The sequence below is a fragment of the Salmonella sp. 741265050_HSA genome (genome assembly GCF_046569445.1).
Classification (GTDB): Bacteria; Pseudomonadota; Gammaproteobacteria; order Enterobacterales; family Enterobacteriaceae; genus Salmonella; species Salmonella enterica.
The window spans coordinates 1-57,671 of record NZ_JBKFSV010000015.1; the positions used below are offsets into that span (position 1 = coordinate 1).

General features: G+C 53.4%; 54 protein-coding genes and 4 tRNA genes (1 of these 58 running past the window's edge). 14 read left to right on the plus strand and 44 right to left on the minus strand.

The window, feature by feature from the left end; translation table 11 throughout:
• Window positions 1-424: 424 nt before the first annotated feature.
• The 4 genes from hemG to pepQ are packed head-to-tail and all read right to left on the minus strand — an operon-like array spanning window position 425 to window position 4,417.
• Window positions 425-970 carry a menaquinone-dependent protoporphyrinogen IX dehydrogenase gene (gene hemG, locus ACLD4F_RS18620; protein WP_000853982.1) on the minus strand — a complete coding sequence of 182 codons (546 nt, stop codon included), beginning with the start codon at window positions 968-970 and terminating at the stop codon, window positions 425-427.
• 11 nt (window positions 971-981) lie between these two features.
• On the minus strand, window positions 982-2,433 hold the full coding sequence (gene trkH, locus ACLD4F_RS18625) for a Trk system potassium transporter TrkH (RefSeq protein ID WP_000545688.1): 1,452 nt from the start codon (window positions 2,431-2,433) through the stop codon (window positions 982-984).
• A gap of 38 nt (window positions 2,434-2,471) precedes the next feature.
• Window positions 2,472-3,086, minus strand: a complete 615-nt coding sequence (locus tag ACLD4F_RS18630; RefSeq protein WP_000378897.1) for an IMPACT family protein — start codon at window positions 3,084-3,086, stop codon at window positions 2,472-2,474.
• On the minus strand, window positions 3,086-4,417 hold the full coding sequence (gene pepQ, locus ACLD4F_RS18635; protein ID WP_000444529.1) for a Xaa-Pro dipeptidase: 1,332 nt from the start codon (window positions 4,415-4,417) through the stop codon (window positions 3,086-3,088). Before pepQ ends, ACLD4F_RS18630 begins: the two co-directional genes overlap by 1 nt.
• A gap of 189 nt (window positions 4,418-4,606) precedes the next feature.
• On the opposite strand from pepQ, the gene fadB reads away from it, so the two are divergent.
• On the plus strand, window positions 4,607-6,796 hold the full coding sequence (gene fadB, locus ACLD4F_RS18640; RefSeq protein WP_079944693.1) for a fatty acid oxidation complex subunit alpha FadB: 2,190 nt from the start codon (window positions 4,607-4,609) through the stop codon (window positions 6,794-6,796).
• Between the two features lie 9 nt (window positions 6,797-6,805).
• Complete coding sequence (gene fadA / locus ACLD4F_RS18645; RefSeq protein ID WP_000438778.1) at window positions 6,806-7,969, plus strand: acetyl-CoA C-acyltransferase FadA; 1,164 nt, start codon at window positions 6,806-6,808, stop codon at window positions 7,967-7,969.
• 196 nt (window positions 7,970-8,165) lie between these two features.
• Here fadA and ACLD4F_RS18650 read toward each other — a convergent pair whose 3' ends face one another.
• The 3 genes from ACLD4F_RS18650 to ubiD all read right to left on the minus strand — a co-directional run bounded on the left by ACLD4F_RS18650 (window position 8,166) and on the right by ubiD (window position 12,508).
• Window positions 8,166-9,989, minus strand: a complete 1,824-nt coding sequence (locus ACLD4F_RS18650; protein WP_000669888.1) for an aryl-sulfate sulfotransferase — start codon at window positions 9,987-9,989, stop codon at window positions 8,166-8,168.
• A 253-nt stretch (window positions 9,990-10,242) separates the two neighbouring features.
• Entirely contained in the window at window positions 10,243-10,944 is a 702-nt protein-coding gene (gene fre / locus ACLD4F_RS18655) for an NAD(P)H-flavin reductase (protein WP_000209832.1), read from the minus strand.
• An 85-nt stretch (window positions 10,945-11,029) separates the two neighbouring features.
• On the minus strand, window positions 11,030-12,508 hold the full coding sequence (gene ubiD / locus ACLD4F_RS18660; RefSeq protein WP_072275485.1) for a 4-hydroxy-3-polyprenylbenzoate decarboxylase: 1,479 nt from the start codon (window positions 12,506-12,508) through the stop codon (window positions 11,030-11,032).
• Window positions 12,509-12,693: 185 nt separating this feature from the next.
• Here ubiD and rfaH point away from each other — a divergent pair, with 185 nt between their 5' ends.
• Window positions 12,694-13,182 (plus strand): transcription/translation regulatory transformer protein RfaH, encoded by a 489-nt coding sequence (rfaH, locus tag ACLD4F_RS18665; RefSeq protein ID WP_001192410.1) that lies wholly within the window; start codon window positions 12,694-12,696, stop codon window positions 13,180-13,182.
• A 7-nt stretch (window positions 13,183-13,189) separates the two neighbouring features.
• Here the strand turns inward: rfaH and tatD are convergent, their stop codons facing one another.
• From tatD to udp, 9 genes are all read right to left on the minus strand, one after another.
• Window positions 13,190-13,972: a 3'-5' ssDNA/RNA exonuclease TatD gene (gene tatD, locus ACLD4F_RS18670; RefSeq protein WP_000459648.1), complete on the minus strand. Its 783-nt coding sequence runs from the start codon at window positions 13,970-13,972 to the stop codon at window positions 13,190-13,192.
• A gap of 41 nt (window positions 13,973-14,013) precedes the next feature.
• Window positions 14,014-14,793: a Sec-independent protein translocase subunit TatC gene (tatC, locus tag ACLD4F_RS18675; RefSeq protein WP_000257554.1), complete on the minus strand. Its 780-nt coding sequence runs from the start codon at window positions 14,791-14,793 to the stop codon at window positions 14,014-14,016.
• A gap of 2 nt (window positions 14,794-14,795) precedes the next feature.
• Window positions 14,796-15,344 (minus strand): Sec-independent protein translocase protein TatB, encoded by a 549-nt coding sequence (gene tatB / locus ACLD4F_RS18680; RefSeq protein ID WP_000459612.1) that lies wholly within the window; start codon window positions 15,342-15,344, stop codon window positions 14,796-14,798.
• Between the two features lie 3 nt (window positions 15,345-15,347).
• Complete coding sequence (tatA, locus tag ACLD4F_RS18685; protein WP_000508972.1) at window positions 15,348-15,602, minus strand: Sec-independent protein translocase subunit TatA; 255 nt, start codon at window positions 15,600-15,602, stop codon at window positions 15,348-15,350.
• A gap of 205 nt (window positions 15,603-15,807) precedes the next feature.
• Window positions 15,808-17,448: a ubiquinone biosynthesis regulatory protein kinase UbiB gene (gene ubiB / locus ACLD4F_RS18690; protein WP_000187559.1), complete on the minus strand. Its 1,641-nt coding sequence runs from the start codon at window positions 17,446-17,448 to the stop codon at window positions 15,808-15,810.
• Window positions 17,445-18,050, minus strand: coding sequence for a ubiquinone biosynthesis protein UbiJ (ubiJ, locus tag ACLD4F_RS18695; protein ID WP_001116090.1), 606 nt, complete (start codon window positions 18,048-18,050; stop codon window positions 17,445-17,447). The genes ubiB and ubiJ overlap by 4 nt, the downstream gene beginning before the upstream one ends.
• Window positions 18,051-18,059: 9 nt before the next feature.
• On the minus strand, window positions 18,060-18,815 hold the full coding sequence (gene ubiE / locus ACLD4F_RS18700; protein WP_000229009.1) for a bifunctional demethylmenaquinone methyltransferase/2-methoxy-6-polyprenyl-1,4-benzoquinol methylase UbiE: 756 nt from the start codon (window positions 18,813-18,815) through the stop codon (window positions 18,060-18,062).
• A 95-nt stretch (window positions 18,816-18,910) separates the two neighbouring features.
• Window positions 18,911-20,341: a DNA recombination protein RmuC gene (rmuC, locus tag ACLD4F_RS18705; RefSeq protein WP_000355562.1), complete on the minus strand. Its 1,431-nt coding sequence runs from the start codon at window positions 20,339-20,341 to the stop codon at window positions 18,911-18,913.
• Between the two features lie 139 nt (window positions 20,342-20,480).
• On the minus strand, window positions 20,481-21,242 hold the full coding sequence (udp, locus tag ACLD4F_RS18710; RefSeq protein WP_000045169.1) for a uridine phosphorylase: 762 nt from the start codon (window positions 21,240-21,242) through the stop codon (window positions 20,481-20,483).
• Window positions 21,243-21,500: 258 nt separating this feature from the next.
• Here udp and ACLD4F_RS18715 point away from each other — a divergent pair, with 258 nt between their 5' ends.
• Complete coding sequence (locus ACLD4F_RS18715) at window positions 21,501-22,313, plus strand: dienelactone hydrolase family protein (RefSeq protein WP_079944692.1); 813 nt, start codon at window positions 21,501-21,503, stop codon at window positions 22,311-22,313.
• 79 nt (window positions 22,314-22,392) lie between these two features.
• Here ACLD4F_RS18715 and ACLD4F_RS18720 read toward each other — a convergent pair whose 3' ends face one another.
• The 7 genes from ACLD4F_RS18720 to metE all read right to left on the minus strand — a co-directional run bounded on the left by ACLD4F_RS18720 (window position 22,393) and on the right by metE (window position 30,735).
• Entirely contained in the window at window positions 22,393-23,688 is a 1,296-nt protein-coding gene (locus tag ACLD4F_RS18720; RefSeq protein WP_411010977.1) for an anaerobic sulfatase maturase, read from the minus strand.
• A 1-nt stretch (window position 23,689) separates the two neighbouring features.
• Window positions 23,690-24,037, minus strand: a complete 348-nt coding sequence (locus tag ACLD4F_RS18725; protein WP_079981874.1) for a DUF202 domain-containing protein — start codon at window positions 24,035-24,037, stop codon at window positions 23,690-23,692.
• Complete coding sequence (locus tag ACLD4F_RS18730; protein ID WP_079981873.1) at window positions 24,034-24,378, minus strand: YidH family protein; 345 nt, start codon at window positions 24,376-24,378, stop codon at window positions 24,034-24,036. Before ACLD4F_RS18730 ends, ACLD4F_RS18725 begins: the two co-directional genes overlap by 4 nt.
• Entirely contained in the window at window positions 24,375-25,100 is a 726-nt protein-coding gene (locus ACLD4F_RS18735; RefSeq protein ID WP_079790794.1) for a GntR family transcriptional regulator, read from the minus strand. Before ACLD4F_RS18735 ends, ACLD4F_RS18730 begins: the two co-directional genes overlap by 4 nt.
• 43 nt (window positions 25,101-25,143) lie before the next feature.
• Window positions 25,144-26,889: a sulfatase gene (locus ACLD4F_RS18740; RefSeq protein WP_183058913.1), complete on the minus strand. Its 1,746-nt coding sequence runs from the start codon at window positions 26,887-26,889 to the stop codon at window positions 25,144-25,146.
• Between the two features lie 16 nt (window positions 26,890-26,905).
• Complete coding sequence (locus ACLD4F_RS18745; RefSeq protein WP_080108865.1) at window positions 26,906-28,321, minus strand: PTS transporter subunit EIIC; 1,416 nt, start codon at window positions 28,319-28,321, stop codon at window positions 26,906-26,908.
• Between the two features lie 152 nt (window positions 28,322-28,473).
• Complete coding sequence (gene metE / locus ACLD4F_RS18750) at window positions 28,474-30,735, minus strand: 5-methyltetrahydropteroyltriglutamate--homocysteine S-methyltransferase (protein WP_411010978.1); 2,262 nt, start codon at window positions 30,733-30,735, stop codon at window positions 28,474-28,476.
• A gap of 248 nt (window positions 30,736-30,983) precedes the next feature.
• Between metE and metR the strand changes: the two genes are divergently transcribed.
• Window positions 30,984-31,937, plus strand: coding sequence for an HTH-type transcriptional regulator MetR (gene metR, locus ACLD4F_RS18755; RefSeq protein ID WP_060554328.1), 954 nt, complete (start codon window positions 30,984-30,986; stop codon window positions 31,935-31,937).
• Here metR and ACLD4F_RS18760 read toward each other — a convergent pair.
• The 3 genes from ACLD4F_RS18760 to pldB form a co-directional block, all read right to left on the minus strand.
• Window positions 31,825-32,724, minus strand: coding sequence for a carboxylate/amino acid/amine transporter (locus ACLD4F_RS18760; RefSeq protein WP_411010979.1), 900 nt, complete (start codon window positions 32,722-32,724; stop codon window positions 31,825-31,827). The genes metR and ACLD4F_RS18760 overlap by 113 nt on opposite strands.
• A gap of 80 nt (window positions 32,725-32,804) precedes the next feature.
• Window positions 32,805-33,605 (minus strand): sugar/pyridoxal phosphate phosphatase YigL, encoded by an 801-nt coding sequence (gene yigL, locus ACLD4F_RS18765; protein WP_000285338.1) that lies wholly within the window; start codon window positions 33,603-33,605, stop codon window positions 32,805-32,807.
• Between the two features lie 15 nt (window positions 33,606-33,620).
• A complete protein-coding gene (gene pldB, locus ACLD4F_RS18770; RefSeq protein WP_000487685.1) occupies window positions 33,621-34,637 on the minus strand; it encodes a lysophospholipase L2 in 1,017 nt (338 codons plus the stop codon).
• 110 nt (window positions 34,638-34,747) lie between these two features.
• Here pldB and rhtB point away from each other — a divergent pair, with 110 nt between their 5' ends.
• A complete protein-coding gene (rhtB, locus tag ACLD4F_RS18775; protein ID WP_000142521.1) occupies window positions 34,748-35,368 on the plus strand; it encodes a homoserine/homoserine lactone efflux protein in 621 nt (206 codons plus the stop codon).
• Between the two features lie 39 nt (window positions 35,369-35,407).
• Here the strand turns inward: rhtB and rhtC are convergent, their stop codons facing one another.
• The 3 genes from rhtC to pldA form a co-directional block, all read right to left on the minus strand.
• The gene (gene rhtC, locus ACLD4F_RS18780; protein WP_000928814.1) at window positions 35,408-36,028 is read right to left on the minus strand and encodes a threonine export protein RhtC; all 621 of its coding nucleotides are present in this window, start codon (window positions 36,026-36,028) and stop codon (window positions 35,408-35,410) included.
• A 63-nt stretch (window positions 36,029-36,091) separates the two neighbouring features.
• Complete coding sequence (recQ, locus tag ACLD4F_RS18785; RefSeq protein WP_001664819.1) at window positions 36,092-37,921, minus strand: ATP-dependent DNA helicase RecQ; 1,830 nt, start codon at window positions 37,919-37,921, stop codon at window positions 36,092-36,094.
• Window positions 37,922-38,004: 83 nt separating this feature from the next.
• Window positions 38,005-38,874 carry a phospholipase A gene (gene pldA / locus ACLD4F_RS18790; protein WP_001201692.1) on the minus strand — a complete coding sequence of 290 codons (870 nt, stop codon included), beginning with the start codon at window positions 38,872-38,874 and terminating at the stop codon, window positions 38,005-38,007.
• 164 nt (window positions 38,875-39,038) lie between these two features.
• Here pldA and yigI point away from each other — a divergent pair, with 164 nt between their 5' ends.
• Both yigI and rarD read left to right on the plus strand, forming a co-directional pair.
• On the plus strand, window positions 39,039-39,506 hold the full coding sequence (yigI, locus tag ACLD4F_RS18795; RefSeq protein WP_001277136.1) for an acyl-CoA thioesterase YigI: 468 nt from the start codon (window positions 39,039-39,041) through the stop codon (window positions 39,504-39,506).
• Between the two features lie 43 nt (window positions 39,507-39,549).
• Window positions 39,550-40,437, plus strand: a complete 888-nt coding sequence (gene rarD / locus ACLD4F_RS18800) for an EamA family transporter RarD (protein WP_000339081.1) — start codon at window positions 39,550-39,552, stop codon at window positions 40,435-40,437.
• Between the two features lie 39 nt (window positions 40,438-40,476).
• Here rarD and ACLD4F_RS18805 read toward each other — a convergent pair whose 3' ends face one another.
• Window positions 40,477-40,773 carry a hypothetical protein gene (locus ACLD4F_RS18805; RefSeq protein WP_001156607.1) on the minus strand — a complete coding sequence of 99 codons (297 nt, stop codon included), beginning with the start codon at window positions 40,771-40,773 and terminating at the stop codon, window positions 40,477-40,479.
• A 174-nt stretch (window positions 40,774-40,947) separates the two neighbouring features.
• Here ACLD4F_RS18805 and ACLD4F_RS18810 point away from each other — a divergent pair, with 174 nt between their 5' ends.
• Entirely contained in the window at window positions 40,948-41,328 is a 381-nt protein-coding gene (locus ACLD4F_RS18810) for a hypothetical protein (protein WP_023139942.1), read from the plus strand.
• Between the two features lie 47 nt (window positions 41,329-41,375).
• Here ACLD4F_RS18810 and corA read toward each other — a convergent pair whose 3' ends face one another.
• The 8 genes from corA to lptM all read right to left on the minus strand — a co-directional run bounded on the left by corA (window position 41,376) and on the right by lptM (window position 48,478).
• Entirely contained in the window at window positions 41,376-42,326 is a 951-nt protein-coding gene (gene corA / locus ACLD4F_RS18815; protein WP_000947139.1) for a magnesium/cobalt transporter CorA, read from the minus strand.
• Between the two features lie 155 nt (window positions 42,327-42,481).
• The gene (ysgD, locus tag ACLD4F_RS18820) at window positions 42,482-42,538 is read right to left on the minus strand and encodes a YsgD/CorL family protein (RefSeq protein WP_212723238.1); all 57 of its coding nucleotides are present in this window, start codon (window positions 42,536-42,538) and stop codon (window positions 42,482-42,484) included.
• A gap of 259 nt (window positions 42,539-42,797) precedes the next feature.
• Window positions 42,798-44,960: a DNA helicase II gene (uvrD, locus tag ACLD4F_RS18825; RefSeq protein ID WP_000383436.1), complete on the minus strand. Its 2,163-nt coding sequence runs from the start codon at window positions 44,958-44,960 to the stop codon at window positions 42,798-42,800.
• A 134-nt stretch (window positions 44,961-45,094) separates the two neighbouring features.
• Window positions 45,095-45,811, minus strand: coding sequence for a 5-amino-6-(5-phospho-D-ribitylamino)uracil phosphatase YigB (gene yigB, locus ACLD4F_RS18830; RefSeq protein ID WP_001213560.1), 717 nt, complete (start codon window positions 45,809-45,811; stop codon window positions 45,095-45,097).
• Window positions 45,811-46,713 carry a tyrosine recombinase XerC gene (xerC, locus tag ACLD4F_RS18835; protein ID WP_000132877.1) on the minus strand — a complete coding sequence of 301 codons (903 nt, stop codon included), beginning with the start codon at window positions 46,711-46,713 and terminating at the stop codon, window positions 45,811-45,813. The genes yigB and xerC overlap by 1 nt, the downstream gene beginning before the upstream one ends.
• On the minus strand, window positions 46,710-47,417 hold the full coding sequence (locus ACLD4F_RS18840; RefSeq protein WP_000812760.1) for a DUF484 domain-containing protein: 708 nt from the start codon (window positions 47,415-47,417) through the stop codon (window positions 46,710-46,712). Before ACLD4F_RS18840 ends, xerC begins: the two co-directional genes overlap by 4 nt.
• Window positions 47,414-48,238, minus strand: a complete 825-nt coding sequence (dapF, locus tag ACLD4F_RS18845) for a diaminopimelate epimerase (RefSeq protein WP_001160671.1) — start codon at window positions 48,236-48,238, stop codon at window positions 47,414-47,416. The genes ACLD4F_RS18840 and dapF overlap by 4 nt, the downstream gene beginning before the upstream one ends.
• Before the next feature lie 36 nt (window positions 48,239-48,274).
• On the minus strand, window positions 48,275-48,478 hold the full coding sequence (lptM, locus tag ACLD4F_RS18850) for an LPS translocon maturation chaperone LptM (protein ID WP_000799903.1): 204 nt from the start codon (window positions 48,476-48,478) through the stop codon (window positions 48,275-48,277).
• Between the two features lie 138 nt (window positions 48,479-48,616).
• Between lptM and cyaY the strand changes: the two genes are divergently transcribed.
• A complete protein-coding gene (gene cyaY, locus ACLD4F_RS18855; RefSeq protein ID WP_076935981.1) occupies window positions 48,617-48,937 on the plus strand; it encodes an iron donor protein CyaY in 321 nt (106 codons plus the stop codon).
• Between the two features lie 77 nt (window positions 48,938-49,014).
• On the opposite strand, the gene cyaA is transcribed toward cyaY, so the two are convergent.
• Window positions 49,015-51,561: a class I adenylate cyclase gene (cyaA, locus tag ACLD4F_RS18860; RefSeq protein ID WP_000281718.1), complete on the minus strand. Its 2,547-nt coding sequence runs from the start codon at window positions 51,559-51,561 to the stop codon at window positions 49,015-49,017.
• Between the two features lie 376 nt (window positions 51,562-51,937).
• Here cyaA and hemC point away from each other — a divergent pair, with 376 nt between their 5' ends.
• The 4 genes from hemC to hemY are packed head-to-tail and all read left to right on the plus strand — an operon-like array spanning window position 51,938 to window position 56,006.
• A complete protein-coding gene (gene hemC, locus ACLD4F_RS18865; RefSeq protein ID WP_411010980.1) occupies window positions 51,938-52,879 on the plus strand; it encodes a hydroxymethylbilane synthase in 942 nt (313 codons plus the stop codon).
• Window positions 52,876-53,616, plus strand: a complete 741-nt coding sequence (hemD, locus tag ACLD4F_RS18870) for a uroporphyrinogen-III synthase (protein WP_000025494.1) — start codon at window positions 52,876-52,878, stop codon at window positions 53,614-53,616. Before hemC ends, hemD begins: the two co-directional genes overlap by 4 nt.
• A 21-nt stretch (window positions 53,617-53,637) precedes the next feature.
• Window positions 53,638-54,807: a uroporphyrinogen-III C-methyltransferase gene (hemX, locus tag ACLD4F_RS18875; RefSeq protein ID WP_411010981.1), complete on the plus strand. Its 1,170-nt coding sequence runs from the start codon at window positions 53,638-53,640 to the stop codon at window positions 54,805-54,807.
• A gap of 2 nt (window positions 54,808-54,809) precedes the next feature.
• The gene (gene hemY, locus ACLD4F_RS18880) at window positions 54,810-56,006 is read left to right on the plus strand and encodes a protoheme IX biogenesis protein HemY (RefSeq protein WP_001546072.1); all 1,197 of its coding nucleotides are present in this window, start codon (window positions 54,810-54,812) and stop codon (window positions 56,004-56,006) included.
• 581 nt (window positions 56,007-56,587) lie between these two features.
• Here the strand turns inward: hemY and ACLD4F_RS18885 are convergent.
• From ACLD4F_RS18885 to thrP, 5 genes are all read right to left on the minus strand, one after another.
• A tRNA-Pro gene (locus ACLD4F_RS18885) sits at window positions 56,588-56,664 on the minus strand.
• Window positions 56,665-56,706: 42 nt separating this feature from the next.
• Window positions 56,707-56,793 (minus strand) — tRNA-Leu (locus ACLD4F_RS18890).
• A gap of 20 nt (window positions 56,794-56,813) precedes the next feature.
• Window positions 56,814-56,889, minus strand: a tRNA-His gene (locus ACLD4F_RS18895).
• 54 nt (window positions 56,890-56,943) lie between these two features.
• A tRNA-Arg gene (locus ACLD4F_RS18900) sits at window positions 56,944-57,020 on the minus strand.
• Between the two features lie 102 nt (window positions 57,021-57,122).
• A protein-coding gene (gene thrP, locus ACLD4F_RS18905) for a bifunctional threonine/serine APC transporter ThrP (RefSeq protein WP_000818378.1) crosses the window boundary here: on the minus strand, window positions 57,123-57,671 show its end. 837 nt of this gene lie beyond the right edge of the window; 549 of the gene's 1,386 nt are visible here — the last part of the coding sequence; its start codon lies beyond the right edge, outside the window; its stop codon occupies window positions 57,123-57,125.

Sequence of the window (57,671 nt, forward strand, 5' to 3'; positions counted from 1 at the left end):
GGCCTGCCGCCAGCGTTCAATCTGAGCCATGATCAAACTCTTCAATTTAAAAGTTTGATGCTCATGAATTAAACTTCGTAATGAATTACGTGTTCACTCTTGAGACTTGGTATTCATTTTTCGTCCGAGGACGTTAAGAATCCGTATCTTCGAGTGCCCACACAGATTGTCTGATAAATTGTTAAAGAGCAGTGCCGCTTCGCTTTTTCTCAGCGGCGCGGGGTGTGCATATTACGCTTTCCCGCTTCAGAGTCAAGCGTTTATTTTCGCTTTTCTCCGTGAGGTTCTGGTCTGAACCCTGCTGACCCGGCGGCCTGTGTGCCGTTGTTCCGTGTCAGTGGTGGCGCATTATAGGGAGTTATTTCTGCCTGACAAGAGGAAATTTAAAATAATTTTCTGAGTGCGCACTTTTTATTCTTTGCGTTTATTTTGCCGACGATTTGTTGGTTAAATGGGCTATTTCACGGGCAAAGTGCGCAACCTGTTCCCAGTCGGTGTACACCACCTCTTTACTGGTATCCGTTTCGCCGCCCGACATCTTCATAATAAGCTTGATCATCAGACGGTCATACCAGCGATAGCGGGGATAGCGAAGCGCGCCTGCAATGACGGCACAGTAGTCAGGTCGCCACGGAGAGCTCATTAAAAACTTACGCGCGTAGCTGTTAGTCTGCGGCGTCCGTTTTTCAGCTTTACGCGCCACCAGGTTAACGGAATAAAAGGCGCTCGGCATTCCGTTCAACCGCGTGGCATATTTCTTAACAAACTCCTGAAAGGCGCTGTGGTAATGACCATAACGAATAGACGCGCCAATCACTACGCGATCATAGCTATCCCAGTCAGGCTCTTCTGCGCGATGCAGATTAACGACATCGGCCCAGATCCCCATCTCTTTGAGTTCAGAAGCCAGATAAGAGGCAATTTCGCGCGTTTGTCCGTCCCGGGTAGAGAAAAGAATCAATGTTTTCACGTGTTACTCCATTATTCACGCCAGAAAGTCGGGGTAAAAAGTACCAGCAAAGTGAATACTTCCAGACGACCAAATAGCATGTTGGCGATGAGTATCCATTTCGCAACCGGATTCATACTGGCGAAGTTATCAGCAACCACCCCCAGCCCCGGTCCCAGGTTATTAAGCGTAGCCACTACCGAGGCGAAAGCCGAGAAATCATCTACGCCTGTAGCGATAATGGCCAGCATACTGACGATAAATACCAGCGCGTAGGCAGAAAAGAATCCCCAGACGGCTTCCAGAATACGTTCTGGCAGCGCCCGGTTCCCCAGCTTAATACTGTAAACGGCATTCGGATGCACCAGACGTTTGAGTTCGCGGTTCCCCTGTTTAAACAACAACAGAATACGGATGACCTTTAACCCCCCGCCCGTTGACCCGGCGCAACCGCCAATAAACGCGGAACATAGCAGCAAGACGGGCAAAAACAGCGGCCAGCGCGCAATGCTGTCCGTGGTAAACCCTGCCGTTGTCGCCATCGACACAACCTGGAAGAATGCCTGATTTAGCGTTGTCAGCGCCGAGTCGTAGATATTATGGAACCACAGTACCAGCGTGCAGATCACCACCAGCGTCAACTGTACGCCGATGAACATGCGGAATTCCGGATCGCGCCAGTATACTTTCAGGCTACGCCCGCTTAATAAAGAGAAATGCAGGCCATAGTTACAACCGGAGATCAGCAGGAAAATAGCGATGATGGTATTAATAGTGGGACTATCAAAATAGCCTACGCTGGCGTCATGCGTTGAGAAGCCGCCGATAGCGATAGTGGAGAAGCTGTGTCCGATAGCGTCAAACGCGGGCATCCCTGCAAACCATAGCGCCAGCGCGCAGGCTACCGTTAGCAAGACATAGATAAGCCACAGCGTTTTCGCCGTCTCGGCAATACGCGGGCGCATTTTGTTATCTTTGAGCGGCCCCGGCATTTCTGCCCGATAGAGCTGCATCCCCCCGACGCCGAGGATAGGGAGAATCGCCACCGCCAGCACAATGATCCCCATACCGCCAAACCATTGCAGCATCTGACGATAAAAGAGAATGGCGTGCGGTAATGAATCCAGCCCCACCAGCGTAGTGGCGCCCGTGGTGGTTAACCCGGAGAACGATTCAAAAAAAGCATCGGTAATGGTGAGGTTTGGGCTTTCCGAGAAAATAAACGGCAGCGCACCCACGCTGCCCAACACGGTCCAGAACAGCACCACGATAAGAAATCCTTCGCGGGATTTCAGCTCGCCCTTTTCCCTACGGTTCGGCCACCACAGTATGGAACCGATCGCCAGCGCGACAAAAAAGGTCTGCGTGAACGCTCTTCCTGCGCCATCACGATATATTAGCGCTACCAGTCCCGGGAGAATCATTGTCCCCGAAAATAAGATAACCAGTAGTCCAACGATTCGGGTAATGGCGCGAAAATGCATCTCTGCCGCTTCCTTTATTCTTAAAAATGAGGTGGGGATTATTCTTCAATCGCTAACAATTGCAATGAACCACGGCTAAAATCCGCCAGTTTTGTGGAAAATGCATTCACATGAGCAAAAGGAAGCGCCACCCTGAGCCGAACAGACGCCTGATAATCGCTGGAAACGATCTTCCCGGCAAACTGTCCTAATAATGCTTCGATTCCGGCCAACTGACCGTACTCACACTGCAAAGTATATTCGGTTAATGGCGTCTTGCGTTGTGTGGCAAGCTGACGTAATGCCTGATTCACACCGCCGCCATAGGCTTTTACCAGCCCGCCCGTACCCAGCAGAATACCACCATAGTAGCGCACGACGACGGCAGTAATCTCTCCGACGCCGCTGCCCATCAATTGCGCAAGCATCGGCTTGCCTGCCGTTCCCGCCGGTTCGCCGTCGTCTGAAAAGCCCAGTTGCTGTGAGTCGTCCGGCGCACCCGCCACCCACGCCACACAATGGTGGCGCGCATCAGGGTGCTCAGCTCTGACTGACTCAACAAACGCTTTCGCCGCGTCTACGCCATCGGTATGCGCCAATAGCGTAATAAAGCGGCTTTTTTTGATCTCTTCAACAACGGTGACCGGCGCTGCAGGGATTAACCAACTGTCCATTACGCCAGTTTTAAATCCCGCGTCATGTTTTCCACGCCGTTTTCGTGGATGACCACGTTATCTTCAATGCGAATACCGCCGAAAGGCTTGAGCGCTTCAATTTTCTGCCAATTGAAGTGCTTGCTGAACGGGCCTTCGCGCCACGGCGCTAACAGCGATTCGATGAAGTAAATCCCCGGTTCGATGGTCAACACCATTCGCGGCTGTAACACACGCGTGCAGCGCAGATACGGGTATTTGGACGGCGCGGCGAGATGCGTACCGGAATCATCCTGCATAAACCCGGCCACATCGTGTACCTGCAGACCCAACGGATGACCAATACCGTGCGGCATAAACGGCCCGGTGAGATCATTTTCCACCATCGCCTCTTCACTCATGTCGGTAATGATTTGATGCTTACGCAGCAGCTTCGCGATGCGCTGATGGAACTGAATATGATAATCCACATAGCTGACGCCCGCCTTCATGGTAGCGATCAGCGCCAACTGTTCGTCGTTAACATCTTTCACCAGGTGGGCGTAGTCGTTATCGCTTTTCGCCGACCAGGTTCGCGTCAGATCCGCCGCGTAGCCGTTGTATTCCGCGCCCGCATCCAGCAGGAAACTGCGCATTTCAGACGGTGCCTGATGATCCAGTTTCGTGTAATGCAGCACGGCGGCATGTTCGTTCAGCGCCACAATGTTGCTGTATGGAACATCGGTATCGCGATGTCCCGTGGCGGTCAGGTACGCCAGGTTGATGTCAAACTCGCTCATGCCGGAACGGAAGGCCTCTTCCGCCGCACGATGACCGCTCACCGCCATTTTCTGCGCTTCGCGCATACAGGCCAGTTCATAATCCGTTTTATAGGCGCGGTAGTAATGCAGATAGTCGATAACACCTTTCGGGTTGATGTTGCTGGCGGCGATATCCAATTGTAGCGCGCGCTCAGGAACCGGGCCGATATAGCCGATATTGCCACGCGCGGCAGGCAGCTGGCTGCCGATGCCATCCGCTTTCGGTAAGGCGACGACCTCGACTTCTTCTGTCCAGAAGGACGTTGGCAGCGGTTCAACGTTATGCCAGTAATCGACTGGCAGATAAAACCACAATTTGGGTTTGTTGACGCCATCGACCAGCAGCCAGCAATTTGGAACCTGAGTTACCGGCACCCACGCTTTAAACTGCGGATTGACCTTAAACGGATAAGGGTGATCGTCGAGAAAGACGTTGAAAAGCTCGCCGGAATGAATAAGTAACGCATCCAGCTTAAAGCGCGCCAGAACATCGCGCGTCCGTTCTTGTAAGGTAACAATATGATTTTTATAGAGCGCGGCCAGTGATTCCATTTTTTACCCTTCTGTTTTTTTGACCTCAAGTTTCCGCATCTTAGCACATCGCCCCACGAGAGCGTGATCTCTGCCGAGCGTGATCACATCGGCATTTCTTTAATCATTTATTTGCATTTTATTAACACAAAATACACACTTCGCTTCATCTGGTACGACCAGATCACCTTGTGGATTCAGGAGACTGACATGCTTTATAAAGGCGACACCCTGTACCTCGACTGGCTGGAAGATGGCATCGCCGAACTGGTGTTCGATGCTCCAGGCTCGGTCAATAAACTCGACACCGCAACCGTCGCCAGCCTCGGCCAGGCGCTTGAGGTGCTGGAAAAGCAACACGATTTAAAAGGGCTGCTGCTGCGCTCGAATAAAGCGGCCTTTATTGTCGGCGCGGACATCACCGAATTTCTTTCACTGTTCCTCGTCCCCGAAGAGCAGTTAAGCCAATGGCTGCATTTCGCTAATAGCGTCTTTAACCGTCTGGAAGATTTACCCGTACCGACCCTTGCCGCCGTAAACGGCTATGCGCTGGGGGGCGGGTGCGAATGCGTACTGGCCACCGATTACCGTCTGGCGACGCCAGACCTCCGTATCGGTCTGCCGGAAACTAAACTGGGCATCATGCCGGGCTTTGGCGGCTCGGTGCGAATGCCGCGTATGCTGGGCGCGGACAGCGCGCTGGAGATCATTGCCGCCGGGAAAGATATCGGCGCCGAACAGGCGCTGAAAATCGGTCTGGTCGATGGCGTGGTGAAACAAGAGAAGCTGATCGACGGCGCAATAGCCGTATTACGCCAGGCCATTACCGGCGATCTCGACTGGAGAGCTAAACGCCAGCCGAAACTGGAACCGTTGAAACTCAGTAAGATTGAAGCAGCGATGAGCTTTACCATCGCTAAAGGCATGGTCGCACAAACGGCGGGTAAACATTATCCGGCGCCGATGACCGCAGTGAAAACCATTGAAGCCGCCGCACGTTTTGGTCGTGAAGAAGCGCTGAATCTGGAAAATAAAAGCTTTGTTCCGCTGGCGCATACCAATGAGGCTCGTGCGCTGGTCGGTATCTTCCTCAACGATCAATATGTAAAAGGTAAAGCCAAAAAGCTGACCAAAGATATTGAGACGCCGAAACAGGCAGCCGTACTGGGCGCGGGCATTATGGGCGGCGGTATCGCTTACCAGTCGGCCTGGAAAGGCGTACCGGTCATCATGAAAGATATCAACGATAAATCGTTGAACCTCGGCATGACCGAAGCAGCCAAGCTGCTGAACAAACAGCTGGAGCGCGGCAAGATCGACGGTCTGAAGCTGGCGGGCGTCATTTCGACCATCCACCCGACTCTCGATTATGCCGGTTTCGATCGCGTAGATGTTGTTGTCGAAGCGGTAGTCGAAAATCCGAAAGTCAAAAAAGCGGTACTGGCGGAAACCGAGCAGAAAGTGCGCCCGGAAACCGTGCTGGCCTCAAATACCTCCACCATCCCAATTGGCGAACTGGCAAGCGCCCTGGAACGTCCGGAAAACTTTTGCGGAATGCACTTCTTCAACCCGGTACACCGGATGCCGCTGGTTGAAATCATTCGCGGCGAGAAGAGTTCAGACGAAACCATTGCCAAAGTCGTCGCCTGGGCCAGCAAAATGGGCAAGACACCGATTGTAGTCAACGACTGCCCCGGCTTCTTTGTTAACCGCGTGCTGTTCCCCTATTTCGCCGGTTTCAGTCAACTGCTGCGCGACGGCGCGGATTTCCGCAAAGTCGATAAAGTGATGGAAAAACAGTTCGGCTGGCCGATGGGCCCGGCCTATCTGCTCGACGTGGTGGGTATTGATACCGCCCACCACGCGCAGGCGGTAATGGCGGCAGGCTTCCCGCAACGGATGCAGAAAGAGTATCGCGACACGATCGACGCATTGTTTGACGCCAGCCGTTTTGGGCAAAAAAACGGTCTGGGCTTCTGGCGCTATAAAGAAGACAGCAAGGGTAAGCCGAAGAAAGAAGAAGATGCCGCGGTGGATGACCTGCTGGCAAGCGTCAGCCAGCCGAAACGCGACTTCAGCGACGACGAGATAATCGCCCGTATGATGATCCCGATGATTAACGAAGTGGTTCGCTGTCTGGAAGAAGGCATTATCACAAGCCCGGCGGAAGCCGATATGGCGCTGGTCTACGGCCTGGGCTTCCCTCCGTTCCACGGCGGCGCATTCCGCTGGCTGGATACACAGGGCAGCGCGAAATATCTTGATATGGCGCAGCAGTATCAACACCTCGGCCCGCTGTATGAAGTGCCGGAAGGGCTGCGTAATAAAGCGCGCCATAACGAACCGTATTATCCCCCGGTTGAACCAGCCCGTCCGGTTGGTTCTCTGAAAACGGCTTAAGGAGTCACAATGGAACAGGTTGTCATTGTCGATGCTATTCGCACCCCGATGGGCCGTTCGAAGGGCGGCGCGTTTCGCAACGTGCGGGCAGAAGATCTCTCCGCCCACTTAATGCGTAGCCTGCTGGCGCGTAATCCGTCGCTTACAGCGGCGACCCTCGATGATATTTACTGGGGCTGCGTACAACAAACGCTGGAGCAAGGCTTCAACATTGCCCGTAACGCCGCGCTGCTGGCAGAAATTCCCCATTCGGTACCGGCGGTCACCGTCAACCGTCTGTGTGGTTCCTCGATGCAGGCGTTACACGATGCAGCGCGAATGATCATGACCGGCGATGCGCAGGTTTGTCTGGTTGGCGGCGTGGAGCATATGGGGCACGTGCCGATGAGCCACGGCGTGGATTTTCACCCGGGTCTGAGCCGCAACGTCGCCAAAGCGGCAGGGATGATGGGGCTAACGGCGGAAATGCTCTCCCGCCTGCACGGCATTAGCCGGGAAATGCAGGACCAGTTCGCCGCGCGTTCTCACGCTCGCGCCTGGGCCGCCACCCAGTCTGGCGCATTCAAAACGGAGATTATCCCGACTGGCGGTCATGATGCAGACGGCGTGTTGAAGCAGTTTAACTACGATGAAGTGATCCGCCCGGAAACCACGGTCGAAGCGCTATCAACGCTGCGTCCGGCATTTGATCCGGTTAGTGGCACGGTCACGGCGGGCACCTCATCCGCGCTTTCTGATGGCGCAGCCGCCATGCTGGTAATGAGCGAAAGTCGTGCCCGTGAGCTGGGTCTGAAACCTCGCGCCCGTATTCGTTCAATGGCAGTGGTTGGTTGTGATCCGTCAATTATGGGTTACGGGCCGGTTCCGGCGTCAAAACTGGCGTTGAAAAAAGCGGGACTGTCGGCCAGCGATATCGATGTGTTTGAGATGAACGAAGCGTTTGCCGCACAGATCCTGCCATGCATTAAGGATCTGGGATTGATGGAGCAGATAGACGAGAAGATCAACCTCAACGGCGGCGCGATCGCGCTTGGTCATCCGCTCGGCTGCTCCGGAGCACGTATCAGCACCACGCTTATCAACCTGATGGAGCGCAAAGACGCGCAGTTTGGTCTGGCGACGATGTGTATTGGTCTGGGTCAGGGCATCGCCACGGTGTTTGAGCGGGTTTAATCAAAGATAATATCCCCTAAATAACTCGCATTGCAGCGCAGCGGCAACTGAGCGAATCCCCGGGAACATAGATAACTATGTGCCCGGGGTGAGCAAAGGCAGCCAACAAAGAGGCTGCGCGAATTATGACGGGAAACAGTTTAGTTGCCGTTTTTCCCGCCCGTCAGGGGCGGGTTTTTTCACCGTATGGCCCGCTCTACTCAGTAAGCGCTTTGGTCAGGCTAAATGGCATAGCCTGATATCCACGCGCACCATGTATTTGCATTTCGACCACAGGCTCTTTTTCTCCCCATTTGAACTCTTCCAGATACGGATTAGGCAAGCTGGTAAATGCGCCTACCGACAAATCAAACGCACCACCTGCTGTTGCGGAATACACGAACACAGAATTCTTGTCAGTCTGGTACTCGGTGATAGAGGTTACCGGGCTAAACCACTCGTTCCCGCGCTCTTTACCGTATTGCCAGATCTGTTGGACTGTCTTGTTTTTCTGGTCGATTTTGTAAATCACGGAGCGACTGTATTTCATACTCTGCATAGCAGGCTGTTCTAAGCCGCGGCCATCGCCATTGTCGAAAGCGGAAAGGTATAAGATATCGCCTTTACTCTTACTATCAATTTTAAAGGCCGTATGTTGCGTCCATGTCCAGTCGAAGTCACCCTCGCAGCCACTGTCCTGGCAAGCAATTTTTTGGCCTTTGCTATCCACTGGCGTCAGAATTGCGGCATTAAATGGCGCTTTCCAGCCAGCAGGCGTACCCAGTATCCACTTCACTTTCTTATCGCGGCCGATTTTGATAATCGCACTCTGGTGGCGGGAGCTGATGATGATGGAATCATCTTCACTGTCATAGTCGACGCTGTTGACATGCGCCCAGTTGCGGCCAGCCCCACTACCCACGATATCCCCGAATTTGTCGGAGGAGTCCAGCGCCGCCAGATCTTCTTCGCTCAACGTATGGCCGGACTGGCTGGCGTCGATATTCAGGCACACAGCGCCCTGATCGAGGGTTTTCATTATCACATCACGATAAGGATCGAGGATATCAAACAGACGCCATTCATCCACTACCACGCCGTTCTGATCAACTTCGGCAATCACATCACGCACGGTACGAACATTTTTTCCATCAGGACGTTTATAGTTAGAGCTGGCTACACGCAGGAAGTAGTGACCGTTGGCCGCGTTATCCATTGAGTGTGAAAAATCGTTATAATTATCCGGCAGGCGGCGGTTAAAGATTTCACGCCCCATGATATCGTATTTCACATAACGCTGACCGTAGCCCCACGATAATGCGCCATCCTGGTTTTGTTTAAAGCCCATCATAACGCCAGCACGATAAATTGACTTTAAATCATAAATTGAACTTGGATTCATAAACCAACGAATATCACCGGAGGTGTCGATAATAGCGTTAGCTGTAGTGAAGTTCCATTCTAATGCACCCCCAGTAGGGTTGTTCCAGACAGTACGCGTTCCATTCCCAGACTTATCTTTCGTATTATTCAAAAGATACAAGCGATCTTTAAATTCTGGGGAAACCTTTTTAACATCGATAGTAAAGAGTGCTGATTGTTCTTCTTTTGTACCCGCTGATTCAATATAGGCAGGCGGTGCATACATTTTATAGCTTTCTTTTATATTTTCGGTTTTACTACCCTGGATTCTTGTATATTCAACTTCAACGGTATTGACATAATCTGGGTAAAGACCAAAGACGGGAATACCGCCATACGTTAAAAGGTATTTATTATTAACTTTATACGCGATCTCCTGGCCATTTTCTTTGGGGACAATCCGTACATGCACGTCACGTAACTGGTAACCGCCATTACGAATAACGGCGGTTAGCGGCGCGATATCATAGGGGTTCATAACAACTTCGCCAATTTTTCCCTGGACCTGATAGTCCACTTTAGCGCCGCTGGCGCCGCCGATGGCGAAAGCAGTAGAAGGTACTGATGACAAAATTGCAACAGATAATGCGAGAGAAGTTAAAGCATATTTAAATTTCATAACACTCTCCATCTTATAAATAAATAACTAACTTTCCATTTTATGTTTCTTTTATAAAAATAAATGAAGCATATATAATTAACTATTTTTATTGATAGCCTCAGGACATGATATTACTTAATTTATTACACGCAATACAAAGCCTGTAGATATTCAATATCATAAGGTTTTATAGTTGACGATTAATTAATATTTAAGAGGACTTTTAGGTAGGCTAACGTAAAAAGGGACGCTACTGCGCCCCATAAAATAGTTAAATAAATGCGAATGCATCGCCAAACAGACGATCTTCCCGCGCGTTACGCTCATGACAGAACAGATCGCGGGCGATTTTCGCCATCTCAAAACGCCCGGCAATATAAATATCGTGCCCCGCCAGCGTACCATAATCCTGCAATACCGCCGTAAGTACCGTTCCTGTACGCCCACGCCAGCCTTCTTCCGGCTGCTCGACAACAGGTTCAATACGCAAATTCGGATGGTTAACAGAGAGTGCTTCCAGCTCAGAGAGATCATAGAGGTGCTTTTCTTCGCGACCACCCCAGTAAATGGTAACATCGCGGTTCGGGTTGCGCGCTAACGCCGTCAACAGGATGGAGCGCACATAAGAAAAGCCCGTACCGCCCGCGATCAGAATCAACGGACGCTCTTCATCGTCACGTAGCCAGGCGTCGCCATGCGGAATATCGACGACGATTTCCCGGTCTTTCAGAATCCGATCCATGACCGCCATCGCATACAGATTGAGCTCGGAAGCGCCAATGTGTAATTCAATAAACCCTTTCTCGTCCGGCGTTGAGGCCATCGAAAACGGGCGTTTGTCACGCTCGTCCATTACGACCATCAAATACTGACCAGCGCGGAATGAAAACGCCGCGTCCGGCACTAAACGAACCCGATATACGGTATCGGTGATAGCTTCTACCGAGGTCACTTTACAGCTTAAGGTTGTCATGCGCTCCCTCTGTCGGGTGTCGGGTCAATACCGACATTTTTCAAGCCGAGTCGCCACAGCCTGAAATGTCGATGTCCGCTTTCAGTTATTTAAAGATAGCCAGCTCATCCCAAATCGCATCAATACGCGCGGTAACTTCAGGATCTTTAACAATAGGACGACCCCACTCGCGTTGGGTTTCGCCCGGCCATTTGTTTGTGGCATCCAGCCCCATTTTTGAACCCAGCCCGGAGACCGGCGAGGCAAAATCCAGGTAGTCAATCGGCGTATTTTCAACCAGCACCGTATCCCGCGCAGGGTCCATACGGGTGGTAATCGCCCAGATCACATCATTCCAGTCGCGTGCGTTAACGTCATCATCGCAAACGATAACAAATTTCGTATACATAAACTGGCGTAAAAACGACCAGACGCCCATCATGACGCGTTTCGCATGACCAGCGTACTGCTTTTTCATCGTCACTACCGCCAGGCGGTAAGAACACCCTTCCGGCGGCAGATAAAAGTCGACGATTTCCGGAAACTGTTTTTGCAGAATAGGCACGAAGACTTCATTGAGCGCCACCCCTAATACCGCAGGCTCATCGGGCGGACGCCCGGTATAGGTGGAGTGATAGATGGCATCCTCACGCTGCGTAATATGCGTGACGGTAAAGACCGGAAAGTTATCCACTTCATTATAATAGCCCGTATGATCGCCATACGGTCCTTCCGGCGCCATCTCTCCCGGCTCAATGTAACCTTCAAGGATAATCTCGGCGCTGGCAGGCACTTCCAGATCGTTAGAAAGGCATTTAATCACTTCAGTTTTCGTGCCGCGCAGCAGGCCCGCAAAGGCATACTCCGACAGAGTATCGGGAACAGGAGTCACGGCGCCAAGTATCGTCGCCGGATCGGCGCCCAATGCGACGGAGACCGGGAAACGTTCACCCGGACGCGCGGCTAACCACTCCTGAAAATCCAGCGCGCCGCCGCGGTGAGACAGCCAGCGCATAATCAGCTTATTTTTACCTATCAACTGCTGACGATAAATGCCCAGGTTTTGCCGTTCTTTGTGCGGGCCACGCGTTACCGTCAGTCCCCAGGTAATCAGCGGCGCGGCGTCGTCCGGCCAACAGGTCATGACAGGAAGACGCGTTAAATCGACATCATCGCCAGACGCGATTTTCTGCTGGCAAGGCGCGCCGCGTAACCGTTTCGTCGGCATATTCAGCACTTGCTTAAACTGCGGCAGCTTGTCAAACAGATCGCGAAAGCCTTTCGGCGGCTCAGGTTCTTTCAGAAACGCTAATAATTTACCCACTTCCCGTAATGCGGAAACATCATCCTGCCCCATGCCCATCGCCACGCGTTTTGGCGTGCCAAAAAGGTTGCACAGCACCGGCATGGCGTAACCTTTAGGATTTTCAAACAGCAACGCCGGTCCACCGGCACGCAGCGTGCGGTCAGCGATTTCCGTGATTTCCAGATGAGGATCCACAGGTAGCGTGATGCGTTTTAGTTCCCCCTGCTGCTCAAGTAGCGTCAGGAAGTCGCGTAAATCGTGATATTTCATGGCGTCCATTGTAGCCTCTTGGTAAGCGCATCATTATACGGCGTTCATCATCGGGATGCTGTATTTTTGTTAAATTAGCGTGAACTCTGGCAACCAACGCTAATCCAGATACGGCTTAAAGGATGAAGTGTATAATTAACTTCGCGCATGGCTTTTGCTATGCTTGCGCCCCGAACAAGCGGATAAGAGTCATTATGCAATCCTGGTATTTACTGTACTGCAAACGCGGGCAACTTCAGCGTGCTCAGGAACACCTCGAAAGACAAGCGGTAAGTTGCCTGACACCGATGATCACCCTGGAAAAAATGGTACGCGGAAAACGTACCTCCGTCAGCGAACCGCTCTTTCCTAATTATCTGTTCGTTGAATTTGATCCGGAAGTGATACATACCACTACAATCAACGCCACGCGCGGCGTCAGCCATTTTGTGCGCTTTGGCGCGCATCCTGCGATCGTGCCTTCCAGCGTTATTCATCAGCTTTCTATCTACAAGCCCGAAGGCGTTGTCGATCCTGAAACCCCCTATCCCGGCGATAGCGTCATCATCACGGAAGGCGCATTTGAAGGGCTGAAAGCGATTTTTACCGAACCGGATGGCGAAACGCGTTCGATGTTACTGCTTAATTTACTCAATAAAGAAGTGAAGCAGAGCGTAAAAAACACCGGTTTTCGCAAGATTTAGCGATCGTTCAGAATACGACCTCAAATAAGGTTCTGGCGTTGGCATCTGTCATCGCCGCTAACCATTGCGGATCTTCACCACGCCATAGCGCAATGCGCTCCAGGATGTGAGGCAGATACGCGGGCTCGTTGCGTCGTGACGTTGGTTTCGGCGTAAGATCGCGAGGCAACAGATACGGCGCGTCGGTTTCTATCAGTAGCTTTTCCGCTGGAATAAACGGTAAGAGTTCACGTAGCTCAAGCCCGCGTCGTTCGTCGCAAACCCACCCGGTAATACCGATATAGAGTCCTCTGTCCACACAGTCCTGCATTTGCTGGCGTGAACCGGTAAAGCAGTGCAGTATCGCGCCAGGAAGACTATCCAGCCAGGGATCAAGCAATGCCAGAAATCGCTCATGCGCGTCCCGGCAGTGCATAAAGATTGGCATCTGTAATTCGGCGGCAATTTGTAGCTGCGCCTGAAAGGCACGCTCCTGCTCCTGCGGCGTGGAAAAATTGCGATTGAAATCCAGCCCGCACTCACCGATAGCGACGACTTCCGGCTGGTTCGCCAGCGCAACAATGGCGTCTTCAGACGCGGATGACCACTGACTGCTGTCATGGGGATGGACGCCAGCCGTCGACCAACAATGGGGGTAGCGCCGCGCCAGTTTTAACGCCTGCTGACTTTCATGGATGTTCGTTCCGGTCAGTAGCATACCTTTTACCCCCGCCGCAAACGCACGGGCGACCACATCATCACGATCTTTTGCAAACTGGCTACTGGTTAAATTAACGCCAATATCAAACATGCTTGCCCCCATATGACAACCGCCCTGGCGGGCGGTTGTGTTTAGTCTTCAGTGTGCTCGGCCTTTTCGGTTTCGGCCTCGTTATCTTCGTCACGCGTCCGTCGCTTACCGACATAAAAGCGTGAGCAGAAAACGCCAATTTCAAACAGGCAGTACATCGGTATCGCCAGCAACGTTTGCGAGAAAACATCTGGCGGCGTAAGCAGCATTCCCACAATGAATGCCCCGACCAGGATATAAGGCCGTTTTTTACGCAAATCTTCTGGCGTGGTGATGCCCATCCAGCACAGCAACACAATCGCCACCGGCACTTCAAAGGCTACGCCAAAGGCCATAAAAAGCGCCATAACAAAGCTAAGATAGCTGGCGATATCTGTCGAAACCTGTACCCCTTCCGGCGCCGTATGCGTCAGGAAACCAAAGGCCAAAGGGAATACGACAAAATAGGCGAAGGCCATACCAATGTAGAAAAGCAGCGAGCTGGATACCAGCAACGGTACGACCAGACGACGCTCATGCTTATACAGCGCCGGGGCGATAAAGGCCCAAACCTGGTACAAAATGACAGGCGCGGATAAGATCAAAGACACCATGAAGGTGAGTTTGATAGGCGTAAAAAACGGCGACGCCACATCCGTCGCAATCATTGTCGCCCCTTGCGGCATCTGTTTAATCAGCGGTGCGGCGACTAAATGATAAATATCATTGGCGAAATAAATTAACGCCAGAAAAATCAGAAGCACTGCGACGATGCAGTTTAGCAGGCGCTTACGCAACTCGATCAGATGCGTGATAAGCGGTTGAGTATCTTCTACAGCCATGTTTACGGTTTATCACTCGACGAGGGGGAAGATTCGACAACAGGCGCAGCGGATTTCTTCTCGGCGTCTATCGTGGCTACGGAAGCGGTTTCCGTCGACTCAGGCACGTTAGCTTTAACGGGCTCCGGCTTTTGTTCCGGCGCGCTCGCCTGTGTTTCAGCGGCGGCAGGGGTAACGCCCTCATGCTGCGTTTCGTTCCCTTTTACCACCGGATTATGGATGGTATGCGCTTCATCGCTCGCTTGTTCGGGATCGTTAGCGCTGTAGGTGCGTTTCATCGACTCCGCCGCCTGACGCAGTTCATCCATAGATGCTTTCAGTTCGGGAGTCAGATTTTCCAGGCTCGCCTTTTCGACTTTTTTCAGACTGTCCTGGAACTCCTGAAGTTTCAGTTCCTGAGTCAGTTCATTCTGAACCGTTGTCGCAAGGGACCGCAACGCGCGAATCCAGCCCGCTACCGTTTTTACCGCTACTGGCAATCGTTGCGGCCCCAACACAATGAGGCCGATAACGAACACTAACAGCAGTTCGCTAAAACCGATATCAAACACGGATTATACCTGCTCTTTATCTTGGCTTTTAGCGTCTTCCTTTTTCGCTTCGCCTTGCTTATCCGCGATAGATTTAGCGGTAAAATCAGCGTCCTGACTGGTTTTATCCTGTTTGGCATCATCATCGCTCATGGCTTTTTTAAAGCCTTTGATAGACGCGCCAAGATCGGAACCGATGGAACCGAGTTTTTTGGTGCCGAACAGCAGTACGACGATAACGGCAACAATCAACAACTGCCAAATACTGATACCACCCATACATGTTCCTCTGTGATAGATGATGAATTAATAGGGCCGCATTATACACATTATCCTTCGCGCTGCCTCTTTGTTAGCCGCTTTCGCCCGCCCTATTCACATACTTTTACATACGACCGGGACGACATTGACTTGCGACCTGAGTACTGCCTCAAGTGATAATATGTACCTGCGTGACACAACCGGCGTTGAGCGATAAAAAATCTCAACGAGTTTTACGCCAGCCAACCAGCCAGACCACTACGCCGCCGACCATGAGCCAGCCAGGCATCAATCCCCATTCAGGGCGGTTGACGAGTAAGAATGACCCGCTCAGTAACAGCGTTGCGCCAATTCCCAATAAATAACGAGACTGACTTTGGCGCACATGGTTTACCTGTAACTCGCGCGCAATCTTATCAACACTGTGCTGTAAATATTTGCCCTGGCGCAAACTGTCGTACACCAGTTCAGGTATTTCTGGCATTTTTTCGACCCAGAACGGCGCTTTTTCTTTAAGAGCCCGCGTGAGAGCCGGAATACCCACCTGATCTTTGATCCAGGACTCAAGAAACGGTTTCGCCGTTTTCCACAAATCAAGCTGAGGATAAAGTTGCCGCCCAACCCCTTCAACATACAATAATGTTTTCTGCAACAACACCAGTTGCGGCTGGACTTCCATGTTAAATCGACGCGCTGTATTGAAAAGGTTTAACAACACATGACCAAACGAGATTTCCGCGAGCGGCTTTTCAAAGATAGGTTCACAGACGGTGCGGATGGCAAACTCAAAATCTTCAACGTTGGTATCTGGCGGAACCCAGCCTGAATCGACATGCAGTTCTGCCACCTTTCGGTAATCGCGATTAAAAAACGCGATAAAGTTTTCAGCCAGATAACGCTTATCTTCTTTGTTTAGCGACCCGACGATACCGCAGTCAATGCCGATATATTGCGGATTTTCAGGGTGTTCATGGCTGACAAAAATATTTCCCGGATGCATGTCCGCATGGAAAAAGCTGTCGCGGAAAACCTGGGTGAAGAAAACTTTAACCCCGCGTTCCGCCAGCAGTTTCATGTTGGTGCCGTTCTTTTCCAGGGCCGCCACATCCGAAACCGGAATGCCGTATATCCGCTCCATCACCATCATGTTCTGGCTACAGTAATCGGAGTACACCTCCGGGATATACAGCATGGGACTATTTTCAAAATTGCGGCGTAACTGAATCGCGTTGGCCGATTCCCGCAGCAGATTCAGCTCATCGATCAGCGTTTTCTCATACTCACGTACCACTTCCGTCGGGCGCAGACGACGCCCATCCGGCAACAGGCGTGGTACCCAGCGAGCAAGGCGATAAATCAGTTTCAGGTCTGCCTGAATTACCGGCAAAATATCCGGGCGAATGACCTTAATAACCACTTCTTTACCGTTTGATTTCAATCGCGCGGTATGTACCTGGGCGATTGACGCCGACGCTAAAGGCTGGATATCAAAGTCGTCAAACCAGGCTTCGACTGGTAGCCCTCCCATCGCCTCTTCAATCTGGGCTTTCGCCAGCCGACCATCGAATGGCGCGACTTTATCCTGGAGCAAAGCGAGCTGATCGGCGATTTGCGGCGGGAACAGGTCACGGCGCGTGGAGAGCATCTGACCAAATTTGATCCAGACCGGTCCCAGCTCTTGCAACGCCAGTCTTAATCGTTCACCCAGCAATTTATCTTTATGCCGGTTTGGCATCCAGAACAGCGAATAGCGCCATAATCGGAGTGGCAGTGTAAGACGCATTCGGGGGATGAGTTCATCAAGGCCGTAGCTTAAAAACGTGCGGATGATGAAATATAGGCGCCGTACTTCACCTGGCGTCATTTGGCCTCCAGTTTTTCCAGCCGTGTGGTCAGAGAATCTACGGCGCGCTCAACAGCCGCGGTTTCTTCGGCAAACCATGCGACTTCCAGCGGGCCAGGCGCCATACGCCACTCTTCAGTGATCGCTTCAGCGGCATAACGCTGCTGGCGTTGAAACCCGTGACGCAGGAATTTAGCCCCGCCACGCACGGCCTTACCGATACTTTCCGCCGCAATATCACCCGTGTATGGCGCCAACAGCTCCGCAGGATCGAATTCGGCGAGATCGGCGAGCGCCACAAAATTTTGCACGACCTGAATATCGCCCTGCACTTCCAGTTCGCCGCTGCGAATAAGCGCGGCCAACTGCTGACGATCGCGTAGTTTTGGCAAAACGCTAGCTTGAGTGATTACCGTACAGTCCGCTTCGCCTTCCCATGCCCCCAGCACATCAACCTGGCGTTCACTGAATACCAGGACTAATGGCGTCGAAAATCCCTTTAGTTTCACACACAGTACTTTTCCCTGTAAGCGCGTTCTGGCTGATTTCAGCGCTGGCGAACGATACAGAAACGTATTGAGGAGACCTTCAATTCCTGCGGTCACTAAGGGTTTAAAAGGCATTCCACCCTCCTAGAATTTATAACCACGGTGCAATGCCACAACGCCCGCCGTCAGATTGTAATAATCCACGCTCTCAAATCCGGCGTCCTGCATCATGGCTTTTAAGGTATCCTGATCGGGATGCATACGGATGGATTCCGCGAGATACCGATAGCTATCCGCATCGTTCGCGACCATCGAGCCAATACGCGGTAAAATATGGAAAGAATAGGCGTCATACGCTTTACTCAGCGGCTCAATGATAGGCTTGGAAAATTCAAGCACCAGTAAACGTCCGCCGGGTTTCAACACACGGAACATTGACCGCAGCGCTTTTTCTTTTTCCGTTACATTGCGCAAACCAAACGAAATGGTAATGCAATCAAACGTATTATCAGGGAAAGGCAGAGCTTCGGCATTCGCCTGCACATACTCTACGTTGCCGATCACGCCGATATTACGCAGCTTCTCACGCCCCATTTTGAGCATAGAATCATTAATATCCGCCAGGATAACTTTGCCAGTTTCCCCGACCATACGTGAAAATTTCGCGGTAAGATCGCCCGTCCCGCCCGCTAAATCGAGAACGGTTTGTCCACGACGCACGCCACTGCAATCAATGGTGAAGCGCTTCCACAAACGATGAATGCCAAATGACATTAAATCATTCATCACATCGTACTTTGACGCCACAGAATGAAAAACGTGGGCCACCATGTCAGCTTTCTGCTCTTTAGCGACGGTCTGAAAGCCAAAGTGCGTCGTTTCTTGTGAATCTTCCACCATCTCAGTGCCTGCTTATCGATAAAAATGTTCAAGAAGTGTAACAGATTGGGCCAATTTGCCCTACTCTGCGCCAGGACTAAACTACTCCGTATGGGTTAACTTAACTGCTGCTTCACCCGTTCATCATTGGGATAATGTTCATCCTGCCGCCCTTCAGGGATCGATCGTAAACGATATTCTTCATCTTGCGTAACGGCCTGTTCCGCTAAATCCGGATTAATCTCGCGTTTGATTTCCACGCCTAGCCCCCGGAAGGCCTCCGCCTGCGCCAAAACGTTGCCACGCCCCGACGCAAGTTTTTTCATCGCCTGGCGGTAGTTATCCTGCGCTTTATCCAGACTCTGACCGATCGCTGACATATCATCAACGAACAACCGCATTTTATCGTAGAGCTTACTGGCTCTGTCTGCGATGTGCTGCGCATTGCGGCTCTGGTGTTCATAGCGCCACAGGTTGGCGATTGTCCGTAACGCCACCAGTAGCGTCGTGGGGCTTACCAGCATAATGTTATTTTTCAGCGCCTCGGTTATCAGTTCGGGCTGTTTATCTAACGCCAGCAGGAAAGCGGGTTCTACGGGGATAAACATCAGAACATAGTCCAGCGAGCGGAGGCCGGGAAGCTGCTGGTAGTCTTTACGCCCCAGTAAGCGAATATGATTGCGCACCGAGGCGATGTGCTCTTGTAAAGCGGCCTCGCGCGTGTAGTCATCTTCAGCGTTAAAGTAACGCTCGTAGGCGACCAACGTCATTTTAGCGTCGATGACCACATCTTTGCCCTGTGGCAAGCGGACGATGACATCCGGCTGCATCCGCGAGCGCGCATCGTTCTCAATACTAACCTGGGTTTCGTATTCGTAGCCTTCACGCAGTCCGGATGCCTCCAGCACCCGCGCCAGCACAACTTCGCCCCAGTTTCCTTGCGCCTTATTGTCCCCTTTCAGGGCGCGCGTCAGGTTGATCGCTTCCTGCGCCATTTGCGCGTTAAGCTGCTGCAAATTACGAATTTCGTGCGCCAGCGTATGCCGTTCCTGCGCTTCTTTGCCAAAACTCTCCTGAACCTGGCGGCGAAAACCGTCCAGTTGCTCACGCAGCGGCGTCAGCAGGCTATTCAGGCTTTGTCGGTTTTGTTCGTCTACGCGACGATTACTGTGTTCAAAGATACGGTTCGCCAGATTTTCAAACTGCTCGCTTAAACGCTGTTCGCTGTTGATCATCTGACGGATTTTGTCTTCCGCGTGTTGTTGAGTCGCTTCCAGACGGGTCGTGACTTCACGCAGATCGGCTTCCAGAGAGGTATTAATACTGTGCAGGCTGCGCAGTTCGTTATTAAGTAACTCGCATTCACTGCGCCAGTGCGCTTCTTGCGCTAATTGCTGCCGGGCCGCGCTAAGTTCGATATCCAGCTCACGCCGTTCTTCGATAAGATCGGCGCGGATTTGATCGGCGTGCGCTTTCGTCGCCAGCCAGCCAATCACCGCCCCAGCCGCCAGCGCCACGACGGCGCTTATCATAAGAGTAATATCCACAACACCTCTCCTGGAACCACACTGTCCTGCACAAAATAGAATTGTGCTGTATAAACGTCCAGTTTAAAAGGGATTTCCTGCGAGGCGCCACGCAAAAAGAAAAGGCCGAACGCGTCGGCCTTTGCAAAAGAGAGGAGAATTACAGCAGACGACGGGCCGCTTCCACGACGATTTTCACCGCGTGGCTTTCAGTTTGTTTCATCGTTTCCGCATTCGGAATCTCTTGTTGGGTACGGTTGACGATAACGCCCGCCACCATACCTGCGCGTAACCCCTGGCTTGCGCACATGGTTAACAGCGTAGCGGATTCCATTTCGTAGTTCATTACGCCCATCGCCTGCCACTCTTCCATAGAGCCTTTGAAGCGACGAACAACGCGGCCAGAATAGGTGTCATAACGTTCCTGACCCGGATAGAAAGTGTCGGAAGAGGCGGTTACGCCAACGTGAGTCGTGGCGCCAATCGATTTCGCGGCTTCAACCAGCGCGGTGGTGCAGGCAAAGTCGGCAACCGCCGGGAATTCCATCGGCGCAAAATGCAGGCTCGCCCCATCCAGACGTACGGATGCGGTCGTTACCAGAACGTCGCCGACGTTGATGTGCGGCTGAATAGCCCCCGTGGTACCGATACGCAAGAAGGTACGAATACCCAGTTGCGCCAGTTCTTCCACGGCAATAGAGGTAGACGGGCCGCCGATACCGGTAGAGCAAACGATAACTGCTTTGCCATCCAGCTCAGCGCGCCAGGAGGTGAATTCGCGGTGAGATGCCAGCTTAACCGGCTTATCCATCAGCGCGGCGATCTTTTCCACACGCTCAGGATCGCCAGGGACGATGGCGAGCTGGGCCCCTTGTAAATCGTTTTTGGTGAGGCCGAGATGAAAAACATCAGACTTGGACATATAAAACTCCTCTGTGAATCGGGTTTGTCAGAAGAAGCAAAAAGACACTTTACCTAAGGCATAAAGATATTTTCGTGACAGCCATCACTATGGCGTAAAACAATTGCACTCGTTTACCATTAAAAAGTGATGTGCGTCACAATAAATAATCAATATCGCCAGGCATTGCACAAAAGATAGCCGCTTTAAGGCAATGTGGTTTGTTACACACTGTCTATAGTTAAGATTGCGCTATTTTTTAAGGGTACGGAGAATACCATGACAACGACACATCCATCCGGCTTTGCACCTGCAGCCTCCCCGCTTGCCCCTACGATGATTCATACGCCTGATGGGGCCATTAGCGCGGGGATAACGTCGATTCCCTCTCAGGGCGACGATATGCCAGCCTATTACGCCAGACCAAAAGCGAGCGACGGCGCGCTGCCTGTGGTCATTGTGGTACAGGAAATTTTTGGCGTACATGAACACATTCGCGATATTTGCCGACGACTGGCGCTGGAAGGCTATCTCGCTATCGCGCCTGAGCTCTATTTCCGCGAAGGCGACCCCAATAATTTCGCCGATATACCCACATTATTGAGCGGGCTGGTGGCTAAAGTACCGGATTCGCAAGTCCTTGCCGACCTGGATCACGTCGCCAGTTGGGCTTCGCGCAACGGCGGGGATGCGCATCGGCTGATGATCACCGGTTTTTGTTGGGGAGGCCGGATTACCTGGCTGTACGCCGCGCACAACCCACAGTTAAAAGCAGCGGTAGCGTGGTACGGCAAGCTGGTGGGCGACACGTCACTCAATTCGCCGAAGCATCCCGTTGATATCGCCGCCGATCTTAACGCGCCGGTACTGGGTTTATACGGCGGACAGGATACCAGTATTCCACAGGAGAGCGTGGAAACCATGCGTCAGGCGCTACGCGCCGCTAATGCGAAGGCGGAAATCGTGGTCTATCCCGATGCAGGGCACGCGTTTAATGCCGATTATCGTCCGGGCTACCACGAAGCCTCAGCGAAAGACGGCTGGCAAAGAATGCTGGAATGGTTCACGCAGTACGGTGGGAAAAAAGGCTAACCACAGCGCATTACGATGTTTGTTGGGCCTACGAGACCGGAGTCGGTGTAGGCTCAACAAAGCGTCATCGCCACGTTAGCTATGCTTTACCACAGCATTTTTTATATTTTTTACCGCTGCCGCAGGGACAGAGATGGTTACGACTGACGGCTCCTGTGTCTTTACGCGCGTCCTGCGCCAGCCAGCGCATGATCGATGCCATCGGATAGCCTTGCGCCAGCAGCTCCCGCCAGACATTCATATACGGCGTAACGTGCTGGAAAAAATGCTTATAGCCCGCACACAAGTAATTATGCGCAGGATGACCGGACGGCGAGACGGCAAAGCGATGCTTCGGACAGCCGCCATGACACGCAAAGCGGTAGTCACAGCGACGACAATCGGCGGTCAGGGTCTCCCGCTTGGCCTCGCCAAACGCAATAGCCCGCTCGCTATTATTTAAGGTTTTGATGCTGTGCTGGTGGATATTCCCCAGCAGATGCTCCGGGTAGACAAAGTGGTCGCAGTTGTAGAGATCGCCGTTCGACTCCAACGCGAAGGCATGTCCACAAGTCTCGGAATGTACACACAGTACCGGCTGCTGCGCCGTCCAGGCGGCTAATGCCACGTCAAACATCTGCACATAGACGCGGTCTACGTCGCGACGAACCCAGATATCAAAGATCTGGTTGAGAAATTCGCCATATTGCCACGACGGTACCGTCCATGGCGCCAGCGTCGCCGCGCTTTCGCCGGGCATCACCAGATTAAGTACCGATGAGTTATCGGTGCTCATTCGCTCCACCAGCGGGATAAACTGAATAAAACGCGATCCCGCCGCCAGAAGAAATTCGTAGACGTCTGCTGCATGACCGACGTTATGTTTTCCCACGACGGTTAAGGTATTAAAGTCGACATGGTGCGCTTTAAGCCGCGCCATTGCTGCGACGACCTGTTCATGAGTTCCTTTTCCAGCGCGATTAAGCCGATAGTGGTTGTGTAACGACGCCGGGCCGTCGATAGAGAGACCGATGAGAAAATGCTGTTCAGCGAAAAAGCGCGCCCACTCGTCATTCACCAGGATGCCGTTCGTCTGCAACGCATGAGTGATTTTTCGCCCATCGCCGTACTTTTCACATAATGCGACAACCCGGCGGAAAAACGGTAGCCCCATCATGGTCGGTTCGCCGCCCTGCCAGGCAAAGTCAATGCGGTCGCCACTCTGCGCGGCAATATGCTGGCGTATAAACTGTTCCAGCGTCTCGTCCGACATTCGCCAGTTTTTATTGCGTTCCGGGTACAGCGCCTCTTTTTCCAGGTAGAAACAGTAGGAACAATCAATATTGCACACCGAACCCGTGGGTTTCGCCATGACGTGACAGCTGGCTAATGCCATCTCAACATACTCCTTCGGGTAAAAGACTTAGCGCGGCTGGCAGTATCAGCGAGACGGCCTCCAGCCCGAGAATAATGCTCAGCAACCGCTTAGTCAGGACGGAGGCCGGGGTGGTTAATTCACCGTCAGCAATGACCTGCTGCTGACGATAATGGGTAACAATCATCAGCACGATCGCCAGCCCAACAGCAAGGCTACCCACCCAGCCGGAGGCTAAAGAGCCACGGGCAAAACCAACGCGCGCAGTGACCAGCGCCAGGACGAATACGGAGAACGTCGTGCGGAGCCAGGCCAGCGCGGTACGCTGAGGCTGCAGGCCGGGATCACAAGGGCGGAGATCAACGATCATCGCAGTAGTAAAACGGCTAACGTTGTGATGATGACGACCATCAGACCTGCGCTGAGCCAGATCAGAAGCTGGGGATAAGTCAACGCAGCATCGTGGCGCATCGCGCGTTCATTACCGGACCAGCGTCGATAAGCGTACCAAGCGAGAGCGGCCGCGGTGATCCCCAGCACGCATACCAGCAACGCGCGCACGCCGGAGGACGCCAGATTTTCCGCCAGTTGATCAATTCCGATTGCGGCGGCCATAAAGGCCAGCGCCGTACGAATCCAAGCCAGGTAAGTTCGTTCATTGGCCAGCGAAAAACGGTAGTCGGGAGCCTTTCCCTGAGTCAGCCAGCTCATCGACTATTCTCAACAATATACTGATAACAGCTGGCGATGTGTTTGGCAATGCTGAATTCCACCAGCTCCCCGCGGTCATTATAGCCTTTACGCGTTTTCACCAGCAGCGGTTCCAACGAGGGAATTTGCAAAATGTGGCAGTCTTCTTCTGTCGGCAACTCGGCGGTAATCACGTCCTGGAAGCTATCGATATTTTCGTCATTCTCCTCCAGCATTCTGTACAGGCCGCCGCTCAGCGTATCAAGAGTGAGCTGATGTAGACGCGGCGTCAGCCAGATATAGTTCACCTGGGCGGGCTGCTCGTTTTGCCGGTAAATGGTGCGGGTTAATAGCGACAGCGCCGTTTTGCCATCAACCTCAAACGCCTGGGCCACGGCTTCAGGGGGTTGCAGTTGCTCAAGCTTCAGATTATTACGTTCAATCGGATGTTGCTGCTGCCCATCCACCAGCCGCACGCGGGCTTTGACTTCCTGTTTCTCGGAAGTGCTGATCACCATCGTGCCAATCCCCGCCTGGCGTTTTACCAGCCCTTTCGCGGCCAGTTCCGCCAGCGCGCGGCGGGCCGTAATGCGGCTGACGCCGAAGATCTCTTCAAACTCCGCTTCGGTAGGCAGTACGTCATTCTTTTTGTATTCGCCGGTTTTCAACTTCTCCAGCAGAATGTCGTGTAGCTGGGCATATAATGGTTTAGCGCCGCGTGAATAGTCCAGTTCTTCTTTCATTAACTCCGTACTCCTTTTCCCCGGCCAAAGCCGGGGAGACTACTTAATCAAGTCGCATTTCTAACGCCATCTTATAATACACGCTCTGATGCTGCTCCTCGGGAACCTCATTCTGTACGAATGCCCACAAATTTTCTTTCGTCCAGTCTGCCCGGCAGGCGGACTGAAGCCGAGTAGCCAACTCAACCTGCCCGCTTCCTTCGAGGTGCTGCAGCAGTGCAAAGAGGCCATAGCGAACCTGTGGCGTGAAGGCCGCCAGCTCCGGCAGAAGGTGCGGGTCCAGCCCCAGTAACGGCGCGTGGGCATCGTTTAGCGCATAGCGCGGATAGAGCTCGGCAGGCGCGTCGCTTTGCACCATCATCGCCTTCATGCGCTCGCACAGCTTCCGCGCGACGTTTTCATCGTGACACTGCGTTTGCTGCGTCGGGTCGTCGGTCAGATCGTATAAGCGGTGACCAAAACGGTCGGCATCACGTGTCATCACCGACTCGGCGGGCACCTGCAACACCTGGCAGCCTTTGGTAAAACTGAACGGCGGATGCAGCATCATGCCCTGAAGCTCCTGCGGCGTGAAGCGGCGGTTAATGCGCGTCGGCATTAGCGTATATTCATACAGGCCGTCAACGCCCTGCTCAACCGGCGCGCGCATATAAACATAGCGGCCATCGGTAATGTTGATATGGCAGCCATGATAGCCAAACAGCACATGGTCGCGTACTGGCGTATCGTCACGCAGCACCGGCAGCAGCGAAACGCCCTGCATATCTTGCGGCTTGTCCAGACCAAAGCTGTCGAGCAGCGTTGCCGGGATATCGATCGTCTGCGCCAGCGCCTGGCGCGATTCGCCCGCACAGCCATACTGCGGATGCCAGATAAAGCAGGGGGTATTCGCCACTTCGTTATACAGCGGCATGATATTTTTGCCCCACCATTCGTGCTCGCCAAGCAGAAAACCGTGATCCGTATTGACAATAAGCATCGTGTCGCGCCACAGATCGTAGCGATCCATGTAATCAAGCACCTTGCCCACGTAGGCATCCACCATGGTCAGCAGCGCCATGTAGTACTTCTGGATCACGCTCTTGCGCTCCGCGCTTTCAGTCACGAAGTAGTACGGCGGCCAGCCATCAAACTGCGACGGGTCGTCGATACCGTACATTTTCAGGTACTTTTCCGGCACAAAAAACGGTTCATGCGGATCAAAGCACTCCAGTTGTAGGAACCAGTTATCGCTGGCGTAGTTAATATCAATAAATTCCAGACCTTTGTTGATCGTCCGCGCCAGATGGTGATCGTCCTCATTTTGCATAAACTGCACGTTGATCTGGTGCTGCACCCGACTGGCGATCCGCCGCTGTTTGATCTCCTCCGGTTCGCCGGATTCATAGCGATATTCCGGCTTATCGACCACGCCTTTCCACGCGTCACCTTCCTGCCCACGAATAAACTCATAAGTGCTATAACGCGAGTGGTAGGTCGCGCCACCGTCACGCCAATAGTGTTTATGGTCAGTCACCAGATGCGTATGAATTCCGTTTTTCTTGAGGATTTCCGGCACGGAGTCATCGAACGGCTCCAGCGGCGACCAGCCGCGATGGAGAAAGTTATAGCGTCCGGTATGCAACTCACGGCGGGCGGGCATGCAGGGCATACTGCCGACATAAAAATTATCGAACCGTACGGTGCGCTCCTTTAAGCGCTGGAAATTCGGCGTAATGGCGCGATCGCTCCCGTAAGCTGACAACAGACGTTTGTTGAGAGAATCAAACATCAACATAATTGCTTTCATGTGCTATTCCTTTTATTCACGCCATTTCTTTATCGTAACCACGGACCTTGCCGACCACATACGTCAGCGCAAAGGCCGCCGCACAGCCCACCAGCCATGCCAGGATGTATTGCAGATATTTGCCGTCGGCAATCAGCGGTAGCGCCGAAAGCCCCGCCGCGCCGACGCCGTTGGTGGAGACTCCCAGCAGTACCACCATCACGCCGCCAAACCCCGCGCCGATCGACCCCGTGATGAAGGCAAACCCCGCCGGAATATTGACGCCGAAAATCGTCGGTTCCCCCACCGCCAGAATCGACGTTGGGATCGCACCCTTGGCGATTTTTTTCATCACCGGGTCGCGGGTCAGCAGCAGTACCGCCGTCGCCGCTCCTACCATGCCAGCGTTAGACATAATCTGGATAGCAAATAGCGGCGCGTGACCGGTGGCGTTGATCATCTCAAGGTGAATCGGGAACAGACCGTGATGCAGGCCCAGCGAAATCAGGAACGGGAATAGCGCCGAAAGCACAAAACCTGCCGCAATGCCGCCGTGTTCCAGTAAGCCGTTAAGTGCGTGCAGAATACCGTTGGAGACCACGCCCGCCGCGGGCATGATGATAAACAGCTGCGCAGCAGCCATCACCAGCAGCACGACCGTTGGCGTCACCACCACGTCGACGATATCCGGCACGAATCGGCGCACCTGTTTTTCCAGCAGACACATCAACCAGACGGCAAAAATCACGCCGATCAGCCCGCCCTGCCCGGGGATCAGCCCCAGCGTCGTCACCTGCGGCATAATGGTAATCGCGCCGAGCAGACCGCCCAGAATCAGATTACCTTCAAATTCACGCGCCGAGGTGATGCCCGCATAAATAGCCAGAAAGCCAAACAGCGCTTTCGAGACGATGTCCAGGAACTGGCTGACGCCGAGCAGATGCCGCTGGTCGAGCACCACCTGGGTGGGCGAAAGGTCGCCGACGGCGGCAATATGATGGCTCATTGCCCATGAAGCCGCCGAGTTGACCACCACGTTGTTCAGCCCCATCAGAATCCCGGCCGCAATGAGCGCTGGCAGAATGGGGACAAAGATGTTCGCAATATGTTTGAGAATAGCTTTGGTACGCGTCTGCTTCTTCGCTTTTTCGCGCGCCAGTTTCGCCTTTTGCTCGACACCGCTCAATGTGGTATCCACAGCAGGCGCGCCTTTTAGCCGTTCGTTGATCACCGTCGCCACCTTCGATGATTTTCCCGGCCCGACTATCACCTGCAGCGTGTCATCTTCCACCACGCCCAGTACGCCTTCGATACCTTTGAGCGCGGGCATGTCGACCAACGACGGATCGGCAATGGTCATCCGCACGCGGGTCATACAGTTGGTCACATGAATAAAATTCTCCAGCCCGCCACAATGCTTAACGATGGCGTCACCCACCATGTTGTAGTTCATACAGAGGTCCTTTTTTTGTTTTCATCCCCATTTGTTATAACAATATAATGTTATTATGTTTGTGATGGTCATCATAAAGATCGCTTTTCAACCACCAGGCGCGAGCGCAAAAAAAAGAGGAGGCCGAAGCCTCCTCTGGTGCCTATGTTTTCTTACGCCTGACGCAGATTGTGCGCCGCTTTGACCATGTTCGCTAACGCCGCGCGGGTTTCCGGCCAACCGCGAGTTTTCAGGCCGCAGTCCGGATTCACCCACAGGCGTTGTGCCGGAATACGCTGTGCCGCCTTCTTCAGCAGGGCTTCAATCCACTCGACGCTCGGCACGTTCGGCGAGTGAATATCGTACACGCCCGGCCCGATTTCGTTCGGGTAGTCGAACGCTTCGAACGACTCCAGCAACTCCATATCCGAGCGGGAGGTCTCAATGGTGATCACATCCGCATCCAGCGCGGCGATCGAATCCATAATGTCGTTGAACTCGCAGTAACACATGTGGGTGTGGATCTGGGTTTCATCCTTCGCCACCGCCGCGTTGATGCGGAAGGCTTCCACACCCCATTCCAGATAGGCGTCCCAGTCGCTGCGACGCAGCGGTAGACCTTCGCGCAGCGCCGGTTCATCAATCTGAATAATCCCGATCCCCGCCGCCTCCAGATCCGCGACTTCATCACGCAGCGCCAGCGCAATCTGTTTCGCAATCGTTTCGCGGGTCACGTCTTCGCGGGGGAATGACCAGCAAAGAATAGTCACCGGGCCGGTCAACATCCCTTTTACCGGTTTGTCGGTCAGCGACTGGGCATATTTCGCCCACTCCACGGTAATCGGTGCCGGACGGCTGATATCGCCAATCACTACCGGCGGTTTCACACAGCGGGAGCCATAGCTTTGCACCCAACCATTCTGGGTAAAGACGAAGCCGTCCAGATGCTCGCCGAAGTATTCCACCATGTCGTTTCGCTCGGCTTCGCCGTGTACCAGCACATCCAGCCCTAAACGCTCCTGCTCGATGATAGCCTGCCTGATGTGTTCGGCGATGCCGGTGCGGTAGTTATTCGCGTCGAGATTGCCCTTTTTGAAGTCCAGACGCAGGCCGCGAATTTCCGTGGTTTGCGGAAACGAACCGATAGTCGTCGTCGGCCAGGCGGGAAGTTTAAAGCGGGCGCGTTGCGCTTCAGCACGCACCTCATACGGATTCTCACGCTGGCTGTCCTGCGCGGTGATCGCCGCCAGGCGTTTTTCTACCGCGGCATTATGTACGCGGCGGGAGTGACGACGAGCCTGAATCGGTGCGCTCCATTTCTCAAGCGCCGCCGTTTCGCCGCTGTTCAGCGCATCGCGCAGCAACGCCAGTTCACCGCATTTTTGCAGCGCAAAGGCAAACCAGCTTTTTACTTCCGTATCCAGACGCGTTTCGACGCTAAGATCGATCGGGCTGTGCAGCAAAGAGCAGGAGGATGCTACCCACAGCGCGCGTTTGCCCACAAGGGCGTTAATCTGCGCGTATTTTTCGGTCAAATCGGCGCGCCAGACATTACGCCCGTTAATCAAGCCTGCGGAGAGCAGCCAGTCGACCGGCAGACGTTGATGCAGTTCCGCTACATCATCTTTGCCATGAATGAGGTCAACATGTAGCCCCTGTACCGGTAGCGCGATAATAGTGTCCAGGTTTGGCGTCACGCCTTCAAAATAGGTCGTCAGCAACAGCTTCACCTGGCCGGCGAGCGCGTCGTAAGCCGGTTTGAAGGCATCCAGCCACGCCTGCGGCAGTTCCAGCACCAGCGCTGGCTCATCAATTTGGACCCACTCAATACCACGTTTTGCCAGTTCAGCCAGTACGTGCTGATACACCGGCAAAATGTCTTTCAGCAACGTCAGGCGGTCAAACGGCTCGCCTTTCACTTTACCCAGCCACAGATACGTGACAGGCCCCAGCAGGACGGGTTTGATCTTATGCCCCAGCGCCAACGCTTCGTCCACTTCCTCCAGCAACTGTGTCCAGGTGAGTCTGAACTGCTGGCCTTTGCTGAACTCCGGTACTATGTAGTGATAGTTGGTATTAAACCATTTGGTCATTTCCGCTGCCGCCGCCGGTTCGCCGGTTGGCGCGCGACCGCGACCAATGCGGAACAGAGTGTCGATATCCACGGAACCGTCGTTGTTCTGATGACGAGCCGGCACATTGCCTAACAGCAGGCTGGTGGTCAGAACATGGTCGTACCAGGCAAAGTCGCCTACCGGTAACAGGTCAATACCCGCTTGTTTCTGCTGCTCCCAGTGACGCGCGCGCAGTTCGCGACCCACCGCCAGTAACGCTTCACGCGTTGAGTTCCCCGCCCAGTAGCTCTCTTGCGCTTTTTTCAACTCGCGACGCAGGCCAACGCGAGGAAAACCGAGGGTATGAGTCAATATTGTCATTTTACTTCCTCTCTTATTTTATTGAATCTGAAAGTAAAACTCTAAATAGTTCGGCTTGCAGGAAGGCGGCGACACAGCGCATCCCCAGGAGCTTACTGAAGTAAGTGACTGGGGTAAGCAAGGAAGCCAACGCATCTGCAAGTCGAAATATGACGAGTTTTAGACGTCTGGATGTTTACACATCCATAATGTAAAGGTACTGTATATTCCTCAAGCGCAATTTGTTCATGGCGAAGTGAAGGACTTTCATGATCGAAATTAAACATCTGAAAACACTCCAGGCATTGCGGAATAGTGGATCGCTGGCTGCCGCGGCGGCGGTGCTGCACCAGACCCAATCCGCTCTGTCTCATCAGTTCAGCGATCTGGAACAACGCCTTGGTTTCCGCCTGTTCGTGCGTAAAAGCCAGCCGCTGCGCTTTACGCCGCAGGGGGAAGTTCTGCTGCAACTGGCAAACCAGGTGCTGCCGCAAATCAGCCGTGCGCTGCAGGCGTGCAACGAACCGCAGCAAACTCGTCTGCGCATCGCTATTGAATGTCATAGTTGTATTCAGTGGCTGACCCCGGCGCTGGAAAACTTCCGTGCAAACTGGCCGCAGGTAGAAATGGATTTCACATCCGGCGTCACTTTTGATCCGCAACCGGCCTTGCAACAAGGCGAGCTGGATTTGGTGATGACGTCGGATATTTTGCCGCGCAGCGGGCTGCATTATTCGCCGATGTTTGATTTTGAAGTCCGACTGGTGCTGGCGCCCGACCATCCGCTAGCCAGCAAAACGCAGATTACGCCGGAAGATTTAGCCAGCGAAACGCTGTTGATTTACCCGGTGCAGCGCAGCCGACTGGATGTCTGGCGACATTTCCTGCAACCGGCGGGTATCAGTCCGCTGCTGAAAAGCGTGGATAATACGCTACTGCTGATTCAGATGGTGGCGGCCAGAATGGGTATTGCCGCCCTGCCGCACTGGGTGGTGGAAAGTGTTGAGCGCCAGGGTCTGGTGGTGACCAAAACCCTGGGCGATGGTCTGTGGAGCCGCCTGTATGCCGCCGTGCGCGACGGCGACCAGCGTCAGGCGGTGACCGAGGCGTTTATTCGCTCGACGCGGGATCACGCCTGCGATCATCTGCCGTTTGTGCGGAGCGCGGAGCGACCCATTTTCGATGCACCCACAGCGAAGCCAGGATCACAGCCGCGCCTGTAATAAAGCTTGGCCAGTGGGGCTGCTGATGCCAGATGGCAAGATTAACCAGTAGTCCTGCGGGAACATGCATATTATTCATGATACCCAGCGTCCCGGCGTCTACCTGGGTAGCGCCATAGTTCCACATAAAGTAGCCAATGCCGGACGCCACCACGCCGAGAAACACCATAATGCTCCATTGCAGCGTGGTTTCCGGCAGCTTTTGCGCGTTCCCCAACAGCGACCACGCCACCGCCGCCACCAAAAACGCCCCCAGATAGAACCACGCAAAGGCGTTGTGCTGCGGCATGGGACGGGTCTCCATCAGACGTTTATACCCCACCATTCCGATAGCGAAACTGATATTAGAAAGCTGCACCAGGAGCAAACCGACCCAAAAATGGTCGGTCACGCGATCGTAGCGAATAATCCCGGCACCAATCACCGCCAGCAACGCGCTAAATGCATAGCCCCAGCGCAAACGACGCTGACTCATCACATCGTAAATCAGCGTGATATAGAGCGGCGTCAGAACGGTAAACAGCAGCAGTTCGGATACGGTCAGGTAGAGGTAAGCATGGAAGCTCAACATATACATGATGCCAAGCTGCATCGCCCCCACCAGCATATACAGGCTGATGGTTTTTAGGTTGTGCCCGCGAGTACGCAAAAACGGCAGAAAAACGAGCGCCGCCAGCCCAACGCGTATCAGCACCGCGAAATAGCTATCGACATGCCCGGCAAGATACTCGCCAAATAGACTAAAGGAGAAAGCCCACAGGATAGTGGTAATGATGAGTAGCGCCACAATGGATGTCTCTTAAAACAGGGAACACCCATTGTAGCGGAGAGTGAAGTTGACAACTGGTCAACTAACAAACAATCACATCAGCGTAAGAAAAGATCGCGCAGGTAATGCGGCACGGCGTTATCCGCGTTGATGCCGATCACCTCAAGTTCGGGATACAGGTCTTTCAGACGCTGGTGCGCATTGCCCATGATGCAGCCTTTGCCCGCCATCGTGAGCATTTCAGCGTCGTTCATTCCGTCGCCAAAGGCGATACACTCTTTCAGGCTGTACCCCATCGCCTGAGCGACCGCTTCCAGCGCATGACCTTTCGACACTCCGCCCGCCATCACTTCCAGACAGGTTAGCGTAGAGAAGCTCACGTTTACCCGATCGCCCCAGCGCGCGTTAATCGCCTGCTCCAGCGGCAACAACTTTTCATGAGTGTCGCTGGTGAAAAACACTTTGCTGACGCCCTCCGGCTCCAGCAGCGCAGGCTCAAACAACGAGTAGTTAAATACCGCCTCTTTGAAAAAACGCATTTCATCGGGGCGATGACGATTCATAAACCATTCGTCGTCGCGATAAACGTTAGTCACGATGTCCGGGTTCGCATTCACCACCCCGAACAGGTCGCTGGCAATGTCGCTGTCCAGATTATGCGTAAAAACCAAATTCCCGTCGGTATCGTGCACTCGCGCGCCGTTGGAGGTGATCATGTAAGACTTGATTTCAAGATTATCGCGGATTTGCCCTACATCGACATGATGACGACCAGTGGCAAAGACAAAATGGATGCCGCGTGCGGTCAACAGCTTCAGAGTCTCTTTGGCATAAGGGGACAACGTATGGTCGGGGGAGAGCAGCGTGCCATCTAAATCAGACGCAACAACCTGATACATAATAAAATTTAACCTCTAAGCAAAGCGATTTCCGCTGGATAAATTAGGCTTGTTGAAAAATTCAACAATGGCGTTAAGCGCGACTGAGCGCATGGCGTCCTTTTCAAAAAGGATCTCATGGTACGCGCCTTTGATAACCAGCGGTTTTCCCCCTTCACAAGGGTATCCCGCCGCGGCGCGAATTTCACAAAAACGATCGTGGGTGCGGTTATCCACTACCCGCTCTTCTTCCGCCTGAATCAGTAGCGTAGGCGTCGTGTCATCGCTCGCCCCAGCCAGAACCTGCTCACCCGCCAGAATGCCTTCGCGTACCCAATGCCAGGTGGGGCCGCCAACGCGCAGCTGCGGCTCGTCGGCATAAAATCGTAAGTTGCGCTGATAACGCTGGCGGCTGTGGGTCAGCGCATTCATCCCAAACGGCAACGCCCGCCACTGACCGGTACCAATAGCGTAATCTTCACGGATACGCTGGTGCCCTTCGGCCCAGTCGAGAATATGGCGCACCATAAAGGAAGGCAAGCGTATCACAATACCAAACATCGGCGCGGTGAGCGCAATAGCGTCGCACCGCACACGATGGCGTTGCAGGAACAGAGTGGCTATCGCGCCCCCCATTGAGTGCGCCAGGATATAACGCTTACGCCACGGCCCCGGCTCAATTTCCTGCTGCCAGAACGCCGCTAAGTCCTCAACATAATCGTTAAAATGATCAACATGACCCCGATGCGGGTCCGATAACATCCGCCCGGAGCGCCCTTGACCACGGTGGTCGATGATGAAGATATCAAAACCGAGATGAAAAAGGTCATACGCCAGTTCAGCGTATTTTACATAACTCTCAATGCGGCCAGGACAAATGACGATCGTCCGATCGTTGGAATCATTCCGAAAACGGACAAAGCGCACCGGAATGTTACCCACGCCGATAAACTCCGCCTCTTCCCGCTGACGCCAGAAATCGGTCAGCGGCCCCATAGCAAAAGCGGCAAACGCATTTTCTCTTGTTTCCCAGTCATTTTGCTGCTGAAACATCGGGTTTTCGGCCTCGTTTACCAGGTAAAATCGTTTTTTGCGTCGTGCCTGACACAACACAGCGGCAGTAGCGTATTGTGGCACAAAAACAGACAACCAGGGAGTTTCGCATGACCTTTGAATGGTGGTTCGCCTATCTACTGACCTCAACTCTGCTGAGTCTTTCTCCGGGTTCAGGCGCCATCAATACCATGACGACGTCTATCAACCATGGATATCGTGGCGCAGCGGCTTCTATCGCCGGACTCCAGACCGGACTGGGGATACATATCGTACTGGTGGGCGTCGGACTGGGTACGCTCTTTTCGCGCTCGCTCATCGCTTTTGAAATCCTGAAATGGGCTGGCGCGGCTTATCTTATCTGGCTGGGTATCCAGCAATGGCGCGCCGCAGGCGCTATCGATCTGCATACTCTCGCCCAGACGCAATCGCGGGGTCGGCTGTTCAAACGCGCGGTCTTTGTCAATCTAACCAATCCCAAAAGCATTGTCTTTCTTGCCGCCCTGTTTCCGCAATTCATCATGCCGCAGCAACCGCAACTGGCGCAGTACCTCATTCTCGGCGTCACCACGATTGTGGTGGATATGATTGTGATGACCGGTTACGCCACGCTGGCGCAGCGCATTGCCGCCTGGATTAAAGGACCAAAGCAGATGAAGGCGCTGAATAAAGCGTTTGGTTCGTTGTTTATGCTGGTAGGCGCGCTCCTGGCGTCGGCAAGACACGCGTGATAGTCGTGCCGGATGATGTTTATCCGGCCCGGAGGTAAATTAGCGCGAAATAATCAGGTGAATACCAAAGCCCGCAAACAGAGCGCCGGCAAAGCCATCAATCCATTTCGCCAGACGCTGATAGCCGCGGCGCATTTTCGGCAGCGCGAACAGGCTGGCGACTACGGTAAACCAGGCCAGCGTTTCCAGGGTGATTAACGCGAAAATACCCCAGCGCGCCGCAGCGCCGACGTTATCGCCGACAAACAGTGAAAAAACGGAACCAAAATAGATAATCGCTTTCGGATTCGACAGATTGGTCAGCAGCCCTTTGAGAAAACTGCGCCCGCTCTGCGCCAGTTCAATGTGCGGAGAAGACGCCGCCGCATCCTGTTTTTTCAGCGCGCCGCGCAGCATCTGATAGCCCATCCAGCACAGGTACAGGCCGCCGCCTACCATAATGATCGTGTGTAGCCAGGCCATTTTTTCGATGATGAGATGCAGGCCAAGCAGCGCCACGCCCGCCCATACCATCACGCCGCAGGTAATGCCCAGTACGCCCATCATCGCTTCTTTACGCGAACGGCTGACGGCAGTTTGAGACACGAAGAAAAAGTCGGGGCCGGGGCTCATTAGCGCAACGATGTGCACCATTGCCACGGTGAAAAATAGCATCAACATAAAAATGGCTCGCGGGGAAATAGTTCAGTGAGTCACCATCCTGGCACTTTTTTGCCGGGCTGACTACTCTTCGTCATCACCATCGACATGCGCGCGGATGAGCGCCATGAATTCTTTCCCGAAGCGCTCCAGTTTGCGCATCCCAACCCCGTTAACGCTTAACATCTCGCTGGCGGAAACCGGCATCTGTTCCGCCATCTCTATCAGCGTGGCATCGTTAAAGACCACATACGGCGGGATATTCTCTTCATCAGCGATAGCTTTACGCAGCTTGCGCAACTTAGCGAACAATTTGCGATCGTAATTACCGCCGAACGATTTCTGCATCACGCGGGGTTTGAGGGCGACGATGCGCGGCACCGCAAGCTTTAGCGGAACGTCTCCACGGAGTACCGGACGCGCGGCATCCGTCAACTGTAATGCGGAGTGCTGCGCAATATTTTGCATTACCAGCCCCAGATGAATGAGCTGGCGAATCACGCTCACCCAGTGCTCATGGCTCTTTTCGCGTCCCATGCCATAAACCTTGAGTTTGTCATGACCGAAATCGCGGATGCGTTGGTTATTCGCGCCGCGGATCACCTCGACAACGTAGCCCATGCCAAAACGCTGGTTAACCCGACCAATGGTAGAAAGCGCAATCTGGGCATCGTTTAAGCCATCATATTGTTTGGGCGGATCGAGACAGATATCGCAGTTGCCGCACGGTTCTTGTCGGCCTTCGCCAAAGTAATTAAGCAATACCAGGCGACGGCAGGTTTGCGCTTCGGCAAAAGCGCCCATCGCATTCAGTTTATGCCGTTCAATATCCTGAAGCTGTCCGGCTGGTTTCTCTTCCAGACAACGACGTAGCCAGGCCATGTCAGCCGGATCGTAAAATAACATGGCTTCCGCAGGCAGTCCGTCGCGCCCGGCGCGGCCCGTTTCCTGATAGTAGGATTCAATATTGCGCGGGATATCGAAATGCACGACGAAACGTACGTTAGGTTTGTTTATGCCCATTCCAAAAGCGACGGTCGCCACCACGATTTGCAGATCGTCGCGCTGAAATTTTTCCTGCACATCGGCGCGAATAGCGTTTTCCAGCCCCGCATGATAGGCCGCCGCGCTAATGCCGCGACTTTGCAAGCGCGCAGCGGTATCTTCCACTTTCGCCCGACTGTTGCAGTAGATGATACCCGATTTGCCGCGTTGCTCCTGAACATAGCGCATTAGCTGGTCGAGCGGCTTAAACTTCTCCATCAGCATGTAGCGGATATTCGGTCGGTCAAAGCTACTGATCTGGATTAACGGATCGTTAAGCCCAAGCAGACGAATAATATCCAGGCGCGTGGTGTCGTCGGCGGTGGCGGTCAATGCCATAAACGGCAAAGCGGGAAAACGCTGGCGAAGCTGACCGAGAGCCGCATATTCCGGACGGAAATCATGTCCCCATTGCGAGATGCAGTGCGCTTCATCCACCGCCAGCAATACCGGATTCCAGTGCGCCAGATGATCAAGAAAGTTGTCCAGCATCAGGCGTTCCGGCGCAATATACAGCAGACGAATCTGTCCGGTACGGCACCCCGCCATCACCTCAAGCTGCTGCTCGCGGCTTTGAGTGGAGTTCAGGCACGCCGCCGCCACACCGTTCGCCAGTAGCTGATCGACCTGGTCTTTCATCAACGAGATCAGGGGCGAAACGACGACGGTCAATCCGTCCAGCAACAACGCGGGGATTTGATAGCACAGAGATTTGCCGCCGCCGGTGGGCATGACGACCAGACAGTCGCGACCGGAGAGCGCAGTATCAATAATCGCTTCCTGGCCCGGGCGAAACTGTTGGTAGCCAAAGGTTTCCTGCAAAACCTGTTTGGCCCCTGATTCCAGATTCAACACTTCCGCCTGCGCCACATTAACCCCGTTCACCATAAATCAAAACAGGCGCTATTTTCAGCGCCTGCGAGAGAAACTGCAATGTTTAAAACACGATCCAATCAGAAGATATCGTTAAGCATCACGCCGACGCCGACACGTGTCTGATTAAAATTATAGTCGATCAGCGATTCGCCATAGCCGCTGTACACCTGGGTATAAAGCCGGACATGTTTAGTGACCGGATAGCTTAATCCAACTTCCGCGCCGCCGTAGCCTGTATTCCAGTTGTACTGGCCTTTGGCACTTAATACCGCCTCGCCCAGGTGATAACCGATTTTAAGCTGGTAATAACCCATATATTTGGTGATGTCCGGATTATCGTCGGTACTGCCAATCACGTACCACGGTTTGACCTCTACCAGCCAGTTACCGTTTTCGGCCATCAGACGGGTATACAGACGGTTCCAGCTACGCGAGGTGGGGTCTGAACGTCCGTTAGAGTCATGGTTGTAGCCCATCTCTACGTCGCGCAGCGTCCAGCCGGCAAAGCGATAATCGGTAGCAAAACCAAGAAAAAGCTGCGGTTCGTAGTTGGTTTCGCGAAACGGCGAAGACTCTTTACTGTTGGAAAGCTGCCACCAGGATTTCTGCGTATAGGAAGCACCCAGTACCGAGTTCGGCCCCAGTATTCCGCGCCACAGCGGAAACGCCAGACTCAACTGAAATTTCACTTCATCTTTACGTGCGTTTTCAGACCAGTTGTAGGTACTTATGGCCTCTTTGTTCAGATCGCTGGTGTTCGTGTAGATCAAGTAGTTGGTGTCATAAGGGTAAAGCGTAAAAGGGTTATCATGCTCCTGTAGCATGTTAGCGATGATACTTCCCCGTACTGCAGGCGCATCATGAACCTCTTTTATCGTAGCTTCTTGTGCATATGCCGCTAATGGCAGTAGCGTGGCTGGCAACAACCCTCTCAAAATTGCCCGCATTCTTGACGTTCTCCTGACGAAGTATTTTCAGCTTGAATCATTCTCTGCCAACCATTTTTACATATTTACACACATAGCCGTTAGTTATCCCTTCTTAAAGTAGAAAACAACAATTAAGAAGCATAATATCAACATTTCATTAACCAATGAGGTATCAGGAATCTATGTCCGCTGTACTTACCGCTGAACAAGCTCTGAAATTAGTGGGTGAAATGTTTGTCTACCACATGCCGTTTAATCGGGCGTTAGGGCTGGAGCTGGAACGCTATGAAAAAGCGTTCGCCCAACTGGCCTTTAACAACCAGCCGATGATGGTCGGCAACTGGGCGCAAAGCATTTTACACGGCGGCGTGATCGCCTCTGCGCTGGATGTCGCCGCCGGACTGGTATGCGTCGGCAGCACGCTAACTCGCCACGAAACCATCAGCGAAGATGAACTACGCCAGCGCCTGTCGCGGATGGGAACGATTGACCTGCGCGTCGATTACCTGCGTCCGGGCAGAGGCAACCGCTTTACGGCCACCAGTAGCCTGCTGCGCGCAGGGAATAAAGTGGCCGTCGCCCGCGTGGAATTACACAATGAAGATCAGCTGTACATCGCCAGCGCCACCGCTACTTATATGGTGGGATAAAAGCAGGTAAACTGTTGTTACACTTCAGATACGAGTTTTCCGGATGGACGCAAAACAAACACGGCAGGGCGTATTACTCGCTCTTGCCGCCTATTTTATTTGGGGGATCGCCCCCGCGTATTTCAAGCTGATCTATTACGTTCCCGCAGATGAGATCCTGACGCACCGCGTGATTTGGTCATTTTTCTTTATGGTGGCGCTGCTTAGCGTCAGCCGGCAGTGGCGACAGGTTAAGCGCTTACTGAAAACGCCAAAGAAGATTTTTCTGCTGGCCCTGTCCGCCGTACTGGTCGGCGGTAACTGGCTATTGTTCATTTGGGCGGTAAATAATCACCATATGCTGGAGGCCAGCCTGGGTTATTTCATTAATCCGCTGGTTAACATCTTGCTGGGGATGATTTTTCTTGGCGAACGCTTCCGTCGAATGCAGTGGCTGGCGGTGATTCTGGCGGTGTGCGGCGTGCTGGTGCAACTCTGGACCTTTGGCTCGCTGCCGATTATCGCGCTGGGGCTGGCGTTTAGTTTTGCGTTTTACGGCCTGGTGCGTAAGAAGATCGCCGTTGAAGCGCAGACGGGTATGCTGGTCGAAACGCTATGGCTGTTGCCGGTCGCCGCGATTTATCTGTTTGGCATCGCCGATAGCCCTACCAGCCATATGGGGCAAAACGCACTATCGTTGAACTTGCTGTTAATGGCGGCGGGTGTGGTCACTACGATTCCGCTGCTGTGCTTCACCGGAGCGGCTACGCGTCTGCGTCTTTCTACACTGGGCTTTTTCCAGTATATCGGCCCAACGCTGATGTTTTTACTGGCGGTGACGTTTTATGGCGAAGTGCCGGGTGCGGATAAGATGGTGACATTTGCATTTATCTGGGTCGCGCTGGCGATTTTCGTGATGGATGCGATTTATACGCAACGGCGTAAGCATTAAATAATAAAATGGCAGCTATTATCTGGCTGCCATTTTATGTTATTTCTTTTTAGTAAATAGCAATACAATAAATAATATAATATTTGTTACTGGAAACACGCCCAACACACCAATAAACTTATTCCAACCAACAAACGTTAAATAACGGGCATGGATCTGGCAAAAGCCGAATCCCAACGCTATTCCAATCCCCCTCAAATTTAATGAAGTACAAATCGACAGTACAACGAGCAGGACAATAGCAATCACCCACCATCCAATCCAGGCTTTAATGAATTCGGCTTTAGAAAAAGGGTCTTTACCAAAATAAACTTGCCAGAAATTTTTCTCTTGCATTTTATGAAATCCATTCATTGAAATTGTTAATTACCAGATAATATATTTAATTATTATCTATTGCTGTGCAACGTAATTATCATGCCATTATTTACCATTACTGTCATTAGAAAATTCAGTGTGATATATTTACATGTGAGACCTGAAGTTGGTTATCAATATGGAAAAAATAATATGATTAGGATTATTAAAGATATTTTTCACCCTTCCCCCAAGGATACATTGAAGCGAGCAAAGTTTGTTATTTATACATTATCATCATGGATAATATTATTTACTATAATGCCTAAAAACCAATATCTTGATTTAATATTTATTATTGTCAATACCTATATCCATATTAATATTGGCGCGAAGAGAATCAGAGATTCAGGTTGCAGGGCACTTTATTTCATCGCATTGTCTATAGGTGTAAATGTCTTCTGTACAGTCAGTGTCGCACTCAATGGGGCTGATTGCGATAATATTGGTATACAACTCAATATTGCCTGGGTAATACTCACAACACTACTGCTATCTTTCATCGCTTCTTCAAAACAAGAACTCTCCTCATGATGAAGAACTTCCAACGGACTGGCGGTTAAATCGCCAGTCCGTTGATTTTACAACCAGTTCTTGCGCTTAAAGTACAGATACGGCGCAAGCCCCGCCAGAATCATAAAGATAATCGCGCCTGGATAACCAAAGCTCCACTTCAGTTCCGGCATAAACTCGAAGTTCATCCCATAGCTGGAAGCGACCAGCGTCGGCGGCAGGAACACCACGGAAACCACCGAGAAGATTTTGATAATGCGGTTCTGCTCAATGTTGATGAAACCCATCGCCGCCTGCATCAGGAAGTTCACCTTCTGGAACAGCGATTCATTGTGCGGCAGCAGAGATTCGATATCGCGTAGAATCTCGCGTGCCTGCTCCAGCTGTCCGCCCGGTAAGCGCGCCTTGCGCACCAGGAAGTTCAGCGCGCGCTGGGTATCCATCAGACACAGGCGTACCTTCCAGCCGATATCTTCCAGTTCCGCCAGCGTGGAGAGCGCTTCGTCGTATTCATCGCCCTGATGCCCTTCCATAATGACGCGGCTCAGTTTTTCCAGATCGCTGTAGATGTTTTCGATTTCATCCGCTAACTGTTCAATTTTGGTTTCGAACAGATCGAGCAGTAATTCATAAGCATTACCGTCGACCATCGCCTGGCTGCGGGCGCGCATACGATACAAACGGAAGGCGGGCAGTTCGCGTTCACGCAGCGTAAACAGACGGCCATCGCGAATAGTGAATGCCACCGTAGAGTTACCGGCATGATCTTCCGCATCTTCGAAGAAGAAGAAGGAGTGGATATGCAGTCCGTCTTCGTCTTCAAAGAAGCGCGCGGATGCTTCGATATCTTCCAGTTCAGGACGCGTCGCCAGACTCTGGCCCAGCTCAGATTGTACGCGCAATCGCTCGTCGTCGTCCGGTTCGACCAAATCGACCCATACGGCATCAATCAGGCTTTGTGACTCCTCGACTTCCAGCCGGGTCAGTCGGTTTTTTTCCAGTTGAAATGCGCTCAGCATGACCGGGACTCCCAATGCGTAAAAATATCGGACAGTTCAGATGGGCACACAGAAACAAATTGGGTTTCAGACCATTAAACAGCCTGACTCAACGCGACGGGAAAAAATGAAAGGTCGCTGACAACCGCTAAGGCTATCAGCAAAAAGGGATAGCCTTAGGAGTTGATCCTGGATGACAGGATAATGAGCCAGTATCTACTGGGTGTGTCCAAGGCGAATGTCCTCTTAGCGTAATCGTGGGCGCATGTTACGCCAGCAAAAATTTGCCGTCAACACGCAACGAAACGCGAAAAAGCAATAATTTCCCCTTATGCAGAAAGGTTAGCAGAGTGAGAGTATTTATCTATGATTTCAGAATATTAACATCACTATATAGCCGGATGGCGGCTTCGCCTTATCCGGCCTACAAATCAAAATGTTAGCCAGCGCGTAGGCCGGATAAGAGGCGTCATCCGGCACTATGAGAGTCGGTCAAACCGTTTCCAGCTTCGCATACGCGGCAACCAGCCATTTGATCCCTTGCCCCTGAAAAGCCACCTGCAGCCGGCTATGCTCGCCGCTGCCCTCCAGGTTGACAATAGTTCCCTCGCCGAACTTCGCATGGCGCACGCGTTGGCCGAGTTTATAGCCTGTGTCGTTTTCCGCCAGCGGCGTTCCCATTCGTTGATGGCTCACTGGACGACTGACGGTGGCGCGCAGACGGACCTCTTCCACGCACTCCTCCGGCAGTTCGCCGATAAAACGCGACGGGCGATGGTAGACCTCTTTACCATACAGACGGCGAGTTTCGGCATAAGTTAGCGTCAGCTTCTGCATGGCACGGGTAACGCCGACGTAGGCCAGACGACGCTCCTCTTCCAAACGCCCGCCCTCATCCAGCGACATCTGGCTGGGGAACATGCCCTCTTCCATGCCGACAATAAACACCTGCGGAAACTCCAGGCCTTTGGCCGAGTGCAGCGTCATCAGCTGTACCGCATCCTGCCAGGTATCCGCCTGCCCCTCGCCCGCTTCCAGCGCCGCGTGAGAGAGGAAGGCCTGCAATGGCATTAAATCTTCATCTTCGTCGTTGTAGCTGAACTGCCGCGTTGCCGTCACCAGTTCCTCTAAGTTTTCGATGCGCGTCTGGCCTTTCTCGCCTTTTTCTTGCTCATACATGGTGCGCAAGCCGGAATCTTTGATCACCCGGTCAGTCTGCACATGCAGCGGCATGTCGGCAGTTTCCTGCGCCAGAGCGTCGATCAGTTCCATAAAGCGTTGCAGCGCGCTGGCCGCACGCCCGGCCAGGGCTTTTTCCTGTAACAATTCACGGCACGCCTGCCACAATGTTAGCTGGCGATCGCGCGAGGTCTGGCGCACCACGTCCAGCGTACGGTCGCCGATGCCGCGCGTTGGGGTATTCACCACGCGTTCAAAGGCGGCATCATCGTTGCGATTGGCAATCAAACGCAGATAAGAGAGCGCATCTTTGATCTCCTGACGTTCGAAGAAGCGCATACCGCCATAAATCCGGTACGGCATACTGGCCTGTAATAACGCTTCTTCCAGCACGCGCGACTGGGCGTTGCTGCGATAAAGGATGGCGCATTGCGCAAGCGCGCCGCCGTTGTCCTGCCAGGTTTTGATACGGTTAACCACAAAGCGCGCTTCATCCAGTTCGTTGAAAGCGCAGTACAGAGATATCGGTTCGCCATCAACGCCGTCAGTCCACAGCTTTTTACCCAAACGCCCATTGTTATTCTCAATCAGAGCGTTCGCCGCGCTAAGGATGTTGCTGGTCGAACGGTAATTCTGCTCCAGACGAATGGTCTGCGCGCCGGGGAAATCATTGAGGAAGCGCTGGATGTTCTCTACCTGGGCCCCGCGCCAGCCGTAGATCGACTGATCATCGTCGCCAACAATCATCACTTTACCGGTATCGCCCGCCAGCAGACGAACCCAGGCGTACTGAATGTTGTTGGTATCCTGGAATTCGTCCACCAGAATGTTAGTAAACCGCTCGCGATAGTGTTGCAGGATGTGCGGCTTGTTCAGCCATAGTTCATGAGCGCGCAGCAGTAGCTCGGCAAAATCCACCAGACCAGCGCGATCGCACGCTTCCTGATAGGCCTGATACACCTTCTGCCAGGTCTGCTCCACCGGATTGCCATAGCTTTGGATATGGTGCGGGCGTAGCCCTTCGTCTTTCTGGCTATTGATGTACCACATCGCCTGACGCGGCGGCCACTGCTTCTCATCAAGATTCATCGCCTTAATCAGGCGTTTAAGCAAACGCATCTGATCTTCGCTGTCGAGAATCTGGAAATCCTGCGGCAAATTAGCGTCCATATGATGCGCGCGCAGCAGGCGGTGCGCCAGACCGTGGAACGTCCCTACCCACATTCCGCCCTGGCTGGTCCCCATCAACTGGCCAATACGATGGCGCATTTCCGCCGCCGCTTTGTTGGTAAAAGTCACCGCCATGATGGAGTATGGCGAGTTGTTTTCTACGCTCAGTAACCAGGCGATACGGTGCACCAGCACGCGGGTTTTCCCGCTTCCCGCGCCCGCCAACACCAGCATGTTGCTACGTGGCGCGGCCACCGCTTCGCGCTGTTTATCATTAAGGCTGTCGAGCAGGTAAGAAACGTCCATTGGCACCGCCGCGTAAAAACATGAAAACTAAAAACGCCCGGGGCGCTTCGCTTACCGGGGCTACTTATCGTAGGGCGGATAAGCATAGCGCCATCCGCCAGAATAACTGGGAATTTATACAGAACTACTGGTGATTATATCAGCGAGGTGAGAGATGCCAACCGCGAAATTTCGATATGCGGCAGTAAACGGCTGTCCTGCGTCCGCATCAGGTCGGCATTTTCAGGTTTAATCCAGCAGGCCTGCATCCCACAGCGAATAGCGCCAGCCACATCGGTAGTCAGATCATCGCCGACATGCAGGATCTCGCCGATCGGCACATGCAGTTTTTCCGCCGCCAGGAAATACATGTCGCTAAACGGCTTGGAACGTCCATCCGGGCCGGCGCGCAGTACAAACTTAAAGTAATCACCGAGGCCAAACAGTTCCGGCTGGGCATTGCCGTTGGTGATCGCCACCAGCGGCCATTTTTTCGCAAGCTGCTGTAACGTCTCATGGGTAGCCTGCGGAACCTCAATCTGGCTGCGCCATTTGGCAAAATGCATCATCGCCGCATTCGCGCCGGCAATGGCCTCCTGCGCCGATAATCCCGCATCCCGCATGGCCTGCTCTATCGCGCGATGGCGCCAGCGGGTAACGTCATGATAGATTTCCGGCTCCGCTTCACGCACCGCCTGCCGTATCCGCTGTAAATCGACGTTTTGAAACGAACGTAGCGACGGGTGATAATTTTGCATAAAAGCGAGCGCTTCCTGCTCAGTACGCAAAATCACCGGACGGTTATCATAAAGGGTATCATCCAGGTCAAAGGTGAGCGCGGCAATACGCCCCAAAGGCCGGTAAAAACGCATTATTTCCCCCGTTTAGCGCGCGGATGCGCCGCGTCGTACACTGAAGCAAGATGTTGAAAATCAAGATGAGTATAAATTTGGGTGGTGGAAAGGTTGGCATGACCCAGCAGCTCTTGCACGCCGCGCAGATCGCCGCTCGATTCCAGCATATGGGTCGCGAACGAATGGCGCAGCTTATGTGGATGCACGTGGCTGTTTAGCCCCTGCTTTATGCCCCATTCGGCGAACCGTTTTTGGACATTGCGCGCGGAGATACGCTTGCCGAGCTTCGACAGGAATAACGCCTCTTCATCGCTGGCGAACAGGCCGCGCAGATCCAGCCAGTGCTCAATCCACGTCACCGCGTTACGGCCAATCGGCAGGCGTCGCTCTTTGCTGCCTTTACCCATTACCCACACTTCGCCGGTATCGAGATCGAGGTGCTTTATATCCAGGCCAACCAGTTCGGATAAACGCAGCCCCGCGCCGTACATGACCTCCAGCATCGCCCGATCACGTACGGCGAGCGGATCGTTAAGATCGATGTCCAGCAGGCGGTTAACGTCGTCGACATCAATATTTTTCGGCAGATGACGCGGCGCTTTCGGTGCGGAGACGCCCTTCGCCGGGTTAGCTTTCAATTCGCCCTGACTGACTAACCAGTCAAAAAAGCTTCGCAATGCCGAGAGACGTAGCGCCAGACTGGCAGGGCCAAGCCCTTTGCGCCGACTGCGCACCGCAAAACTGCGCACAATCGCAGCGTCACATTGTTGCCAGCTTTTCAGCCCGGTTTCTCCGGCTAAAGCGATAATAGCATCAAGCTGACGCTGGTAGTTCTGCAGGGTAATGGGGCTAAGCTGGCGCTCCACGCCTAAATAGCGCAGGAACCGCGAGACATCCTGAGAAAGCGCGACATCCGTCATACGCGTTTAATCCAGCGTTCCAGCAGCTCCGGCAGCATCAGCGCGATCTCCTGTAAAAGCTGCGTCCCCTGCCCCGGCTGATAGTGGTGCGGGTCACGGCTGCTGAAGAGAATCACCCCGAGGTCGCCATCGCTGCCCATCATCGACATGGCTACCGAGCCTACAGCCTTCGCCTCCGGCAAGACCACCAGCAGTTCCGGGCCGTTTAGCGGGCCAAGATAATGCTGCGACTGTCCCAGTCGTTGAATACGCAGCGGCTCGAAGGCCTGACGGTTTAAAGCCAGATGCGTATAGCGCGATGGCGCGCCAAGACGCCACCGATCCGGGAACAAACGTAGCGTCGCGCCGGCAAGACCCAAATCGCGCGCCCAGCGGTGAAACCGCATCAGCATCTCATCCAGACTATCCGCGGCGACCAGACGGCTTTGCAGATGCAGCAAGCGATAAAACAGGCTTTCATTGGCATGAGCCTGTTCCATCAGCAGTGTCATATTTTCTTCAAGCACATTGATGTGATTACGCGCGCGGGCCATATGCCACTCAACGAGCGAAACCGTTCCCCGCACGGGATGTGGAACACGCATCGCTTCCACGGCATGGGCGTTACGGATAAAAAACTCAGGGTGATGGCGCAGGTAATCGACGACCGCTCGATCGTCCAGTTCCGTGAGCGTTTCCTGTAGTTCTTCCTCTGGTTGCTTCATAAATGGATAAATCCGTCGTAGATATGTGCCGCCGGACCAGTCATGTATAACGGATGACCCGGACCTTTCCAGGCGATATCCAGCCGACCGCCCGGTAATTCCACGCGTACTTCTTCAGCCAGCAGCCCCTGCTGAATCCCCACGGCAACGGCAGCGCACGCGCCGCTGCCGCACGCGCGGGTCTCCCCTGCGCCGCGTTCATAGACTCGCAGCCGGATATGCTCACGTCTTACAACCTGCATAAAACCAATGTTGGCGCGTTCAGGAAAACGCTCATGGCTTTCCAGAACCGGCCCCAGTGTTTCAACGGCCGCCGTGTCGACGTTATCAACCTGAATGACACAGTGCGGATTACCCATTGAAACCACGCCGCACAATATGGTCTGTTCCGCCGCTCGCATAATATACGTCTTTTCCGCTTTGTTGGCGCGAAAAGGCACCTGCGCGGGTTCAAAGTTTGGCTCCCCCATATTCACCCGCACCAGTTCATCTTCCGTGACGCTCAGTACCATCCGGCCATTCGCGGTACTGACCCGAATATCGCGTTTATTGGTTAGCCCTTTCAGGCGAACAAATCGCGCGAAACAGCGCGCGCCATTGCCGCACTGCGAGACTTCACTGCCGTCGGCGTTGAAGATGCGGTAATGAAAGTCCAACTCAGGATCATAGGGCGGCTCAACCACCAGCAGCTGATCGAACCCTACGCCCAGGTGTCTGTCGGATAGCCGACGAATCAGTTCCGGCGAAAAAAAGACATTCTGCGTTACCGCGTCGACGACCATAAAATCGTTGCCAAGGCCATGCATTTTAGAGAATTGCATCATTCACTCCGTTCACGCGGGGACAGAAAACTATCCTCAGTAATTGACCTGGGACGGGCCATCTCCCGTTGCGCGATCGTTCTTATCGGGCATCGTGGACTGCGTTTGCGAATCGACTTTTTTCGTCGGCGGCGGCGCATTTTTATCGGCTGGCGGGAAATAAAGCGGCCCTTTCAAACCGCAGCCCGTCAGGCTGAACAGAGTCAGAAGTACAGCGAGTGTCTTAAACACGTTTTTCATTATGGATTGCCTGTAAGTTCATGCTTTCTATTTTCTATCATCGCAGGAGAAGGCGTAAAAGCAAGCGTTTGGCGGTAAACTGCAACGCCTTTTGTTCCAGGTTATACTGCCGCCATCACGAAAAAACGGGAAACGACAATGAACGACAGTGAATTTCATCGCCTGGCTGACGCCCTGTGGCTCACCATTGAAGAACACCTCGATAACTGGGACGGCGACAGCGATATCGACTGCGAAATCAACGGTGGCGTGCTGACCCTCAGCTTTGAGAACGGCAGTAAAATCATTATTAACCGTCAGGAGCCGCTGCACCAGGTGTGGCTGGCAACCAAACAGGGTGGCTATCACTTTGACCTGAAAGGCGACGAGTGGATTTGCGATCGCAGCGGCGAAACCTTCTGGGATCTGCTGGAGCAGGCGGCGACGCAGCAGGCGGGTGAAAAGGTGAGTTTTCGTTGATTTATTTGCCGGATGCGCTTTGCTTATCCGGCTTACTGTAGGCCCGGTAAGGCGTAGCCGCCACCGGGCAAAAATCCTCAGGAAAAATACTGCTGCAATAGCGGTGCGTCATGATCCTGGTTTGCTGGCGGCACGGTGTTGATAGGCTGCGTACGGAATGGGATCACCTGCGCGCGGCCATCGGTTTTCACTATCTGGTAGAACTGCGGCAGGTTAAAGTTGATAAAACTGGAGCCATACGTGAAGCGATCGTGCGATGACGAATAGAAGCGACTGACGTCGCGCACCAGTTCTTCCTTGCTACCTTCGCAGTGGTGATACACTTCCGCCCGGTTACTTTCATCCAGAATATAAATATTAAAGCCTTTCTCATCACCCGTTTCTTCAAAGAAGAACTGGATAATCCCTTCGCTGGCGAAGCCATCCACCACTGACGGCAATTTCACCTGGTTGGTTTCCACCTGTACCGACAGCCCGTGCAGCTTGTTATGCGAAATCGCGCCGTAGAATTCGATAGCGTTCTCCAGCTTCTGCACCGAGACATTCAAGCGTTCGAAGAATAGTCCCCACGTCTGCCCGGAAACCCGCAGCGCCTTGAATCGACCGGTCTCCTGACGGGTGCTGGAAAGACGTAGCTCGATACATTCGGAGACCAGTTGCTGCACGCGGGTGCGAATCAGACCGCGAAGATGCTGACTGTAGCAGAACACCTCCACGCTATCCGGCGGCGCAGCATCCTGGTGCATTTTCCCCAGAATCGTTTTCAGCGCTTCGATCATCGCCTGCTCGCCGTTAAAGTGCAGAGTACGCACTTCGTTCCACGAGTTGCGATATAACAAGTCGATACTGCCTATCAGACAGTTTTGCTCTTCGCCAAAGCTGAAAACGTCCAGCTTACGGAAGTCAAAATGGACCACTTTATTGCGAAACGCCGCCGTCGGGTCATATTCGAGGTTAACGATAATCGCCAGATGGCGAATTTCACAGGGGCTGTAGAGCGCTTTCGGCGTTGGAGCAGGCAAGCGCAGCGGGAAATGGTGCGAAACATCGGCGACCATCTCCTGCAACTTAGGCAGGTCGACAATACCGTTGCCCTTAATAAACAGATGCGTTCGCGACGTCAGCAGGCCGTTGAACCACGCCCACGCGACCAGCTTATTAAGATAACGGTTATATTCCAGCGGCTGATGGCTGATGATGGAATCCATGTTCGGCGCGCGGTTGTAGAGATACCAGCCTGAACGGTTGGCGCGTCCCGGCGGCACATGGATAAAGGTTAAATTCGGCTCGGACAGATCCGGCGATATCTGCGGGTTCACCAGCGTGACTTTACCCGGCAACGCTTCAAAAGCCGCGTACAGCTTACGCGTCAGTACGCCGATATCCTGCGGGCTGGCACTCACGCTGAGGTTGTTGCGCCGCGCAAAGCGAATCAGATTACGATAGCTCTGCATCATGGCGTCGAGCAATTCGTTGTGAGCTTCGCGCACCTGATCGATTTTCCAGTTTGCGCGATTATCGAGCATGGTCAGACGCGCGTCGTCCCATCCCCACTCGCTGACTAACTGGCTTAATACTTCCCGACGCCAGCCTACGCAGGCGCGCTCGCGACTTAATTTCTCGCACACTTTCAGGTAAAAGCAGCGGCGGACTAAATCCAGCCGCGTCGGATCTTCAATCGCCGTCAGGTATTCAGTGACCCGTTCCAGCATCATGCAGTAGGGATCGAGTCCAAACGATACGATTTCACCGTCATGCAGACGTTGTTTAATATCTTTCGCCAGCAGACGTGGGTTGGGATATTCCCATGAGTAGGCTTCCAGCAGCAGCGTTTTCAGCACCGCTTTGTACGGCGAGTCAATGCTCTTGTATAGCTGCCACAGGCTGGCGCCAAAGTACTCTTCGGCGGAGAGCGAGCTTAAGCCCCCCAGATCCAGCCATTCGTTTGGCGTTAATACGCCCTGCGCGTAGAGCGTCATGACATAGTCGTCGTAATGCTCTTCTTCGTCGCACGGCACCATACTCCACAGGATACGCTTCCCGGCCAGGCGCACAGCGGTACGATAAAACTCATCAAGCAACAGGATATGCTGCGTAGAACCACAGTCTTCCCCGCCCAGACTGCCGCTTTCGTTATGGCGGAAACGGTTCTCGTCGATCAGGAAGAAGCTCACCTCAACGCCAAGCGAGGCGGCCCAGCTTTCCAGCAGGCTACACTTACGTTGCAGCAACTGACGCTCTTCACCGTCAAGCCAGGACTGATGGCACACCCAGATATCCAGGTCGGACGAGCAGCTCTGCCCGACCGAGGAGGTGCTGCCCATGGTGTAAACGCCGGTAATCGGCAGCTCGCCCTTCGGCGGGTCCTGCGGCGTCATACCGCGGTACAGCTCAAGTTCGTTCAGATAGTGGCGTTGGGTTTCATCAGGCGTGTAGAAGCAAATACCGCTGGGAACGTTACCATCAAGGTAACCCGGCATCAGTGGATGGTGATAGTGCAATAATGTCGGCAGAAGACTGTAAACCTGCTGAAAAGCGGGTCCCATGGCAGCAAGCGCGCGATCCACACGCAGTTGATTTATGGCATCCAGTCTCTGTTTCAGAGTCTCAATATAGAGGTACAAGACGTATCGCCTGATGTTGCTACCCGTCATGGTGCAGGTCAGTACTTGACCGTCGCCATTCGGGATAAACCGTATGTCAAAAATAACCGTTACCCTTTCTCGCCTGCATATTTTTATCTAATACCGACGAAAAAATGGTCTAAAACGTGATCAATTTAACACCTTGCTCATTGACCGTAAAGAAAGATGCGCTACATACAAGTGTAGCACCGTTCGCTGCGTGTAAATTCTTAAATACGGGCTGGCGGTTTCTCGTCATTATTCACTGTCATTGACGACACTGCGCCTTATCCTCTCACTCACGGTGACCGGAAAACTAACATACTCTCTATAAGGATGTTAGGATGGTCAATGATTGATAATGACGGTAACAAGCATGTTAGACAATGTTTTAAGAATTGCCACACGCCAAAGTCCCCTTGCGCTTTGGCAGGCACATTATGTCAAAGACGCATTGATGGCAACCCATCCGGGACTGACGGTAGAACTGGTGCCGATGGTCACACGCGGCGACGTGATTCTCGATACTCCCCTGGCGAAAGTGGGCGGTAAGGGACTGTTTGTTAAAGAGCTTGAAATCGCGCTGCTGGAAAAGCGCGCTGATATCGCCGTGCACTCTATGAAAGACGTTCCGGTGGCCTTCCCGGACGGTCTCGGTCTGGTGACCATTTGCAAGCGCGAAGATCCGCGCGACGCGTTTGTCTCGAATAAATATCACAGTCTGGACGATCTGCCCGCGGGTAGTATCGTCGGGACGTCCAGTTTGCGTCGCCAGTGTCAACTGGCGGAACGCCGTCCGGACCTCATTATCCGTTCGTTGCGCGGCAACGTCGGCACACGTCTCGGCAAGCTGGACAACGGCGACTATGACGCCATTATCCTGGCCGTGGCCGGTCTGAAACGCTTAGGTCTGGAGTCGCGCATTCGCACAGCCTTGCCGCCCGACGTTTCGCTTCCTGCCGTAGGCCAGGGCGCCGTCGGGATTGAGTGTCGTCTTGACGACGCGCGAACACAGGCGCTGCTCGCACCGTTGAATCACTCGCAAACCGCGCTGCGCGTAACGGCGGAACGCGCTATGAACACCCGCCTGGAAGGCGGGTGTCAGGTGCCGATTGGCAGCTATGCAGAAATCATCAACGGTGAAATTTGGCTACGCGCGCTGGTTGGCGCACCGGACGGTTCGGTGATGGTGCGCGGCGAACGTCGTGGTTCTCCCGAGCTGGCGGAGCAAATGGGCATCTCGCTTGCAGAGGAACTGCTGGAAAACGGCGCACGCGCGATTCTGACGGAAGTTTATAACGGCGAGACGCCCGCATGAGTATTCTGATCACCCGCCCCTCTCCCGCAGGGGAAGCGTTAGTGAGCCGTCTGCGCGCACTGGGGCAGGTGGCCTGGAGTTTTCCACTGATTGAATTTGTCGCCGGCCGGGAGCTACCCACCCTGGCCGACCGCCTGGCGACGCTGACGGAAAACGATCTGGTTTTTGCCCTTTCACAGCACGCCGTCGCCTTTGCTCACGCCCAGCTCCAGCGGGATGGCCGAAACTGGCCTGCGTCGCCGCGCTATTTCGCGATTGGCCGCACCACGGCGCTCGCCCTTCATACCGTTAGCGGGTTCGATATTCGTTATCCATTGGATCGGGAAATCAGCGAAGCCTTGCTACAATTACCTGAATTACAAAATATTGCGGGCAAACGCGCGCTGATTTTGCGTGGCAATGGCGGCCGCGAACTGCTGGGCGAAACCCTGACAGCTCGCGGAGCCGAAGTCAGTTTTTGTGAATGTTATCAACGATGTGCGAAACATTACGATGGCGCGGAAGAAGCGATGCGCTGGCATACTCGCGGCGTAACAACGCTTGTTGTTACCAGCGGCGAGATGTTGCAACGGCTCTGGTCGCTGACTCCCGAGTGGTATCGTGAGCACTGGTTACTACGCTGTCGGCTATTGGTCGTCAGTGAGCGTCTGGCGCACCTCGCCCGGGAACTGGGCTGGCAAGATATTAAGGTCGCTGATAACGCCGACAACGATGCGCTGTTGCGCGCATTACAATAACTCTCATAATGGGATGCCATAATGACGGAACAAGAAAAATCCTCCGCCGTGGTTGATGAGACCAGGGAGAGCGTGGAAACCACGCCACAGCCAGTTAATACCGAGAAAAAAAGTAAGAACGGCGCCGCGCTGGTATTAAGCGCGGTGGCGATTGCGATTGCCCTGGCGGCAGGTATTGGGCTTTATGGCTGGGGGAAACAGCAAGCAACCGCGCAAACGGAAACCAGCGATGCGCTGGCGACGCAACTAACCGCCTTGCAAAAGGCACAGGAGAGCCAAAAAGCGGAGCTGGAAGGGATTATCAAAAAACAAGCGGCGCAGTTAGATGACGCGAATCGCCAACAGGCGGCGCTGGCGAAACAGCTTGATGAAGTACAACAAAAAGTCGCCACTATTTCCGGCAGCGATGCTAAAACCTGGCTGCTGGCGCAGGCTGATTTCCTGGTGAAACTCGCCGGACGCAAGCTGTGGAGCGATCAGGACGTCACTACCGCCGCTGCGCTGCTCAAAAGCGCTGACGCCAGTCTGGCGGACATGAATGACCCCAGCCTGATTACCGCACGACGCGCGATTACTGACGATATCGCCAGCCTGTCATCCGTTGCGCAGATCGACTACGACGGCATTATTCTCAAGCTCAATCAGCTCTCTAACCAAATCGATAACCTGCGTCTGGCGGATAACGATACCGATGGCTCGCCGATGGATTCAGACAGCAGCGAGCTGTCCAGCTCGCTAAGCGAATGGCGCGTTAACCTGCAAAAAAGCTGGCAGAACTTTATGGACAGCTTTATTACCATTCGCCGCCGCGATGATACCGCTGTACCGCTGTTGGCGCCCAACCAGGACGTCTATTTACGCGAAAATATTCGCTCTCGCCTGTTAGTCGCCGCGCAGGCCGTGCCACGCCATCAGGAAGAAACATACCGTCAGGCGCTGGATAACGTTTCGACCTGGGTTCGCGCTTATTACGATACTGACGACGCCGCGACAAAAGCCTTCCTGGAGGAGGTCGATAAATTAAGCCAGCAAAATATCACGATGGATCTGCCGGAAACCCTGGAAAGCCAGGCGATGCTTGAAAAACTGATGCAAACCCGCGTGCGTAATCTGCTGGCGCAACCGACAGTCTCTACGGCAGCGCCTGCCACGCAGACAGACGCTCCGGCAGCCGCGCCGCAAGGAGAATAATGATGCTAAAAGTATTATTGCTCTTTGTGTTGTTGCTCGCGGGTATCGTGGTCGGCCCGATGATAGCCGGTCACCAGGGCTATGTGTTAATCCAGACCGATAACTACAACATTGAAACCAGCGTCACCGGACTGGCGATCATTCTCATCGTCGCTATGGTGGTGCTATTCGCCATTGAGTGGTTGCTACGCCGTCTGTTTCGTACCGGCGCGCACACCCGCGGTTGGTTTGCCGGCCGTAAACGCCGTCGCGCCCGCAAGCAGACCGAACAGGCGCTGCTGAAGCTGGCGGAGGGCGACTATCAGCAGGTTGAAAAGCTGATGTCAAAAAATGCCGACCATGCTGAACAACCGGTGGTAAATTATCTGCTGGCGGCAGAAGCGGCGCAGCAGCGCGGCGATGAAGCACGCGCTAATCAGCACCTTGAACGTGCGGCAGAGCTGGCGGGGAACGACACCATCCCGGTCGAGATCACACGCGTGCGCTTACAGCTGGCGCGCAATGAAAATCACGCGGCGCGTCACGGCGTGGACAAACTGCTGGAGGTCACGCCGCGTCACCCGGAAGTTCTGCGTCTGGCGGAGCAGGCCTATATTCGCACCAGCGCATGGAGTTCTTTACTGGATATCATCCCATCCATGGCGAAAGCGCACGTTGGCGATGAAGCGCATCGCGCCATGCTCGAACAACAGGCGTGGATAGGACTCATGGATCAGGCGCGCGCCGAGCAGGGCAGCGAAGGATTACGCACCTGGTGGAAAAACCAAAGCCGTAAAACCCGCCATCAGGTGGCGCTGCAGGTCGCGATGGCCGAGCATCTGATCGAGTGTGACGATCATGATATGGCGCAGCAGATTATCATCGACGGTCTGAAACGCCAGTATGACGATCGGCTGGTGCTGCCCATTCCTCGCCTCAGAACCAATAATCCGGAACAACTGGAGAAAGTGCTGCGTCAGCAAATCAAGACGGTAGGCGATCGCCCGCTGTTATGGAGCACGCTCGGCCAGTCGCTAATGAAACACGGTGAATGGCAGGAGGCGACTCTGGCTTTCCGCGCCGCGCTGAAACAACGCCCGGACGCGTATGATTATGCCTGGCTTGCCGATGCGCTTGATCGACTGCATCAACCGGAAGAGGCCGCCGCCATGCGGCGCGACGGCCTGATGCTGACATTACAGAACAATCCCCCGCAGTAATTCCCTCTTGCCCGGTGGCGCTTCGCTTACCGGGCTTACCGCCTACACAAAATCATTCGGGATGCATAAAAAAACGCCTGCCCGGTTAAGGGGCAGGCGTCAAAACAGGTCTGTATGACAACATAAAGGGGTGCTTCACTCAACGTTGTGTCCAGGGTGTTTGATGAGACGTAAGCGACATCTGTCAGTGGACGATAAGCACCGTAAACGGCTCTGCATCATTCCTGAGTTTATGAGGCCAGAAGGCGAACATAAGAGATGGAATGAGCATCTACCCTTACATTATTGCACATAACGTGCCATCTTTGCACCGCTAAAAAACAGGCGCAGGCGTTAAAAAAACGTAGAGAATTCACGCGATTGTCATCCCCCCGCCGCTGGCGAGGTTTTAGCGTGTCGCCCGGCGGAGACAGAACAGGATGTTTTTTATAAAGTGATTATAAATCAATAGATTATTCGTCACCGAATAGCGACAAATAAAGTCTGGGATATCGCCAATAAACCATAATGGCAACACGTGCGGGATAAGTAGTTGAAAATGAACAGAAAACAAAAAACCCCGCCGAAGCGGGGTTCAAAATTGGTCGGCGAGAGAGGATTCGAACCTCCGACCCACTGGTCCCAAACCAGTTGCGCTACCAAGCTGCGCTACTCGCCGATATACTGCTTTTTTGAATTTTTAGTTCAATTCATTGAGTCGTGGTGCGAGGGGGGGGACTTGAACCCCCACGTCCGTAAGGACACTAACACCTGAAGCTAGCGCGTCTACCAATTCCGCCACCTTCGCGTTTCACAACTCTATATTAATGGGGTGGCTAATGGGATTCGAACCCACGACAACTGGAATCACAATCCAGGGCTCTACCAACTGAGCTATAGCCACCACTGAAACTTTTTACGCGGTATTAAACCACCGCAGCTCAAGCACCTAAATAAATGGTACGCCCGACAGGATTCGAACCTGAGACCTCTGCCTCCGGAGGGCAGCGCTCTATCCAGCTGAGCTACGGGCGCTTAGCGCCGTTGCGGGGGTGGATAATACGGACTTCACACCCCGCTGTCCAGTGCCTTTTTAAATAAAATGCGCGTTTGGTTATGCTTTGCGCATTTTGGCGCTTATTCCCCCACCTTGTGGGCGGTTCCGTGACGATTCAGACCGAAAACTTTGTAGACCAGCGTGACGGCCAGCAGGAAGATGACGCCGACAAACAGCGACATGCGCGTATCTTCATTAAAGTACATGCCGATTAAAACGCAAACCAGAAACGCCATCGTCAAATAGTTCGCCCACGGAAACATAATGGAACGAAAAGGATGATCCGCAATCGCTTCTTTATGCGCCCGACGAAAGCGCAGTTGGCTAATCAGAATGACAAACCACGGCACCATCCCCGGCAGTACGCTGGCGCTATAAACGTAAACAAAGACGCGCTGCGGATTGGGGATGATGTAGTTCAGGCAAGAACCTACCAGCAAAATCAAAATAGAGAGCGCCACGCCCGCGACCGGTACACCGTGGCGAGAGACTTTCGCGACTGCCGCCGGCAGTTGACGGTTTTTCGCCAGCGCGTAAAGCATACGCCCACAGCTATACATTCCGCTGTTACAGCCGGAGAGCGCCGCCGTCAGCACGACAAAGTTGATAATGCCTGCCGCGGCGGTGAT

Coding starts and splice junctions, on each gene's coding strand:
- trkH (WP_000545688.1), bottom strand. CDS start 2,433: ATGCATTTTCGCGCCATTACCCGAATCGTTGGACTACTGGTTATCTTA.
- ACLD4F_RS18630 (WP_000378897.1), bottom strand. CDS start 3,086: ATGGACAGTTGGTTAATCCCTGCAGCGCCGGTCACCGTTGTTGAAGAG.
- pepQ (WP_000444529.1), bottom strand. CDS start 4,417: ATGGAATCACTGGCCGCGCTCTATAAAAATCATATTGTTACCTTACAA.
- fadB (WP_079944693.1), top strand. CDS start 4,607: ATGCTTTATAAAGGCGACACCCTGTACCTCGACTGGCTGGAAGATGGC.
- fadA (WP_000438778.1), top strand. CDS start 6,806: ATGGAACAGGTTGTCATTGTCGATGCTATTCGCACCCCGATGGGCCGT.
- ACLD4F_RS18650 (WP_000669888.1), bottom strand. CDS start 9,989: ATGAAATTTAAATATGCTTTAACTTCTCTCGCATTATCTGTTGCAATT.
- fre (WP_000209832.1), bottom strand. CDS start 10,944: ATGACAACCTTAAGCTGTAAAGTGACCTCGGTAGAAGCTATCACCGAT.
- ubiD (WP_072275485.1), bottom strand. CDS start 12,508: ATGGACGCCATGAAATATCACGATTTACGCGACTTCCTGACGCTACTT.
- rfaH (WP_001192410.1), top strand. CDS start 12,694: ATGCAATCCTGGTATTTACTGTACTGCAAACGCGGGCAACTTCAGCGT.
- tatD (WP_000459648.1), bottom strand. CDS start 13,972: ATGTTTGATATTGGCGTTAATTTAACCAGTAGCCAGTTTGCAAAAGAT.
- tatC (WP_000257554.1), bottom strand. CDS start 14,793: ATGGCTGTAGAAGATACTCAACCGCTTATCACGCATCTGATCGAGTTG.
- tatA (WP_000508972.1), bottom strand. CDS start 15,602: ATGGGTGGTATCAGTATTTGGCAGTTGTTGATTGTTGCCGTTATCGTC.
- ubiB (WP_000187559.1), bottom strand. CDS start 17,448: ATGACGCCAGGTGAAGTACGGCGCCTATATTTCATCATCCGCACGTTT.
- ubiJ (WP_001116090.1), bottom strand. CDS start 18,050: ATGCCTTTTAAACCCTTAGTGACCGCAGGAATTGAAGGTCTCCTCAAT.
- ubiE (WP_000229009.1), bottom strand. CDS start 18,815: ATGGTGGAAGATTCACAAGAAACGACGCACTTTGGCTTTCAGACCGTC.
- udp (WP_000045169.1), bottom strand. CDS start 21,242: ATGTCCAAGTCTGATGTTTTTCATCTCGGCCTCACCAAAAACGATTTA.
- ACLD4F_RS18715 (WP_079944692.1), top strand. CDS start 21,501: ATGACAACGACACATCCATCCGGCTTTGCACCTGCAGCCTCCCCGCTT.
- ACLD4F_RS18720 (WP_411010977.1), bottom strand. CDS start 23,688: ATGGCATTAGCCAGCTGTCACGTCATGGCGAAACCCACGGGTTCGGTG.
- ACLD4F_RS18725 (WP_079981874.1), bottom strand. CDS start 24,037: ATGATCGTTGATCTCCGCCCTTGTGATCCCGGCCTGCAGCCTCAGCGT.
- ACLD4F_RS18730 (WP_079981873.1), bottom strand. CDS start 24,378: ATGAGCTGGCTGACTCAGGGAAAGGCTCCCGACTACCGTTTTTCGCTG.
- ACLD4F_RS18735 (WP_079790794.1), bottom strand. CDS start 25,100: ATGAAAGAAGAACTGGACTATTCACGCGGCGCTAAACCATTATATGCC.
- ACLD4F_RS18740 (WP_183058913.1), bottom strand. CDS start 26,889: ATGAAAGCAATTATGTTGATGTTTGATTCTCTCAACAAACGTCTGTTG.
- ACLD4F_RS18745 (WP_080108865.1), bottom strand. CDS start 28,321: ATGAACTACAACATGGTGGGTGACGCCATCGTTAAGCATTGTGGCGGG.
- metE (WP_411010978.1), bottom strand. CDS start 30,735: ATGACAATATTGACTCATACCCTCGGTTTTCCTCGCGTTGGCCTGCGT.
- metR (WP_060554328.1), top strand. CDS start 30,984: ATGATCGAAATTAAACATCTGAAAACACTCCAGGCATTGCGGAATAGT.
- yigL (WP_000285338.1), bottom strand. CDS start 33,605: ATGTATCAGGTTGTTGCGTCTGATTTAGATGGCACGCTGCTCTCCCCC.
- pldB (WP_000487685.1), bottom strand. CDS start 34,637: ATGTTTCAGCAGCAAAATGACTGGGAAACAAGAGAAAATGCGTTTGCC.
- rhtB (WP_000142521.1), top strand. CDS start 34,748: ATGACCTTTGAATGGTGGTTCGCCTATCTACTGACCTCAACTCTGCTG.
- rhtC (WP_000928814.1), bottom strand. CDS start 36,028: ATGTTGATGCTATTTTTCACCGTGGCAATGGTGCACATCGTTGCGCTA.
- pldA (WP_001201692.1), bottom strand. CDS start 38,874: ATGCGGGCAATTTTGAGAGGGTTGTTGCCAGCCACGCTACTGCCATTA.
- yigI (WP_001277136.1), top strand. CDS start 39,039: ATGTCCGCTGTACTTACCGCTGAACAAGCTCTGAAATTAGTGGGTGAA.
- rarD (WP_000339081.1), top strand. CDS start 39,550: ATGGACGCAAAACAAACACGGCAGGGCGTATTACTCGCTCTTGCCGCC.
- ACLD4F_RS18805 (WP_001156607.1), bottom strand. CDS start 40,773: ATGCAAGAGAAAAATTTCTGGCAAGTTTATTTTGGTAAAGACCCTTTT.
- ACLD4F_RS18810 (WP_023139942.1), top strand. CDS start 40,948: ATGATTAGGATTATTAAAGATATTTTTCACCCTTCCCCCAAGGATACA.
- corA (WP_000947139.1), bottom strand. CDS start 42,326: ATGCTGAGCGCATTTCAACTGGAAAAAAACCGACTGACCCGGCTGGAA.
- uvrD (WP_000383436.1), bottom strand. CDS start 44,960: ATGGACGTTTCTTACCTGCTCGACAGCCTTAATGATAAACAGCGCGAA.
- yigB (WP_001213560.1), bottom strand. CDS start 45,811: ATGCGTTTTTACCGGCCTTTGGGGCGTATTGCCGCGCTCACCTTTGAC.
- xerC (WP_000132877.1), bottom strand. CDS start 46,713: ATGACGGATGTCGCGCTTTCTCAGGATGTCTCGCGGTTCCTGCGCTAT.
- ACLD4F_RS18840 (WP_000812760.1), bottom strand. CDS start 47,417: ATGAAGCAACCAGAGGAAGAACTACAGGAAACGCTCACGGAACTGGAC.
- dapF (WP_001160671.1), bottom strand. CDS start 48,238: ATGCAATTCTCTAAAATGCATGGCCTTGGCAACGATTTTATGGTCGTC.
- lptM (WP_000799903.1), bottom strand. CDS start 48,478: ATGAAAAACGTGTTTAAGACACTCGCTGTACTTCTGACTCTGTTCAGC.
- cyaY (WP_076935981.1), top strand. CDS start 48,617: ATGAACGACAGTGAATTTCATCGCCTGGCTGACGCCCTGTGGCTCACC.
- hemC (WP_411010980.1), top strand. CDS start 51,938: ATGTTAGACAATGTTTTAAGAATTGCCACACGCCAAAGTCCCCTTGCG.
- hemD (WP_000025494.1), top strand. CDS start 52,876: ATGAGTATTCTGATCACCCGCCCCTCTCCCGCAGGGGAAGCGTTAGTG.
- hemX (WP_411010981.1), top strand. CDS start 53,638: ATGACGGAACAAGAAAAATCCTCCGCCGTGGTTGATGAGACCAGGGAG.
- hemY (WP_001546072.1), top strand. CDS start 54,810: ATGCTAAAAGTATTATTGCTCTTTGTGTTGTTGCTCGCGGGTATCGTG.